The 57,671-nt window shown below is 36.2% G+C and carries 38 protein-coding genes, 1 tRNA gene and 2 pseudogenes (1 of these 41 running past the window's edge); 19 read left to right on the forward strand and 22 right to left on the reverse strand.

Translation table 11 applies throughout. The features are described 5' to 3' along the window. Window positions 1–103: 103 nt before the first annotated feature. The 8 genes from EKL99_RS10545 to EKL99_RS10580 are packed head-to-tail and all read right to left on the reverse strand — an operon-like array spanning window position 104 to window position 11,521. Window positions 104–1,900: a cbb3-type cytochrome c oxidase subunit I gene (locus EKL99_RS10545; protein WP_126458425.1), complete on the reverse strand. Its 1,797-nt coding sequence runs from the start codon at window positions 1,898–1,900 to the stop codon at window positions 104–106. 30 nt (window positions 1,901–1,930) lie between these two features. After that, window positions 1,931–3,067 (reverse strand): cytochrome c oxidase subunit II, encoded by a 1,137-nt coding sequence (locus EKL99_RS10550; RefSeq protein ID WP_126553157.1) that lies wholly within the window; start codon window positions 3,065–3,067, stop codon window positions 1,931–1,933. 19 nt (window positions 3,068–3,086) lie between these two features. Continuing rightward, entirely contained in the window at window positions 3,087–4,559 is a 1,473-nt protein-coding gene (locus tag EKL99_RS10555; RefSeq protein ID WP_126553155.1) for a quinol:cytochrome C oxidoreductase, read from the reverse strand. 27 nt (window positions 4,560–4,586) lie between these two features. Then, window positions 4,587–5,132: a cytochrome c gene (locus tag EKL99_RS10560; protein ID WP_126458417.1), complete on the reverse strand. Its 546-nt coding sequence runs from the start codon at window positions 5,130–5,132 to the stop codon at window positions 4,587–4,589. 8 nt (window positions 5,133–5,140) lie between these two features. Next, window positions 5,141–5,665 (reverse strand): DUF3341 domain-containing protein, encoded by a 525-nt coding sequence (locus EKL99_RS10565; protein ID WP_126458413.1) that lies wholly within the window; start codon window positions 5,663–5,665, stop codon window positions 5,141–5,143. Then, the gene (gene nrfD / locus EKL99_RS10570; protein WP_126458410.1) at window positions 5,658–7,061 is read right to left on the reverse strand and encodes an NrfD/PsrC family molybdoenzyme membrane anchor subunit; all 1,404 of its coding nucleotides are present in this window, start codon (window positions 7,059–7,061) and stop codon (window positions 5,658–5,660) included. The genes EKL99_RS10565 and nrfD overlap by 8 nt, the downstream gene beginning before the upstream one ends. A gap of 39 nt (window positions 7,062–7,100) precedes the next feature. Further along, window positions 7,101–10,157 carry a TAT-variant-translocated molybdopterin oxidoreductase gene (locus EKL99_RS10575; RefSeq protein WP_126553153.1) on the reverse strand — a complete coding sequence of 1,019 codons (3,057 nt, stop codon included), beginning with the start codon at window positions 10,155–10,157 and terminating at the stop codon, window positions 7,101–7,103. A gap of 29 nt (window positions 10,158–10,186) precedes the next feature. Beyond that, window positions 10,187–11,521, reverse strand: coding sequence for a c-type cytochrome (locus tag EKL99_RS10580; protein WP_126458406.1), 1,335 nt, complete (start codon window positions 11,519–11,521; stop codon window positions 10,187–10,189). Window positions 11,522–11,736: 215 nt separating this feature from the next. Between EKL99_RS10580 and EKL99_RS10585 the strand changes: the two genes are divergently transcribed. Beyond that, window positions 11,737–12,126: an SPOR domain-containing protein gene (locus EKL99_RS10585; RefSeq protein WP_126458404.1), complete on the forward strand. Its 390-nt coding sequence runs from the start codon at window positions 11,737–11,739 to the stop codon at window positions 12,124–12,126. Window positions 12,127–12,566: 440 nt separating this feature from the next. Here the strand turns inward: EKL99_RS10585 and infB are convergent, their stop codons facing one another. From infB to rimP, 3 genes are all read right to left on the reverse strand, one after another. Then, window positions 12,567–15,464: a translation initiation factor IF-2 gene (gene infB / locus EKL99_RS10590; protein ID WP_126458402.1), complete on the reverse strand. Its 2,898-nt coding sequence runs from the start codon at window positions 15,462–15,464 to the stop codon at window positions 12,567–12,569. Window positions 15,465–15,576: 112 nt separating this feature from the next. Beyond that, window positions 15,577–16,830 (reverse strand): transcription termination factor NusA, encoded by a 1,254-nt coding sequence (gene nusA / locus EKL99_RS10595; protein WP_126453830.1) that lies wholly within the window; start codon window positions 16,828–16,830, stop codon window positions 15,577–15,579. A 13-nt stretch (window positions 16,831–16,843) separates the two neighbouring features. Further along, window positions 16,844–17,308: a ribosome assembly cofactor RimP gene (rimP, locus tag EKL99_RS10600; protein WP_126577006.1), complete on the reverse strand. Its 465-nt coding sequence runs from the start codon at window positions 17,306–17,308 to the stop codon at window positions 16,844–16,846. Window positions 17,309–17,483: 175 nt separating this feature from the next. On the opposite strand from rimP, the gene EKL99_RS10605 reads away from it, so the two are divergent. Continuing rightward, window positions 17,484–18,308: a universal stress protein gene (locus EKL99_RS10605; RefSeq protein WP_126577007.1), complete on the forward strand. Its 825-nt coding sequence runs from the start codon at window positions 17,484–17,486 to the stop codon at window positions 18,306–18,308. Between the two features lie 120 nt (window positions 18,309–18,428). Here EKL99_RS10605 and EKL99_RS10610 read toward each other — a convergent pair. Then, window positions 18,429–18,499 (reverse strand) — tRNA-Gln (locus EKL99_RS10610). Between the two features lie 237 nt (window positions 18,500–18,736). Here EKL99_RS10610 and EKL99_RS10615 point away from each other — a divergent pair. Beyond that, window positions 18,737–22,018, forward strand: a complete 3,282-nt coding sequence (locus EKL99_RS10615; protein WP_126576922.1) for a DUF2723 domain-containing protein — start codon at window positions 18,737–18,739, stop codon at window positions 22,016–22,018. Window positions 22,019–22,090: 72 nt separating this feature from the next. After that, window positions 22,091–22,726 carry a polysaccharide deacetylase family protein gene (locus tag EKL99_RS10620; RefSeq protein ID WP_126577008.1) on the forward strand — a complete coding sequence of 212 codons (636 nt, stop codon included), beginning with the start codon at window positions 22,091–22,093 and terminating at the stop codon, window positions 22,724–22,726. A gap of 5 nt (window positions 22,727–22,731) precedes the next feature. On the opposite strand, the gene EKL99_RS10625 is transcribed toward EKL99_RS10620, so the two are convergent. Together EKL99_RS10625 and EKL99_RS10630 are read right to left on the reverse strand one after the other, a co-directional pair. After that, window positions 22,732–23,028 carry a co-chaperone YbbN gene (locus tag EKL99_RS10625; protein WP_126458398.1) on the reverse strand — a complete coding sequence of 99 codons (297 nt, stop codon included), beginning with the start codon at window positions 23,026–23,028 and terminating at the stop codon, window positions 22,732–22,734. Window positions 23,029–23,092: 64 nt separating this feature from the next. Next, window positions 23,093–24,337: a metallophosphoesterase gene (locus EKL99_RS10630; RefSeq protein ID WP_126576923.1), complete on the reverse strand. Its 1,245-nt coding sequence runs from the start codon at window positions 24,335–24,337 to the stop codon at window positions 23,093–23,095. 329 nt (window positions 24,338–24,666) lie between these two features. Between EKL99_RS10630 and polA the strand changes: the two genes are divergently transcribed. The 3 genes from polA to EKL99_RS10645 all read left to right on the forward strand — a co-directional run bounded on the left by polA (window position 24,667) and on the right by EKL99_RS10645 (window position 29,166). Beyond that, window positions 24,667–27,507 (forward strand): DNA polymerase I, encoded by a 2,841-nt coding sequence (polA, locus tag EKL99_RS10635; protein ID WP_126576924.1) that lies wholly within the window; start codon window positions 24,667–24,669, stop codon window positions 27,505–27,507. A 304-nt stretch (window positions 27,508–27,811) separates the two neighbouring features. Beyond that, window positions 27,812–28,720 carry a pseudouridine synthase gene (locus EKL99_RS10640; RefSeq protein WP_126458390.1) on the forward strand — a complete coding sequence of 303 codons (909 nt, stop codon included), beginning with the start codon at window positions 27,812–27,814 and terminating at the stop codon, window positions 28,718–28,720. 65 nt (window positions 28,721–28,785) lie between these two features. Beyond that, on the forward strand, window positions 28,786–29,166 hold the full coding sequence (locus tag EKL99_RS10645) for a nuclear transport factor 2 family protein (RefSeq protein ID WP_231507426.1): 381 nt from the start codon (window positions 28,786–28,788) through the stop codon (window positions 29,164–29,166). Between the two features lie 78 nt (window positions 29,167–29,244). Here EKL99_RS10645 and EKL99_RS10650 read toward each other — a convergent pair whose 3' ends face one another. Next, entirely contained in the window at window positions 29,245–31,392 is a 2,148-nt protein-coding gene (locus EKL99_RS10650) for a M3 family metallopeptidase (RefSeq protein WP_126576925.1), read from the reverse strand. Window positions 31,393–31,571: 179 nt separating this feature from the next. Between EKL99_RS10650 and EKL99_RS10655 the strand changes: the two genes are divergently transcribed. Continuing rightward, window positions 31,572–33,338 (forward strand): DUF885 family protein, encoded by a 1,767-nt coding sequence (locus EKL99_RS10655; RefSeq protein WP_126576926.1) that lies wholly within the window; start codon window positions 31,572–31,574, stop codon window positions 33,336–33,338. Between the two features lie 465 nt (window positions 33,339–33,803). Here EKL99_RS10655 and moaCB read toward each other — a convergent pair whose 3' ends face one another. The 3 genes from moaCB to EKL99_RS14795 all read right to left on the reverse strand — a co-directional run bounded on the left by moaCB (window position 33,804) and on the right by EKL99_RS14795 (window position 35,863). Further along, on the reverse strand, window positions 33,804–34,718 hold the full coding sequence (gene moaCB, locus EKL99_RS10665) for a bifunctional molybdenum cofactor biosynthesis protein MoaC/MoaB (protein ID WP_126576927.1): 915 nt from the start codon (window positions 34,716–34,718) through the stop codon (window positions 33,804–33,806). Window positions 34,719–34,907: 189 nt separating this feature from the next. Next, window positions 34,908–35,735 carry a uroporphyrinogen-III C-methyltransferase gene (gene cobA, locus EKL99_RS10670; RefSeq protein WP_126576928.1) on the reverse strand — a complete coding sequence of 276 codons (828 nt, stop codon included), beginning with the start codon at window positions 35,733–35,735 and terminating at the stop codon, window positions 34,908–34,910. Beyond that, entirely contained in the window at window positions 35,732–35,863 is a 132-nt protein-coding gene (locus EKL99_RS14795; RefSeq protein WP_255416412.1) for a hypothetical protein, read from the reverse strand. Before EKL99_RS14795 ends, cobA begins: the two co-directional genes overlap by 4 nt. 885 nt (window positions 35,864–36,748) lie before the next feature. Between EKL99_RS14795 and EKL99_RS10675 the strand changes: the two genes are divergently transcribed. From EKL99_RS10675 to acs, 11 genes and pseudogenes are all read left to right on the forward strand, one after another. Next, window positions 36,749–37,987, forward strand: a complete 1,239-nt coding sequence (locus EKL99_RS10675; protein WP_126576929.1) for a hypothetical protein — start codon at window positions 36,749–36,751, stop codon at window positions 37,985–37,987. Between the two features lie 23 nt (window positions 37,988–38,010). Then, window positions 38,011–38,187, forward strand: a pseudogene (locus tag EKL99_RS10680) (sodium/substrate symporter small subunit); the annotation flags it as partial. Window positions 38,188–38,356: 169 nt separating this feature from the next. Beyond that, window positions 38,357–38,560 (forward strand): annotated as a pseudogene (locus tag EKL99_RS14540) (hypothetical protein); the annotation flags it as partial. Window positions 38,561–38,815: 255 nt separating this feature from the next. Continuing rightward, complete coding sequence (locus tag EKL99_RS10690) at window positions 38,816–39,235, forward strand: helix-turn-helix domain-containing protein (RefSeq protein WP_126453860.1); 420 nt, start codon at window positions 38,816–38,818, stop codon at window positions 39,233–39,235. A 102-nt stretch (window positions 39,236–39,337) separates the two neighbouring features. Further along, window positions 39,338–40,717, forward strand: a complete 1,380-nt coding sequence (locus tag EKL99_RS10695; RefSeq protein WP_126458373.1) for a porin — start codon at window positions 39,338–39,340, stop codon at window positions 40,715–40,717. 22 nt (window positions 40,718–40,739) lie between these two features. Continuing rightward, complete coding sequence (locus EKL99_RS10700; protein WP_126458370.1) at window positions 40,740–42,275, forward strand: MFS transporter; 1,536 nt, start codon at window positions 40,740–40,742, stop codon at window positions 42,273–42,275. A gap of 11 nt (window positions 42,276–42,286) precedes the next feature. Beyond that, a complete protein-coding gene (locus EKL99_RS10705; protein ID WP_126453866.1) occupies window positions 42,287–42,514 on the forward strand; it encodes a DUF6814 family protein in 228 nt (75 codons plus the stop codon). Window positions 42,515–42,763: 249 nt separating this feature from the next. Beyond that, window positions 42,764–45,469: an ATP-binding protein gene (locus EKL99_RS10715; RefSeq protein ID WP_126576930.1), complete on the forward strand. Its 2,706-nt coding sequence runs from the start codon at window positions 42,764–42,766 to the stop codon at window positions 45,467–45,469. 2 nt (window positions 45,470–45,471) lie between these two features. Then, on the forward strand, window positions 45,472–45,834 hold the full coding sequence (locus EKL99_RS10720; RefSeq protein WP_126453872.1) for a response regulator transcription factor: 363 nt from the start codon (window positions 45,472–45,474) through the stop codon (window positions 45,832–45,834). A 17-nt stretch (window positions 45,835–45,851) separates the two neighbouring features. Then, window positions 45,852–47,750, forward strand: a complete 1,899-nt coding sequence (locus EKL99_RS10725) for an AMP-binding protein (protein ID WP_126458365.1) — start codon at window positions 45,852–45,854, stop codon at window positions 47,748–47,750. Between the two features lie 15 nt (window positions 47,751–47,765). After that, window positions 47,766–49,673 (forward strand): acetate--CoA ligase, encoded by a 1,908-nt coding sequence (gene acs, locus EKL99_RS10730; RefSeq protein WP_126458363.1) that lies wholly within the window; start codon window positions 47,766–47,768, stop codon window positions 49,671–49,673. 106 nt (window positions 49,674–49,779) lie between these two features. On the opposite strand, the gene EKL99_RS10735 is transcribed toward acs, so the two are convergent. The 4 genes from EKL99_RS10735 to EKL99_RS10750 form a co-directional block, all read right to left on the reverse strand. Next, window positions 49,780–52,641, reverse strand: a complete 2,862-nt coding sequence (locus EKL99_RS10735) for an alpha-amylase family glycosyl hydrolase (protein ID WP_126576931.1) — start codon at window positions 52,639–52,641, stop codon at window positions 49,780–49,782. A 75-nt stretch (window positions 52,642–52,716) separates the two neighbouring features. After that, complete coding sequence (locus EKL99_RS10740; RefSeq protein ID WP_126458358.1) at window positions 52,717–53,829, reverse strand: SusE domain-containing protein; 1,113 nt, start codon at window positions 53,827–53,829, stop codon at window positions 52,717–52,719. A gap of 24 nt (window positions 53,830–53,853) precedes the next feature. Beyond that, window positions 53,854–55,452 (reverse strand): RagB/SusD family nutrient uptake outer membrane protein, encoded by a 1,599-nt coding sequence (locus tag EKL99_RS10745; RefSeq protein WP_126458356.1) that lies wholly within the window; start codon window positions 55,450–55,452, stop codon window positions 53,854–53,856. Window positions 55,453–55,469: 17 nt separating this feature from the next. After that, window positions 55,470–57,671: the 3' portion of a TonB-dependent receptor gene (locus tag EKL99_RS10750; RefSeq protein ID WP_126576932.1), read on the reverse strand. The gene runs 738 nt beyond the window's last position; 2,202 of the gene's 2,940 nt are visible here — the last part of the coding sequence; its start codon lies beyond the right edge, outside the window — the gene reads right to left on this strand; the stop codon is at window positions 55,470–55,472.

Genomic DNA, 57,671 nt, shown 5'->3' on the forward strand with positions numbered 1-57,671 from the left:
AATGAGCCCGATAAAATATCGAGCTCATTATTATCAAAATTAATTATAAATTTGTCTAAACTTTTGGGTGCAGTCTAAACTTTCGCGAGGCTTTTTTTATATTTTAGTGATGTAAAACTTCTTCACCTTCTTTCATTGGAACATTTTGAGGTACAAAATCTACATCATGAGCTGGATTACTGTAGTCATAAGGCCAACGATGAACCTCAGGAATTTCTCCTGGCCAGTTCCCATGAATATGTTCCACAGGTGCAGTCCACTCTAATGTATTTGATTTCCAAGGATTCATTACTGATTTTTTACCGTAGAAGATACTACTGAAAAAATTGTACAAGAAAACCAATTGAAAGGCACCACCAATTAAAGCAAATATTGTGATCAAAACGTTAACATTTTGTAAATCATCAAATAACGGAAAGTTGGTGTTAGTATAGTAACGTCTTGGCAGACCCGCTAGTCCAATAAAGTGCATCGGAAAGAAAACTCCATAGGCACAAATTGCAGTTACCCAAAAGTGTACATATCCAAGATTCTTGTTTAACATTCTTCCAAATAATCTTGGAAACCAGTGATAAATACCTGCAAACATTCCATAAAGTGCAGAAATTCCCATTACCAAGTGAAAGTGAGCTACAACAAAATAAGTATCGTGTACATTAATATCAAGTGTACTATCCCCAAGAATAATCCCTGTTAAACCACCTGTAATAAATGTAGAAACCAATCCAATAGAAAACAGCATAGCCGGATTCAATTGTAAATTTCCTTTCCACAATGTTGTAATATAATTAAACGCTTTTACCGCTGAAGGTATCGCAATTAACAATGTTGTAAATGTAAATACAGATCCTAAAAACGGATTCATACCGGAGACAAACATATGATGCCCCCACACTATCGTCGATAAGAATGCAATTGCAATAATTGACATAATCATTGCTCTGTAACCAAAAATTGGTTTACGAGAATTTGTAGCAATCACTTCAGAAGTAATACCCAAAGCAGGTAATAAAACTATATAAACTTCAGGGTGACCTAAAAACCAGAATAAATGCTCAAACAATACTGGAGAACCTCCTTGATAATGCAACACTTCCCCTGCAATATAAATATCAGATAAGAAAAATGAAGTACCAAAGCTTCTATCAAAAATCAATAATAAAGCAGCTGATAAAAGAACAGGAAAAGATACTATACCAATAATAGCAGTCACAAAGAAAGCCCATATAGTAAGTGGTAATCGAGTCATAGACATTCCCTTAGTTCTTAAGTTAATTACCGTAACAACATAGTTCAAAGATCCCATTAAAGAAGATGCAATAAAAATAGCCATTGAAATTAACCATAATGTCATACCCATACCTGAACCAGGAATAGCTTGTGGTAAAGCACTTAAGGGAGGATATATCGTCCATCCTGAAGAAGCAGGACCAGCCTCAACAAAAAGGGAACCAATCATGATTACACTAGATAAGAAAAACAACCAATACGAAATCATATTCATAAAACCGGATGCCATATCTCGCGCTCCAATTTGAAGTGGAATCAATAAGTTACTAAAAGTACCACTCAGGGCAGCCGTTAAAACAAAGAAAACCATTATTGTTCCATGAATAGTAACCAATGCTAAGTAAATATCATTAGCCATGACTCCATTAGGAGCAAATTTATCCCCTAGTAAAATATTAAATATTCGGAAAGATTCTTCCGGCCATGCTAATTGCATTCTAAAAAGCATAGACATCCCAACACCAATAATCCCCATAATGATACCCGTAATTAGGTATTGTTTGGCAATCATCTTATGATCAATACTAAAAATATATTTAGTAATAAAAGTGTCTTTATGGTGATGTTCGTGTTCGTGATCTATTGCGTGATCGTGACCTTCTGCTGACATATATGTTTACTTTAAATTTTTTTTATAATATTATTTCATTGCCGTTACAGCAGCAGCAGTATCAGTACTTGCTCCAGTATCTACAGGAGCTGGCGTAGCTAAAGCTGCTTTAACTTCATTAACGATAGTAGCCTTCTCTTTCAACCAAGCTTTATAGTCTTCAGGAGTATCTACAATGATCTTCATTTGCATGTTGTAATGAGATGTACCACAAATTTTATTACAAAGTAACAGATAATCAAAAGTATAAGGATCTAAAGCTGCCTCTCCTTTTGCCACCAAACCAACACTTTTCTTAGCCCTTAAAGCATTAATATTTGCAACTTTTTCAACCATATAAGGCAATTCTCTGTATTCTACAGTGGTATAAACAGGCTCAAAAGCGAACTCAGTTACCATACCAGGAACACAATTCATTTGCGCTCTAAAGTGAGGCATGTAAGCAGAATGTAAAACGTCTTGAGAACGCATTTTGAAATGAATTTTCTTCCCTTTTGGAATATGCAATTCTGTTACCAATATATCATCTTGAGAATATGGATCCGATAAATCAACTCCTACAGCATTTGCACCTTCGATAAACCTTACATTTGCTTTTCCAAGTACGTTATCCTCTCCTGAATATCTGGCTTTCCAGTTAAACTGTTGCGCATATAATTCGATTACGATTGTATCTTCATCTTCATCAACAAACATAATATTATTCCAAGCATACAATCCATAAAGTATTAATCCTGCCAAAACTACTGCAGGAATAACGCTCCAAATAGCTTCTAATTTATTATTATCGGCAAAATAAAGTGCCTTTTGATCTTTTTTTCCTCTGTATTTGAAAGCAAAATAATGCAATAAAACCTGAGTAATAGCTTGCACAATAAAGATAAGAATCCAAGTTATGTTCATCAAATAATCCACTTGTTCACCATGAGCAGAAGCAGATGTATGAAGGACTAAAGGTCCCCAAGCAAACAAACCATATATTGAAAAAATATAAATAAAGGCCAAAAAACCAAACATTAAATAACCTTGAACGTTATTGTCATTATCTGTAGCTACTTCAGAGCTATCGGAATTGGATCCAACTTGCGTCAGATCGAATATTTTAGTCAATTGCCACAAAGCAACAGCTAATAAAGCTAAAACTATAATTACCAACAAACTTGTCATCTGTTTTTTTCTTTAAATATTAATAATGGAAATGTTTACTTTCTTCAATAAATGGATTTCTTTTTGGCAACAAAGGAACTTTTGTCAATGCTGTAAAAACAACATATATAAATAATCCAAGGAAGAAAAGAACAGAAGCTATCTCTGAAACCCCAATGAACCATCTGTCTCCAACAGTTCCTGGCATAATCATGTTGAAAAAGTCTATATAATGTCCAACCAAAATAACGGCACCTGCCATGACTAAAACCCATGTAATTCTTTTAAAATCAGTATTAACTAAGATCAACAAAGGAAATACAAAATTCATAACCACAGCACCAAAGAACGGAATATTATATAATTCGATTCTAGTTATATAATAAGTTACCTCTTCCGGAATATTAGCATACCAAATAAGCATATATTGTGAAAACCATAAATAAGTCCAAAATATACTAAAACCGAACATGAATTTTGCTAAATCATGAATATGACTCGTATTAACGTGCTCTAAAAAACCTCTAGATTTCAAATACAAAGTAACTAATGCTATCGTGGTGATTCCACTAACAAAGAAACTTGAAAAAACATACCACCCAAATAAAGTACTAAACCAATGTGGATCGATAGACATAATCCAGTCCCAGGACATTATCGATTCTGTAACAATAAAGAAAACTAAGAAGACAGCCGATAATTTAAAGTTTTTCTTGTAAAATAAATCATCACTAGCATCATCTTGCGCTAAACAATATTTTCTAGAAAAATAGTGATACAAATTCCAACCAGTCAAAAATATAGCTGCCCTAATAATCCAAAAAGGAAAATTTAAATACCCCGCTTTATTCGCAATTAATTTATCCGTAGCAACAACTTCAGGATCTAACCATATAAAAAGATGATTAAGATGAAGACCACATAACAATAATACTATAAAAAAGACAACAGACCCTACTGGTAAATAAGACGTTATACCCTGCATAACTCTAAACAAAACAGGCGACCAACCAGCCTGAGCTACTTGTTGAATAGCATAAAAAGCTAAAACACCCAAAGACACCAACATAAAGAATATACAGGCAACATAAAAAGCAGCCCATGGCTTATTTTGCAACTGATGCAAAACATGATTCAAATGTTCCGCATGTTCCGCATGTTTCACTTCTTCACTAATTTCATGTTCACCCTTTTTTACAGCTACTTCGGTGTGTAACGAATTCTCATGAACTTCATTAATAACTTCTGAAGTGCTGTCCGTAGGCGATACTATTGCATTGCCCTCTTTTGTACTTTGAGCTTCCTCGTGCCCGTTAGAAACAACATGCTCTTCAACAGGTTTTGAAGTTTCATGTTTAACTTCTCCATGACTACCATGGCTTTCAGCAGCAAGAAGAGTTTCAACTTCTTGAATATCCTTTGGTGCACTCCAAAAACCATATCCAATCCCTAATACGCCTATGGCCATTAAGAGGAAAGAAAAAGTTTTTAATTTACTTGAAAATGTATACATATCTATTACGATCAGTTTGTTCAACAATTATAATTCGCTTTTTAGTTTTAGAACATAGTCAGTAACCAACCAACGTTCATGGGCACTCAACTGGTTTGCATGCGAGCCCATAGAATTCAAACCATACGTTATTACATGATAAATACTTCCCTCAGTAATAACTCTATCTTTATAACTAGGAACACCCAGAAATTTTTCTCTTTCTACCAGTTTACCTTTACCGTTTCCAGAAGCACCGTGGCAACTGATACAATAAATTTCAAAAAGTTCTTTTGCCTTTTCAGGTTCTCTACTTAAGGAGTCTAAAGGAGATTTAAGATTCACTTTAGCTAACTCATATCCAGCCGTAGAGTTTTCGTATTCAAAAGGCTCAAACCCTCGGTTTATGGATCCTTGAGCAGGAAGTTGTCCTTCTTTACCATTTTTAAATGCATTTGATTCAGAATAAGTTTCATACCCTACTGACTCATACATATTTGGAAAATACTGATAGTTTGGTGCCGCATTATTATGGCAGGAGGAAACTAAAATAGTTATACCAAATAAAAGTGTTATTTTATATACGCTTTTCATATCTATAATTAATGCTTTTCTATTACTTTAACTTCTACAGCTCCCGTGCTTTGGAAAAAAGAAACTAATTCCTCTTCATTATTGTTTACAGCAACTTCCATTAAAAAATGGTCATCTGTGGTTCTTACATCAGGATTTTCCGCTTCTTTGAAAGGCCATAATTTACTTCTCATATAAAAAGTAATAACCATTAAGTGAGCAGAAAAGAACACTGTAAGCTCAAACATAATTGGAACAAAAGCTGGCATATTTTCAATATAACTGAAACTTGGCTTTCCACCAATATCCTGAGGCCAATCTTGAATCATTATATAATTCATCATGGCTGTTGCTACCGAAATACCTACGCAACCATACAGGAAAGCACAAATCGCTAATCTCGTTGGTGCAATTCCCATAGCTTTATCCAAACCGTGTACAGGGAATGGAGTAAAAACTTCTTCAATATGATGATGGGCTGCTCGGGTTTTTTTAACCGCATCCATCAAAATATCATCGTCATTATAAATGGCGTATATTACTTTATTACTCATGGTGTGAATCTTTATTTGCTTCTCTTTCTCTTTTGTAATTATCTCCGGTTCCTTTTAAAATTGTTTTCACCTCTGCCTGAGCTATCACAGGAAATGTTCTGGAATAGAGTAAAAACAGTACGAAGAAGAATCCTATAGTTCCAATAAAAATTCCAATATCAACAAATGTAGGAGAGAACATTGTCCATGAAGATGGCAAATAATCCCTGTGCAATGAAGTTACAATGATTACAAATCTTTCAAACCACATTCCAATATTCACTACAATTGAAATTATAAAGGAAAACATAATACTTGTTCTTAATTTTTTAAACCACATGAATTGTGGAGAAAAAACATTGCAAGTCATCATAGACCAATAAGCCCACCAGTACGGTCCAGTAGCTCTGTTTAAAAAGGCATATTGTTCATACTCTACACCGGAATACCATGCAACAAATAATTCCGTAATATAAGCAACACCTACAATTGAACCTGTAATCATGATTACGATATTCATCAATTCAATGTGTTGAACTGTGATATAAGCTTCTAAATTTGAAACTTTTCTCATAATAATCAGCAACGTATTTACCATTGCAAACCCTGAGAAAACTGCTCCAGCAACAAAGTAAGGCGGAAAAATTGTAGTATGCCAGCCAGGAATAACTGACGTGGCAAAATCCATTGATACAATTGTGTGCACCGAAAGCACAAGCGGAGTTGCTAAACCTGCAAGAACTAAAGAAACTTCTTCAAATCGTTGCCAGTCTTTTGCTCTACCGCTCCAACCAAAACTCAATATAGAATATACTCTTTTATTAAAAGGAGTTATTGCTCTGTCACGCAACATGGCAAAATCAGGTAATAAACCAGTCCACCAAAATACTAATGAAACAGAAAGATAGGTAGAAATTGCAAATACATCCCAAAGTAATGGTGAGTTAAAATTCACCCAAAGAGAACCAAATTGATTCGGAATTGGTAAAACCCAATAGGCTAACCATGGACGACCCATGTGAATAATTGGAAATAAACCTGCCTGGATAACAGAGAAAATTGTCATTGCTTCAGCAGAACGGTTAATAGCCATTCTCCAACGCTGACGGAAAAGCAATAATACTGCCGAAATTAAAGTTCCAGCATGACCAATACCAACCCACCAAACAAAGTTCGTGATATCCCAAGCCCATCCAACAGTTTTATTTAACCCCCATGTTCCAATACCTGTAGAAACAGTGTAAATTATACAGCCTAAACCCCAAAGGAAGGCTATTAATGCAATTGAAAATACAATCCACCAATGTTTATTTGCTTTACCTTCAACAGGTGCTGCTACATCTACAGTTACATCATGATAAGTTTTATCACCTATAACTAAGGGTTTTCTAATGGTTGCTTCGTAGTGAGACGACATAATCCTTTATATTGATTCTTAATTAATTCTTTTTTTGTACTAAGTATTTCTAACTTTAACGTGATAAATCACATTAGGTTTTGTTCCAACATGCTCCAACAAATGATACATCCTTTCGTCAGCAACTAAGGCAGCCACTTCCGCATCTTTATCATTTATATCTCCAAATTTCATTGCTCCATTAGAACAAGCATTTGAACATGCCGTTTGGAATTCACCATCAATGATTACTCTTCCTTCGTTTTTAGCTTTCAAAATAGTTGCTTGTGTCATTTGAATACACATTGAACATTTTTCCATAACTCCACGAGAGCGAACATTAACATCCGGATTCAATACCATACGTCCTAAATCATCATTCATATGATAATCAAATTCACTGTTTTTGTTGTATAAAAACCAATTAAAACGACGTACTTTATACGGACAGTTGTTAGCACAATAACGCGTACCAACGCATCTGTTATAAGCCATATGATTTTGACCTTGACGCGAGTGTGAAGTTGCCGCTACTGGACAAACTGTTTCACAGGGTGCATGGTTACAATGTTGACACATTACAGGCTGAAAAGAAACTTGAGGATTATCACCTGCCTTTTCCATTTCATTAAATGTAGATAATGAACTTGATAAACCTGCTATATTTTCTTTTCTTTCGTTATCACCTTCAAAAGTACTTTCAGAAGAATAATACCTGTCAATACGCAACCAGTGCATATCACGACTTCTTCTAATTTCAGCTTTCCCTACTACAGGAACGTTATTTTCAGCATGACATGCTATCACACAAGCACCACAACCGGTACATGAATTTAAATCTATAGAAAGATTAAAATGATGCCCGACAGAACGATCAAATGAAGACCACAAATCTACCTTAGTAGCCTCTACCTCCTTATGATCCAATGACACCATAGGTTGAGGATTCCAGATTTGAGCATCTTTTGTATTAAAAATTTCTAAAGATGTTTCTTTTATAATATCCCCTCTTCCCATCAATGTTTTCTGACCTTGAACACAAGCAAACTCATGTTCACCTTCAGCTTTTACCAAGGTTACTGATTGTACATTATTGAAACCTTTATATAAAGAATAGGCATTTAAACCCACCATCATTTCTTCCTTCAAAGCCGCTTTGCGACCGTACCCTAACGCCAAGCCAATAGTACCAACAGCCTGACCCGGTTGCACAATTACAGGAACATTTTCTAATTTAATTCCGTCTGCTGTGGTAATGCTAGCATAACTTCCGTTTAACCCCCCATTAGCAACAATTTCATTCGAAAGATCATATTTCTTAGCATCAGCATTCGAAACCGTAAGATAGTTATCCCAAGAAACTCTTGTAATTGGATCCGGAAATTCTTGTAACCAAGGGTTGTTTGCTTGTTGTCCATCCCCTAAACCAGTTTTGGTGTATAAAACAAGTTCTAGTCCTTCAGAAGCTTTTGATTGTGCCAAAGCAGTTGCAGCAGCACCATAATCAGCAGAACCTGCAGCTACAGTAGGTACAACACCCACATAAACACCATCATGCAACACTTTATTCCAAGAAGAACCTGCTATTATTGTCGAAGCATTCCCTTTAATATAATCGTAAAATGTACCAGTCATTCCATTTAAAGACAACAATACATCCTGAAATTGTTTGGTATTAAAAAGAGGACGGATCGTAGGCTGAGTAATCCCATAAGTTCCTTTGGTGAAACTTACATCATTCCATGATTCCAAATAATGAGGAACAGCTGCTGCAATTGTACTTACTAAAGCCGTTTCATCTTCTTTCAAAGAAAAAGATACTGATGTATTAACTTTCTTCAGTGCTTCAACAAAAGAAGTGCTGTCTGGTAAAGTATAGACTGGATTAACACCACTCATAATCAACGTATGAACACTTCCTGCTTTCATATCATTAATTAATTGATTCACTTTTTCATTTGAACCTTTTCTGATTTGTCTTACACCAGAGGTAGTAAAAGCCTCACTGGCCAATGCTTGATTCACAGCCAAAACTACTAACTGAGCATTTTTATCTTGAATACCAGAAACTAAAACTCCTTTTGCACCTGCAGCTTTTAACTGCTGAGCCGCTTTAGTAACTTCAGCTTTAAATTTATCTTCTAAAGTTACGCCAACAGAAGAACCTGTTACCACATTATAAATATGAACTAACGCTTGCTTTTGATTAGCCGTAGACATTGGCAAACGTTTATCAGCTGCAGCACCCGAGAGTGTCATATTAGCTTCTAACTGAAAATGACGAGACATTTTTCCTGCTTTTGGCACTCTTCCTTGCGTATAACCCGAATCATAACCCCCGCCTTGCCAGTCTCCAAGAAAATCAGCTCCAACAGAAACGATAAGAGATGCTTTTGAAAAATCATAATTAACTAAAGCTCTTTCTCCATAAACAGTTTCAAAAGCATCTAATGCTTCCGAAGAAGAAACAGCATCGTAAACAACATGTTTCGCATTTGGATTTTTGGCAATAAATTCAGCAATAAGCTTTTCTGATGATGGACTCGCCAGTGTATTAGTCAAAAGCACCACTTGACCGCCTTTTGCAGCAGCAGCAGCGATACTAGACTTTATTTTAGAATCAACAGCAGACCAAGCCGCATTTTTACCTTCTATCTTTGGTTCCTTCAAACGCATACTGTCGTATAACGAAAGAATAGAAGCATGAATTCTTGCATTAGCACTAAACGCAGCACCTTGAATAGTATTATTATCTATTTTAATAGGGCGCCCTTCGCGTGTTTTCACCAAAAGATTTGCAAAGTCAAAACCATCAAAAACTGACGTTGCATAATAATCGGCTACTCCGGGGATAATTTGTTCCGGCTGAAGCACGTAAGGAATAGACTTGTTAACCGGTCCTTCACAAGCCGCAAGCGTGGCTGCTGCTGTGCTAAAACCAACGTACTTTAAAAAATCACGACGTGATGTTGACGAAGATGACAAAGTACCATCATTTCCTAAAAATTCATCCGTAGGAATTTCTTCAACAAATTCGTTATTTCTAAGGGCCTCAACAACAGAACTATTTTGATCTAGCTCTTCAACACTTTTCCAGTATTTTTTGTTTGATGACATATATAAATATTAAAATCTTAATAATTTGATTAATAATGGCATTTACCACATTCTAAACCTCCCATTTGAGCCGCAGTCAACTTATCTACACCGTATTTCTTAGAAAGCTCCTCGTGAATCTTAGTATAATATTCATTGCCTTCCATTTTTACCTCAGTTTTCCTGTGACAATCAATACACCAACCCATTGTTAAAGGAGCGAATTGTTTTTGAATCTCATATTCTTGTACTGGACCGTGACAAGTTTGACATTCAATACCAGCCACCGTTACGTGTTGCGAGTGATTAAAATAAACAAAATCCGGCAAGTTATGAATACGAACCCATTTTACAGGCTGTGTTTTACCTGTGTACGTTTGAGTTGTTTGATCCCAACCAACTGCTGTATATAATTTCTGAATTTGCTCATCATAAAACGCCTTACTGTATTCAGGAGTAGCTGTTGTTTCAGCAACTTCAGCAATATTCTTATGACAATTCATACAAACATTCAATGAAGGAATTCCAGCATTCTTACTAACTCTTGCCGAGGAGTGACAATACTTACAGTTGATCTCATTATCTCCAGCATGTATTCTATGAGAATAATGAATCGGCTGAACTGGCGCATAATCCTGGTCAACACCAATTTGCATCAGATAACCATATACAAAATACGCACTCGCCAACAACAAAAATACAGAAGTAACCAATACTAAAAACTGATTTCTAACAAACGATTTCCAAATAGGTGTTGTTGGAGTTTTTGGAGCAACTTCAATACCATTTGCTTTTGCTACTTTAGTTAACACATTATTTACAAGAAACAACATTACCACAAGAACTAACATCACCAAGGACAAAGCCCCTAAAATAATATTATTCGAAACCCCACTGCCTGCATCAGCTGTTCCTGGAACCGCCTCAGTACCTGAAGCTACTGCAGGAGCCTCCGCTTTTGGCTCTGAAGTGTAAGCAATTATATCATCAATATCAGCATCCGATAATTGAGGAAAAGCAGACATTACGGCCTTGTTATTTTCCTCATAAACTTTTACAGCTTGAGCATCTCCTGATTTGATAAGATCTGAACTATTACGAACCCACTTATGAAGCCATGAAGCATCATATTTAGCACCCACGCCTCTAAGAGCCGGTCCTGTTGCTTTCGCATCAAGTTTGTGACATGCCGCACAGTTAGCATTAAAAAGCTCTTTACCCTTAACCGGATCAGCACTTTGTGAAGTAGCTGTAGCATCCGCAGTAACATCCGCTACTGCTGGAGTAGCTTCTTGAGCAAATGAAGTAAAGGAAACAGACAGCATTAAAGCTATGCTAAGAATTAATTTCCTTGAGATCGAATTATGGTTACCCACCTTTTTCATATAGTATAATGATTATCTACTAAAAATTGGCACAGTTTTTTCTAATTATTTTTATAAAAACTGATCCTTTATTTTAAACTTGCACAAAAATACGACTTAAGAACTACTCTCAAAACCTTAAAATAGTCTTAATTTCAATTTATATCTATTCTAAATAATATTCTGAGTTTAGTATGATTTATTAAATAGTACTTTTACACAAAAACAATCACATTATGAGAATTTTAGCCTCCAAAAAAGCTTTTTTTATCACTATTGCATTTTGTATATCTTATATACATGCAATTGCACAAGACAAAAACTTAACCGTTAATCAAGACCCTAAATTTGAACAATTACTAAATGAAAAGAGAAAAACAAATATTTCTAATGCTATAAATGACCAATATAAAATTCAAATATTTAGTGGCGAAAGTGAAAAAGCAAGAAACACTCTTAATCAATTTAGACAACAATTTCGAGATATTGACGGCACCATTATTTTTTTTACTCCAAACTACAAAGTTTGGGTTGGGAATTTCAAAACACGAATTGAAGCAGAACGAAATCTAATAGAGATCAAAAAAAGCTATTCCAATGTACATTTGATAAAGCCTAACAAATAAAACAGCATCAGTAATCATGCATCTCCTATTTTAAAAAAACCACTTCAAAAGTGGTTTTTTTGTTTTTATAATTGGATTAAAAAAAACCAAAGACAATTGAAAAATAGCAAAATTATCCTCTAATAAACTTAAAAAATATTCAAATTATATAAAATCAAGCTCTCTATTATTTGAAATAAGCAAAAAACTTTAAATCAGGATGACATAAACGAATAAGCTCAGTTCAACACAAACTCCTATCCCACTCTCGATTAAATAAAAAATCGCGTTTTACTAACTGAAATAAAAAAAAGTTGTCACTTTTCCTTAACAAATAAAAATCAGTGTTAAAACAAAAAACTTTTATTCAGCCATTAAAAAAGCTTTTCAAGACTAAACCTGTCTTTGTTTAAAACAAAAAAATCCCGACTAGTCGGGATTTTAATTAAAACAATATAATTCTATTTCAATTTCTTCTTAATTGCTACCTCATGGTAAGATTCAATAACATCTCTTTCTTCAATGTCATTATATCCCTTGATCTGAATTCCACAATCATAGCCTTTAGCAACCTCTTTAACATCATCTTTGAAACGTTTCAATGCTATCAGTTCACCTGTATGCACCACCACACCATCTCTAATGATTCTCATTTTAGCGCTTCTGGAAATTTTACCGTCCATTACCATACAACCCGCAATAGAACCTACTTTAGAGATTTTGAATATCTCTCTAATCTCCGCTGTACCCAAAATTTCTTCTTTCATTTCTGGAGCTAACATCCCTTCCATGGCATCTTTCAAGTCATCAATTGCAGCATAAATAATAGAATAGTAACGGATATCAATTTCTTCTTTATCTGCTAATTGTCTTGCGTTTCCAGCAGGACGAACATTAAATCCGATGATGATTGCATCCGATGCCGAAGCCAACATTACGTCAGTTTCTGTAATTGCACCAACCCCTTTATGAATAATATTAATTTGAATTTCTTCGGTAGATAATTTAGAGAACGAATCAGACAATGCTTCAACAGAACCATCCACATCTCCCTTAAGGATAATATTTAATTCTTTAAATTGACCCAATGCTATTCTACGTCCAATTTCATCCAATGTAATGTGTCGTTGTGTACGTACAGACTGCTCACGCATCAATTGAGAACGTTTTGAAGCAATTTGTTTGGCTTCTTTTTCATCTTCAAAAATATTGAACTTATCCCCTGCAGTGGCTGCTCCATCAAGACCCAGAACAGAAACCGGAGTTGAAGGTCCCGCAACTGTAACTATATTCCCTCTTTCATCATGCATGGCTTTTATCTTACCATGATGCTTCCCTGCTAACATATAATCACCAACTCGTAACGTTCCATGCTGTACTAATATGGTAGAAACATATCCTTTTCCTTTATCAAGAAATGCCTCAACCACTGTACCTTGAGCCGCTTTATTTGGATTTGATTTTAAATCTAAAAGTTCCGCTTCTAACAATACCTTCTCTAATAATTCTTTGACACCTGTACCAACTTTTGCAGAGATATCATGAGATTGAATTTTCCCACCCCAATCTTCTACTAGTAAATTCATACCCGCTAATCTTTCTTTTACTTTTTCAGGATTGGCATTAGGCTTGTCAATTTTATTAATGGCAAATATAATAGGAACGCCTGCTGCTTGAGCATGACTGATCGCTTCTTTCGTTTGTGGCATGATGTCATCATCCGCAGCAATCACAATAATTGCAATATCCGTAACTTGAGCACCACGCGCACGCATCGCTGTAAAAGCTTCGTGACCCGGTGTATCTAAGAATGCAATTTTTTGTCCGTTATCCAAAGTTACTCCGTAGGCACCAATATGTTGTGTAATTCCTCCAGACTCCCCTGCGATTACGTTTTCTTTACGAACGTAATCCAGTAACGATGTTTTACCGTGATCTACGTGACCCATTACCGTAACAATAGGCGCTCTGAACACTAAATCTTCTTCTCTATCTGCAACAACCTGAATTGCTTCTTCAATATCTACCGTGATAAATTCAACTTCATAACCAAACTCATCCGCAACGATTGTCAATGTTTCCGCATCAAGACGCTGATTCATGGTAACCATGATTCCAAGCGACATACAAGTTCCAATAACTTTTGTAATTGGCACATCCATCATGATGGCAATTTCACCAACGGTAACAAACTCAGTAACCTTAATCGTTTTGCTTCCTTCGTCTATGGCTCTTTGCTCGTCATCTGATTTTTGACGGTGCGTATCTCTTTTATCTCTTCTATATTTAGCTGCTTTAGATTTACCTCCTTTTCCTTGAAGTTTTTCTAAAGTCTCTCTAATTTGGTTTTTTACTTCTTCTTCCGTAGGCTCTACTTTAGCAACAATAGCAGGTCTGTTTCCTCTTACGAAACCAGGTCTTGCACTTCTGTTAGCATTAAATCCGCCACCACCAACATTTGGCGTAATCTTGTTAGGATTTGGCGCTCCCGGAACTCCTGGAACTGCAGGCGGCCTAGGAACTCCTGGTTTAGGAGCAATCCTTTTACGCTTGTTTTTATTTGCATTAGCCGCAGCCGATCCTGGAGCACCCGGTTTATTAGGAGTGATTTTAGGTTCTTCTTTTTTCTTTTTTGGTTTGTTGAATTGTGACAAATCAATGATCTGCCCTGTCAAAGTAGTTCCTGATAATTTTTGATATTGCGTTGTGATGGTTTCATCAACAGGCACGTCATCAGTTTTAGCAATTTCCGTTTTCACTACCTCTTTTGGTTCAGCAGGGACTGCTTTTACAGTCTCTTTTTTTACCTCTTTAATTCCAACAACCGGTTTTATCTCTTTTTTATCTGAAACAGGTTTTTCTTCTAAAGGTTTTTCTGGCGACAGTTTTTCTGTTGAAGCTTCTTTTTGAATTGCTTTCACCTCAGCTACTTTAGCAACTGGAGTCTCCACTTTTTCAACCGCTTTCACAGGAGTGACGATGGAAGGTTTTTTAGGATTAAGATCAATCTTACCTACCTGAACAGGACCCGCTATAACTGCTCTCGCTTTTATAACTTCTTGCTGTTTCAGACGCTCTTCCTCAATCTTACGTTTGTCTTCGATTTCTTTCTCTCGTTCTAAACGCAAAGCCTCTTTTTCTTTTCTTTTTTCTTCCCCAACTTCTTTCGAAGCTTCTTTATTCCCTTTGTCACCTGCAAACTGACCGCACAAGACATTGTATACATCATCAGAAATTTTTGTGTTTGGGTTTGCTTCAATAGCTATCCCTTTATCTTTTAGATAATCCACAGCTCTTTCCAAAGAAATATTCAATTCCCTTAAAACTTTGTTTATTCTAATAATTCTCTCTTCAGACATAAAACCTTTTTATTATTACCTTTTTTGTTATTCCTCACTTTACTCCCGACTCGATACCTACCGAGCAAGAATTAATTGTAAAATGGCATGTTTATCGTTGAAGACTCAATGACTAACTGTCAAATTCTTCTTTCAATATTCTCATTACATCCAGAATCGTTTCCTCTTCCAGGTCTGTTCTTCGTACTAAATCTTCTACATCTTGTTTTAAGATACTTTTTGCAGTATCCAATCCAATTTTTGCAAATTCTTCAATAACCCAGTCTTCAATTTCATCTGAAAACTCTGTTAATTCAACATCATCATCATCAGCGGTAGCACCAGCAACATCACCTTCACGAATAACGTCTAATTCATAGCCCGTTAATAAGCCCGCTAATTTGATATTGTGTCCCCCACGACCAATCGCTTTTGAAACTTCTTCAAGCTTCAAGAAAACCTCTGCTCTTTTAGTCTCTTCATTGATCTTGATCGAAGATACTTTTGCAGGGCTTAATGCTCTTGTGATAAACAATTGAATGTTGCTTGTATAATTGATAACATCTATATTCTCATTACCTAATTCACGCACGATTCCATGAATACGAGACCCTTTCATACCTACACAAGCCCCCACAGGATCTATTCTGTCGTCATAAGAATCAACAGCTACTTTTGCTTTTTCGCCGGGTATCCTAACCACTTTCTTTACCATGATTAAACCATCAAATACTTCCGGAATTTCTTGCTCAAACAATTTTTCCAAGAACTTCTCCGAAGTTCTAGACATAATAATTTGAGGTTTATTTCCCTTCAACTCAACGCTTTCAATTATCCCTCTTACATTATCTCCCTTGCGGAAAAAATCAGAAGGTATTTGTTTTTCTTTTGGCAAAATAATTTCATTGCCTTCATCATCAACTAAAATCACAACTCTTGGACGCACATGATGCACTTCAGCGGTGTAAATATCTCCTATTAAATCTTTAAACTGCTTGTAAAGATTGGTGTTATCGTGTTCATGAATTTTAGAAATCAAATTCTGACGCAAAGCTAAAATTGCTCTTCTTCCTAAATCAATTAATTTAACTTCTTCAGAAACCTCTTCTCCAATTTCAAAATCAGGCTCTATTTTTCTAGCTTCAGTCAATGTAATTTCAAGGTGATCAAAATCCAAGTCTTCATCCGCAACAATTACTCTTCTTTGCCAAATCTCCATATCTCCTTTATCAGGATTTATAATGATATCGAAATTATCATCTGAACCGTATTTTTTTTTCAATGCATTTCTAAATACATCTTCTAAAATTGCCATAAGCGTTACACGATCAATAAGTTTATCATCTTTAAACTCTGAGAATGAATCGATCAATGCTAAATTTTCCATGCGAATTCTTTAATTAAAATGTTACTGTAACAATTGCTTCTTTAATGTCTCCATAAGGTAGTTTAAGTTCTTTTTGAACGGTCTCCTTCCCTTTACCAATCTTTTTTGGCTCTCTTGCTTCCCATGACAAAATTACAAAATCATCATTAGCTTCCACTAATTCCGCTTCAATTATTTCTGCTCCAGTCTTCACAATCAATGTACGCCCTATATTTTTCTTGTATTGTCTGATCAATTTCAATGGAGATCCTACTCCTACCGAAGCCACTTCTAAAGAAAAATCCTGCTCCTCACGGTCCAGGTTATTGTCTAGTGAACGGCTCACATCAATACAATCCTGAAGCGCCACTCCATTTTCTCCATCCAAGGTCACAATAACCTTAAAAGCATCCGTGATAATCAGGTCTATCAAAAAAATTGACGGCTTCTCTAACAGGCCTTCTGCCAATAACGTGTTTACTTTCTCTTTAAATGTCATATGCTTATAAAAAGAGGGGACATTTAGTCCCCTCATTATCTAGATTTTAATAAATAACGGTGCAAATATAGTGTTTTTTTTTATAAATTAAAATAATCGATTGCTGTAAAATAATTTCTTACCTTTATTATAGCATTAAAATAACAGTTTTCATATAATTTAATACTTTCAAATGATGAAACGCATTTTAGTCCCCACCGATTTTTCCACACATGCTGAAAACGCACTTAAAGCAGCCGCCATAATTGCAAAAAAAAATAAAGGCGAAATATTTCTATTGCATTTATTAGAACTTCCAAACCAGATGAACGACGCAATAGTAAATGGTAGCAGCATTCCTGAAGTGATGTTATTTATCAAAAAAGCAAATGAAACACTTCAAAAAATCAAAGAGCAACCCTATTTAAATGGAATTTCAGTAATTGCATCTGTACAATTTGAAAAAGCCTTTAACGGCATCCTCTCGTTTAATAAAAAAAATAAAATTGACTTAATCGTTATGGGATCTCACGGAACTTCTGGAATTGAAGAAATACTCATTGGCTCCAATACCGAAAAAGTAGTACGACTCTCCGATGTCCCCGTTTTAGTAATAAAACACGATGTAAAAGAATTAAAATTTAAAAACTTTGTATTCGCCTCCGATTTTTCGAAAGAAATAGAAAAACCATTTAGAAAAATGATAGAGATTGTTAAAATTTTTGACGCCGATCTTTTTTTAGTAATGATTTGCACACCCAATAGTTTTAAGACCACTCTTGCTGCCGAAAAAGTGATGGGTGCTTTTATGGCTGATTTTGACCTTCCAAATTACTCCTCACACCTCTTCAATGATGCGAACATTGAAAGTGGAATAATCAATTTTTCAAAAACAATAGATGCTGATTTAATTGGACTTTGCACCCATGGCAGAACTGGGCTAGCACATTTCTTTAACGGAAGCATCAGTGAAGACTTAGTAAATCATACCACCAGACCTGTTATCACTTTTAGAATTTAACTCCTTTTGGCTTTGCAAATAACAACTGACCAACTTCATTCTCATATCCCGGAAACCCCAACAAACTCTACTCAGAATTTAGTATATAAAAAAACCTCTCAGAAATTGAGAGGTTTTTTGTTGGTCTACAAGGACTCGAACCTTGAACGACTGCACCAAAAACAGTTGTGTTACCATTACACCATAGACCAGCATTGCTGCTAAGCGAGTGCAAATTTAAAATAAAATTTAGTTTGCACAAATTTTTTTTGCCTTTTTATTAAAAAAAAATAACAAAAAATAAAATCAGCTGCAAAATATCTCAAAAGAGCTTTACAATCAATTGATTATTGAATTTCATTACTTTTCCAGAAAATAGTGTTAATGCTACTAGGGTTAAATAAAAAAACATTTTCTTTGTAACTTACATTTAAACTAAATTTTAGTACATGGACAAAGGAACATTCAACTTCAATAAATGGAACACAATTATTGGTTGGTTAACATTTGGAATCGCATTATTAACTTACACTTTAACTGTTGAGCCTACCATGAGTTTTTGGGATTGTGGCGAATACATTTCCACCGCAGCAAAACTTCAAGTTGGCCACCCTCCGGGAGCTCCTTTATACCAGATGATTGGCGCTTTTTTTGCCATGTTTGCATCAGATGATCAACACATTGCCTTAATGGTAAATATGATGTCCGTATTCTCGAGTGCCTTTACTATTTTATTCCTTTTTTGGTCTTCGTCCATTCTTCTAAAAAAATTGATTTCCCGATTTTCAGAGACTAACAGAAACAATGAAATCGTTATACTAGGAAGTTCATTTGTTGGTGCTTTAGCCTTCACTTTTTCAGATAGCTTTTGGTACAATGCTGTCGAGGCTGAGGTTTACGCCATGGCATCCTTGTTTATTGCCCTATTGTTTTGGCTGGGTTTACGCTGGGAGCAAGACATGAATACTCCAAGAGGAAATAAGTGGCTATTGATTATTTCTCTTGTTGTAGGACTTTCCTTTGGGGTTCACTTTATGGCATTACTAACAATTCCCGCAATAGGTTTTCTTTATTTTTTTAAAAACTATAAGGTAGTAACAGTTAAAAGTTTCCTTATTGCAAATGTTGTAGTAATTGCTATTTTGTTGTTTATTTTCAAATTGCTACTTCCTATGACCATGGGATTCTTTGGTAAAACAGAAGTTTTTATGGTCAATAGTTTAGGACTGCCGTTTGACTCGGGCACTGTGTTTGTTACAATAGCTTTGATTGCTTTCTTTTACTTTGGATTGAAATACACCAAACAAAAAGGCTTTGTGTTCTACAACACCATAATTCTTTGCATCCTTTTTATTTTAATTGGTTTCTCGACATGGATGATGCTACCCATTCGAGCAAATGCAAATACTGTAATCAATGAAAACAAACCGTCTGATGCCCGCGAAGTTTTAGCCTATTACAATAGAGAACAATATGGCGTAAATGCATTGTTCTATGGTCCACAATACACAGAGAATTTTGCCGGATTAGATGCCAATAATCCTTATTTAGACAAAGCACCCAATTATGAAAGAGATTATAAAACAGGGAAATATGTTATTGTCAATAATTATAAAAATGCTTCCCAAAATTCAGATGACAATCACAAAACCATTCTGCCAAGAATGTGGAGCGATGGACATATTGAAAATTACATGAATTTTACCAATCCGCCTCAATTCAAATTAAATCCTAATTATCCTTACGAGGATGATTTAACAAAATACGGTATTGATGCCAGTCAGCTTAGTGAAGAAGATTACAATAAAGCGATTGCACAACTCAAAAATGAAACTCAAAAAATAATTTCTGAATTCAGACAAGCCTACGCGCAAAAACAAATTGACAACGAAGGATATGTCACCTTCCTAAAAAGTTATGGCGACTATTTGATTGTTGAAAAACCAACAACTGCGGACAATCTAGGTTTTATGGTAGAGTATCAATTTGGATACATGTATTGGAGGTACTTGATGTGGAATTTTGTTGGCCGTCAAAATGATGTTCAGGGACGATACGATTATCTGGATGGCAACTGGCTCAGTGGTATAAAATTCATTGATGAATTGCATTTAGGAAGTCAGGACAACTTACCATCGGATGTATTGAACAATAAAGGTCGGAATGTATATTTCTTTTTGCCTTTTATTCTGGGCCTTATTGGACTTATGTATCATGCCAATAAGGATTTAAAAAGCTTTTATGTTTTGCTTGCCTTGTTCCTTTTTACGGGAATAGCCCTGAAAATTTATTTGAACGAAAGACCTTTTGAACCTCGAGAAAGGGATTATGCACTGGTAGGCTCCTTTTATGTATTTGCCATCTGGATAGGCTTTGGTGTTTACGCCTTGTATGAAAGTGTCAAAAAACATCTCGCTCCAAAAATAGCTGGCCCTCTCCTTATCGCATTAAGTTTAGTAGCGGCACCAGTGCTTATGGCGTCACAAAACTGGGATGACCACGACCGTTCCGGCAAATATACCGCCTTGTCTATGGCAAAAGCGTATCTTACCTCGTGTGACCCTAATGCCATCTTATTCACCATTGGAGACAATGACACTTTCCCGCTTTGGTACGCACAGGAAATTGAAAAAATAAGAACCGATGTCAAAATTGTAAACACCAGTTTATTCATGACGGACTGGTATATCGATCAAATGAAAACCAAAACATACGAATCAGATCCGGTACCGGTTTCATTTACACACGAGGAGTATGTGGGAGACAAATTAGACTATGTGGCTCATATTCCAAAAATTGAAAGTCGCTGGGATATAAAAGATTTTATCGATTTTATTAAAAATCCGAAATCAACGGTAGGAATGCAAAACGGACAAACCATCCATTTTTATCCAACCAATAAGATTCGGATTCCCGTTGACAAAAAAACGATCATACAAAACAAAGTAGTATCCCCTAAATACAATGACTCTATAGTGCCTTATATTGATATAGACATCAAAGGGAGTGCGTTGTACAAAAACAGATTGATGATGCTTGACATTGTTGCTAATAACAACTGGAAAAGACCAATTTATTTTAGCGGTGGTGCTTATGATAGCGAAGACTACATCTGGATGAAAGAATACCTTCAACTCGAAGGTATGGTATACAAACTAGTTCCAATAAAAACCCCAATGTCCAAAGATGGAAGTCTACTTGAAATGGGACAAATAGACACTGACAGAATGTATGCAAAGGTCATGAAATGGGATTGGGGAAATAGTGATAGTCCTTCTATTTATCATGATCCAGAAACCAGAAAAAATAGCATTACCTACCGAAACAATCTGTCAAGATTGATGAATCAGTTAATCCTGGAAGGACAGAAAGAAAAAGCCAAAAAAATCATTGATTTAGCTATGGCAAAAATGCCTTTGGACAGCTTTGGCTATTATTCATTAGTAGAACCTTTTGCGGGAGGCTATTATAAAACTGGCGAAAAAATAAAAGCCGAACAATTATTGGACCGATTAGTCTTTAAGTACCAAGAAAACCTCAACTATTATGGCAATCTTAAATCTTCTGAACAAAGCAGTATTGCAATTCCAATCATAACTGATATTGAGCGCTACAGAAGCCTCTTGCAAGTCATGAAAGAAAATGGCGATCTGGCATTTTACAATAAGAACAAAATTGTCTTCAATACGTACATCAAAATGTTTGAACGTTTTGGACGCGACAAAGAGTAATATTAGAGAGCCATTAAAAAAATAGCGACATTTTTCAATGTCGCTATTTTTTTTAATTTTAAAATGAAAAAAATGAAATTGTATTGGACAAAGACCCATTCGATTATAAAAAAAATATTCTCTAATTATAGTTGGGATGTCTCCAATACAGGAAATACTGTATACCTTACCTTTGATGACGGCCCCATTCCAGAAGTTACAGAATGGGTTTTGGTGGAATTAAAAAAATACGGAATCAAAGCCACTTTTTTCTGTATTGGAAATAATATCGAAAAAAATTCTGAAATATTCAAAAAGGTGATTCGGGAAGGCCACACCATAGGAAACCACACTTTCAACCACTTAAATGGCTGGCAAACAACTACTGATACGTACATCAAAAACACGAAACAAGCTCAAGAAGCGATTGAAAACCACACCCATCCAGACGCTAAACTTTTTCGCCCTCCGTATGGAAAAATAAAAAAATCGCAATCAAAAAAACTACAAAAACTAGGGTACAAAATAATTATGTGGGATGTCCTGAGTGCTGATTTTAATGCCACAATATCTAAAGAAAAATGCCTGAATAATGTGTTGTCAAATGTAAGACCGGGGAGTATTATTGTTTTTCACGACAGTATAAAAGCGTTCAAGAACCTACAATACGTGTTGCCAAAAACACTAGCTTATTTAAAAGAAAATAATTTTAAGTGCAACCCTTTATAAAAATATTACAATTGTTCCTGAACGAGACTAATTATCGTATTGGCGTCAAGTTCTCCGGACTGTCTCCAGATCATCTGACCTTGTTTATAGATCATCAACGTAGGCAACCCTTTGATCCGCAAAGCATCCGCTAATTCTTGATTTTTATCCACGTCAATCTTAATGACTTTCGCTTTATCGCCAAGAGCCGCCGCTACATCTCTGATCACAGGATGCATTAAAACGGAGGATTCATTCCACTCCGTATAAAAGTCAATTAATACCGGAATTTTAGTATTTATAAGTTCTCCAAATTTTGACATAAAACCAAAAATTTAATTTTTAAAATTCACTAAACAGAGATATTATTTTTACAAATGTAGCATTTTAAACGAATTCTGCTACATTAGTGCCTTTTTTTAGTTCGATGACCGTTATTTCCGGCATGATTCCTACTCTTCCGGGAAAGGCATGAAAACCAAATCCCCTATTGACATAAACGTATCTTCCCATGTTTTCATATAAGCCGGCCCATTGTTTGTATACGTATTGCGCCAAACTCCATTTGAAATAACCGGGAATTTCGATTCCAAATTGCATTCCGTGTGTGTGCCCGGAAAGCGTAAGGTGGTAGTGTTTATCATCGTGCTGCACCACGTGCTCCCAATGGGAAGGGTCATGGCTCATCAAAATCTTGAAATCTTCTTTCTTTAACTGCCCCGAAGCCTTATTCAAATCTCCGGCCTGCTTGAAATTATGTCCCCAGTTTTCGACACCTACTAATGCTATTTTGGCATCTCCTTTCTCGATAAACGTATGCTCATTCAGCAATAAATCAAACCCAATTTCTCCGTATAAATTTTTTATTGCCTTAAAATTAGCTGCTTTTGCGGCTTCACTTGGCCAGGTTACATATTCTCCGTAATCATGATTCCCCAAAACGGAATATTTGCCATATTCATGTTTCTTAATTCGGTTGAATGTTTCTATCCAAGGATGCATCTCTTTGGCGTGCGTATTGACAATATCTCCAGTAAACAGAATCATATCTGAATTTTGCTCATTTACCAAGTCAATCGCATAATTAATTTTTTCCGGATCATCAAAGCTTCCACTATGAACATCGGATATTTGAGTAATTTTAAAACCATCAAAAGCATCCGGTAAATCCGGAAAAAAAATACGCTGCCTGATCACTTTGTAATTGTATTTCCCAATCGTGACTCCATATATCAAGGATAAAAACGGAACCGCCGCTAACCCTAATCCTATTTGACTGATAAACTTTCTTCTGGAATTAAGGAAATCAGTACTCTTGTCATAATCCACGAAAAAATTTAAGGCTCCAGCACCTATTCTAAAAATGTCTTCCCCTATTAAAATTAAGGCTAAAATTAATTTTGGAACATAAACAATAAGCAACAATCCCATGCTAAACATGAATTGCTGGGTTTGTCCTACGCTACGGTCAAATTGCATTAAAGAATACACGATATATATTAAAACTAATAGGCTTATACCCTGAATTGAAAACAATATTAGTTTTGATTTTATCAAAGTTTTTAAGATCTGAAAAGTATACAGCTCAATAATAAGTAGAATTGAACACAAGAATACGACACGGAAAATCATTTTTAATCAAATTTTACACAAAATAACAAATTAAGAAAATAGTATGCGTTTTTATTAATCTAAATTTAACTAAAATTACATTAAATCAACTTGAAACAGCTTAGCTGAAATAGAAAAACTTAATTTTAAATAAAAAGCAAAACCGTTATCGTACAAATTATTCGTACTTTATTTAATAAACAAGTTTAACAAATATAAAATCGCTGCACCTAAGCCCCTGTTTCTCCTATTTTATTTTAAAAAACATAGTGAAATTGATTTGAAGAAATATTTCATGCCTTTATCTGACAAGTTTTGTACTTTTGAAAACTTTACAAAAATCACAATTCATGTCACAACAAAAACGCCTGTTTCTTCTTGATGCCTATGCCTTAATCTTCAGAGGCTATTATGCTTTTATAAAAAATCCACGGATCAATTCTAAAGGAATGGATACATCCGCCATTATGGGTTTTATGAATTCATTGATGGATGTTATAAAAAGAGAAAAACCAGATCATTTAGCCGTTGCTTTTGACAATGGTGGCAGCCAGTTGAGAAATGACATCTTCCCGGAATACAAAGCCCATCGTGATGCTACTCCGGAAGCCATAAAAATTGCTATTCCTTATATCCAAGATTTACTGAAAGCCATGCATATTCCTATAATAGAAGTCAAAGGCTATGAGGCTGATGACCTAATTGGGACCATTGCCAAACAAGCCGAAAAACAAAATTATAAAGTTTTTATGGTCACCCCGGATAAGGATTTTGCACAACTTGTTTCTGAAAACATATTTATGTACAAACCTGCCCGAATGGGGAATGGAATAGAGATCTGGGGAATTCCTGAGGTTTTGGCAAAATTTGAAATTGAACGTCCGGATCAGGTAATCGATTTCCTTGGAATGATGGGTGATGCAGCGGATAATATTCCAGGACTTCCCGGAGTAGGCGAAGTCACTGCAAAGAAGTTTCTAAAAGAATTTGGAACCATGGAAAATCTTTTAGCTAATACGGATAAGCTGAAAGGAAAAATGAAAGAGAACATTGAGGCGAACAAGGAAAAAGGATTATTATCTAAAACCTTAGCCACAATTTTACTGGATTGTCCCGTTATTTTTGATGAAACGGACTATGAATTATCCACTCCTGATGTCGAAAAAACAGACGCACTGTTCAACGAGTTAGAATTCCGCCGAATGGCAGAGCAGTTTGACGCTATATTCAAAAAAGGAGCGACTGCGACAGCCAATAACCCGGTTGATGAAACTAAATTATATAAAAAAACACAACCTAAAACTGAAGAACAGTTTGATCTTTTTGGAAGTGCCATTCAGGAAGATTCATCAGAAGAAACACGCCATCAATATTATAGTTCATTAGCAAATACAGAACATTCGTATCAGATAATCCAAGGGGATTTAGGGCTGAAGTTGCTGTTGCAAAATTTACAAAAACAAGCTTCAGTATGTTTTGACACCGAAACAACTGGTCTAGATGCTTTGCATGCCGAATTAGTGGGGATTTCGTTTTCTTTCGAAAAAGGAAAAGGATTCTATGTTCCTTTTCCGGAAAATCAAGAGGAAGCACAAGTTTTAATCGAGAAATTCATTCCTTTTTTCGAAAATGAAAACATCGAGAAAATTGGTCAGAATTTAAAATACGATTTAAAGATACTCTCTAATTACAAGGTTACCGTAAAAGGAAAACTATTCGATACCATGATTGCACATTATCTAATCAATCCGGATATGCGTCATAATATGGATATTTTGGCAGAAACATATTTAAAATATTCCCCGCAATCTATTGAAACTTTAATTGGAAAAAAAGGGAAAAACCAGAAATCAATGCGCGACGTTGAACTGGAAGAAATCAAAGAATATGCGGTTGAAGACGCTGATGTAACTTTGCAACTCAAGGAAATATTCACTTTAGAATTAGACAAAACCGGCACCAAAAAACTTTTTGAGGAAATCGAAATTCCATTGGTACCTGTTTTGGCCGCTATGGAAAAAGAAGGAATCCGCGTAGATGTCGATTTCTTGAAATCCCTGTCGAAAACCTTGGATGATGATATAAAGATACTGGAAGCAAATATTTATGAAACTGCCGGTGAAAAATTCAATCTCGCTTCCCCAAAACAACTGGGCGATGTATTATTTGACAAATTGAAAATTGGAGGAGCCAAACAAAAGAAAACCAAAACCGGTCAATACGCAACCGGAGAGGAAATCTTAAGCTATTTAGCCGCTGAAAACCCAATTGTAAAAGACATTCTGGATTGGCGACAATTGATAAAGCTGCAAAACACGTATGTTGATGCTTTACCCAACCAAGTTGACAAAATCACGAACCGCATACACACCGATTATATGCAAACCGTTGCGGCAACAGGACGATTGAGTTCGAATAATCCCAACTTACAAAACATCCCGATTCGAACCGAACGTGGCCGACAAATCCGGAAAGCATTTGTGGCACGAGATGAAAATTACACATTGGTTTCTGCAGATTATTCCCAAATAGAATTGCGGGTAATTGCTGCATTAAGCGGTGAAGAAAACATGATCAAAGCCTTTCAGAATCACGAAGACATTCACAAATCTACTGCTTCAAAAGTCTTTAATGTTCCGCTGGAAGAAGTGACTCGCGAGCAACGAAGTCATGCCAAAACGGTCAATTTCGGAATTATATATGGTGTTTCGGCTTTTGGATTGAGCAATCAAACTAACTTATCTCGTAAAGAGAGTGCTGATTTGATTGAAGCGTATTACCAAACCTATCCAAGATTAAAGTCTTATATTCAGGAACAAATAGATTTTGCAAGAGAGAACGGCTATGTGCAAACCATCCTGGGCCGTCGTCGTTATTTGAAAGATATTAATTCTCAAAACGCCATTGTTCGAGGTGGCGCAGAACGAAATGCGGTAAACGCACCAATTCAAGGCAGTGCTGCTGATATCATCAAAATTGCAATGATTAATATTCACGGAAAACTAACCTCTGAAAATTGGAAAAGTAAAATGTTGCTACAGGTTCATGATGAGCTTGTGTTTGATGTGCATAATGATGAACTCGAAAAAATCAAACCGATGATAAAATATGAAATGGAACATGCTTTCAAGTTAAATGTTCCACTAGAAGTAGATCTTGGTACTGGCAAAGACTGGCTGGAAGCGCATTAATAACTGCTTGAAATATCCCAGAAAGATTGCATCTAATAGTACAATTAGCGCTTTATTGCGGCAGTATTTCACTATTTCATTCCTGATAAAACGAACAAAAACAACTTATGAAAATAGCAAGATGACTAGATTTTTTTTGTTTTAAAAAGAAAAGGGGGAACAGTAGAAATCGAGAGCCAGCTCTAAAAAGCGAATTTAATTTTTTTTTAATTCGCTTATTAACAAGCCAGTTACCTTTTTTATAATTGCCATCTATTGATTCTCAATTATATAAATACTATCTTTGCGCAAATTAAGGAATATTATGAATAATAAGCAAGGCAACAATAAAGGAAGTGGTGCTAGAACAAATAGTTCAAGACCAAGTTCTAACAAGCCAAAACCTGCGATGCAAAAACGGGCACAAGGGCCAAAAAAAGTTAAAATAAATACTAAAGTTGTAGCTGTCGATACGGATAAAGTAGAAAAAAAACCAAATCAAGCTCCTAAAAGACCAAAGGTAAAAGACGAAATCCGTTTGAATAAATACATCGCCAATTCTGGGGCATGCTCGCGTCGTGATGCGGATATTTACATTCAATCCGGAACTGTAAAAGTAAATGGAATTCCCGTTATCGAAATGGGATATATGGTAAAACCGGGAGACGTAGTAAATTTTGACGGAGCCACTTTGACACCGGAGAAAAAAGTATACATCTTATTGAACAAACCAAAAAACTTTACTACTGCGATGGACGAAGGTCAGGAATATCGTAATGTACTGGAACTAGTAAAAGGCTCTACAACAGCAAAAATTGGCGCTATTGGGAGAATGGACAAGAATACAACTGGTTTACTATTGTTTACGAATGATACGGATATGATTCGTAAATTTACGTTACCAAGTCAAAAATCATCTAAAATCTACCAAGTTTCATTAGATAAAAACTTGAAATTTGAGGATTTAGAAAAAATAAACAAAGGACTGACTCTTGACGGACACCGTGTTTTTGTGGAAGATGTAAGCTACATTGACGGAGAAGCGAAAAGTGAAATTGGATTACAGTTGAGATCCGCTAACGTGAAAGTGGTTCGTAATATTTTTGAACATTTCAGTTATGATGTGTTGCGTATTGACAGAGTTGCTTTTGCTGGTTTGACTAAAAAGAATTTACCAAGAGGAAACTGGAGATTGCTTACTGAACAAGAAATTATCAATTTGAAGAACGTTTAATATTTCTTTGAAATTATAAAATTAAATCCCTTTTGCGTAGCAAAACGGGATTTTTTTAATTAAAAATGCAAATTAAAATTAGTATGATGCCAGAAAAATTACAATCTATAGCTTTTAAATGGTTTGAAACTTTCAACAATAAAGAATTAGAAAAACTATTGTCTTTGTATGATGACGATGCTGTGCATTTTAGTCCAAAACTAAAAATATTCAAACCCGAAAGCAACGGTTTTGTCACCGGCAAAGAAGCCTTGCGAGAATGGTGGAAAGATACTTTTGAACGTTTGCCGAGTTTGAATTACAATGTAAAATCGCTTACCGCAAATGGTGACCGCGTTTTTATGGAATACATACGAACGGTAGCCGGTGAAGAAGATTTACTGGTAGCAGAAGTATTAGATATCAGAGAAGGTAAAATAATTGCTTCCAGAGTGTATCACGGATAAGCCTTTTTTGAAGGACAATAAAAAACCCTACAACACATTATTTGTATTGTAGGGTTTTTGCTTTAGAACAAAATTATTTTATCCTTTTATCTTTTTAAATACTTCTTCTTTTTTGTCCAAACCACGTTTTCTCAACAGCGGTTCAATACTTGGCTCCGCACCGCGGAAACGTTTGTACAAAACCATCGGATCTTCTGTCCCTCCTTTTTCCAAAACATTCTCACGGAATAATTTGGCTTTTTCAGGATTGAACAAAGTAGTTGTTTTGAACGCTTCAAAAGCATCCGTATCTAAAACTCCTGACCATATATAACTGTAATATCCGGAAGAATATCCTCCAGAAAATATATGACTGAAATACGTACTTCGGTATCTTGGAATAATAGATGGAATCAAACCAATTTTTGTCATTGCTGCTTTTTCGAAAGCGTTTGCATCAACGGTAATGTCTTTGGTTTGAGAATGGTATTCTAAATCCAATAAAGAAGCTGCTAGATATTCTGTTGTAGTAAAACCTTGGTCAAAAGTCCCTGCTTTTTTTAATTTATTCACCAATGTTTCTGGAATCACTTCCCCAGTTTTATAATGCTTTGCATACATTTTTAAGACCTCTGGTTCAGCTGCCCAATTCTCCATAATTTGAGAAGGAAGTTCTACAAAATCTCTTGGAACACTTGTTCCTGCTAAACTTTTATAGGTAACATTAGACAGCATTCCGTGTAAAGAATGTCCAAACTCGTGAAAGAAAGTCGTAACCTCATCAAATGTCAAAAGTGCTGGGGCATTCGCTGATGGTTTAGTAAAATTACAAACAATAGAAACTACTGGAGCCACGCGTTTTCCGTCAACCGTTTTTTGAGTTCTGTACGAGGTCATCCATGCACCGCCTCGTTTGGATTCACGCGGATGAAAGTCCATGTATAAAACACCCAAATGGGTTCCGTCTTTCTCAGTCACTTCCCAAACGGTAACATCTTCATGGTATTTTGGAACATCCGTCAATACTTTAAACTGAAGCCCGTAAAGCTTTTCGGTTACTTGAAAAACGCCTTTTCTAACATTTTCTAAACTGAAATACGGCTTTAATTCTTCTTCGTCTAAATCAAAACGTTCTTTTCTAATTTTCTCCGTGTAATACCTCCAGTCATACGGCTGTACGGCACCTTTAATTCCTTCTTTAGCCATCATTTTCTGAATATCGGCAGCTTCCGTTTTAGCAATTTCCAAAGCTGGTTTCCACAAATCATTCAATAGCTTATTCACATTTTCGGGAGTTTTAGCCATTGATTCTTCCAAGACATAATTAGAATGTGATTTATACCCTAATAATCGTGCTTTTTGCCCACGAAGATTTGCTAATGCTATTGCATTCTTTTTATTGTCAAATTCATTATCTTGATTACCTCTAGTCTGGTAGGCATTCCAAATTTGCTTGCGCAATTCTCGATTAGAACTGTATTGCAGAAATGGCATCACACTGGAATTAGAAAGGGTAAAAACCCATTTTCCTTCTTTGCCTTTTGCTTTGGCATCAACAGCAGCAGCATCAATTAATCCTTGTGGCAATCCGGACAAATCTTTTTTGGTATCAACAACCAACTCGTATGAATTAGTCTCCGCCAAAATATTCTGTCCATACTTTAAACTGGTCAGCGAAAGATCTCCGTTTATTTTACGCAATATTTCCTTGTCAGCATTTGATAAATTGGCTCCACTACGAACGAAATCTTTGTACGCATTATCCAAAATTTTAGCCTGTTCTAAATTCAGTCCCAAAGTTTCTTTTTTGTCCCAAAGCGTTTTTACTTTTGCGAATAATTTCTCGTTCAGGTAAATATTATCTCTGTGCGCGGAAAGATTTGGTGCCATTTCTTTGGCAATATTCTGAATCTCTTTATTGGTATTCGCCGAATTCAGATTAGAAAAAACCGTATTCACATTCGATAATAATTCCCCTGCATTTTCCATGGCAAGAATCGTATTCTCAAAAGTAGCGGGTTGCGTATTATTTGCAACAGCATTAACCTCCGCTTGATGGGCACTAATTCCCTCTAAAATCGCGGGCTTAAAATGTTCGTTTTTAATTTTATCGAAAGGCGGCACATTAAACGGCGTGTCGTAAGCCTGAAAAAATGGATTCATACTAGTGTTTTCTTGTTTTTCTTGTGCTTCAATTGTTAGCATATTTCCGATAACTAACAAAATAAAAAAGGATTTTTTTCTCATTTAGGTGTGATTAATTAAAAAAGTAAATTTAGCAGAAATCTACTAAAAACAAACTGTACGATGGCGCGTTAACTAAATTTTATGACAAATAAAGATATTTTTACAAACGAAAAACTATCCTTACATTTGAATTTGAAAAAAAAACAATAAATTAGCTCAATCTATTACCAAATATAATTATGAAAAAAATAACCACTCTTTTACTTTCCGTAACCACTTCATTATTGCTACTTAATTGTAAATCGGAAGAAAAAAAACAAGACTTTAGCAGTCTGACAGAAAATTATTTTGACGACAAAAATGCTATGAATCCTCTGGATGCGACCCAAAGTGGTCAAAACCAATACAACGACCAACTGCAGTTTGAAATGACGGACAGTTTTAGAAAATCACAAGAAGCTTTCTTTGACAAATACCAAACTGCCTTAAAAGGATTTGCTATTGAAGACTTATCCGAAGAGGAAAAAAACAGTTACGAAATCATCAAATGGGAAGTTGAAATCGGGAAAGATTTATTAAAACAACCGACAAATTTGCTGCCGGTACATCAATTTTGGGGAACACATCTAACCATGGGACAATTTGCGGGAGGAACCGGTGCACAACCATTTAAGACAGAACAAGATTACACCAATTTCCTAAAAAGAATGGACAAATATGCTGTCTGGATCGATTCAGCAATGGTGTATATGAAAAAAGGAATGGCAAAAGGGGTTGTTTTACCAAAATCATTAACGGTAAAACTGATTCCACAATTTGCAGAAATGGCTACACCTAAAATCGAAGACAATTTGTTTTATTCTTCTATAATACTCCTGCCTACTACTTTTCCTGACAGAATCAAAAACGAGTTAACCGCAAAATATACCGCAACCATCAACAACAAATTGATTCCGCAATACAAGAAAATGGCCGATTTCCTGAATAAAGAATATCTTCCTGCTTCCAGAGCTACCAGCGGAATAGGAAGTTTGCCTTTTGGAAAAGAGTTATATGCCACGTATGTAAAACAATGGACCACTACTGATATGACTCCCGAACAAATTCACGAACTGGGATTAAAAGAAGTCGCACGATTGAACGCCGAAATGGAAAAGGTAAAAACGCAAGTAGGTTTCAAAGGCACTTTATTAGAATTCTTTGAAGTGGTTAGAAACAAAAAAGAATTAAAACCATTTACAAAACCAGAAGAGGTTATAGCCAATTTTCAAAGCATTTATACCCGAATCAAACCGAATGTAGATAAATTATTCGCACTCCAACCCAAGACGAAGTTTGAAATCAGAAGAACAGAAGCCTTTAGAGAAAAAACGGCTAGCGCCGAGTACAATCAAGGAACTGCTGATGGTTCGAGCCCAGGCATTTTCTATGTTCCGATACCTGATGTAGCGAATTATAATATGTACGGCGATGAAGATTTGTTTTTGCATGAAGCCGTTCCTGGGCACCATTTCCAAATATCCTTGCAGCAGGAAAACGAAAATCTTCCTGACTTCAGAAAATTCAATTGGTTTGGCGCTTATGGTGAGGGTTGGGCTTTGTACACGGAAAGCTTAGGAAAAGAACTGGGATTGTATCAAGATCCGTATCAATACTTTGGAATGCTGGGCAATGAAATGCACCGCGCAGTGCGACTAGTAGTTGACACTGGACTGCACTCCAAAGGCTGGACTAGAGCGCAAGCCATCCAATATTCATTAGCAAATGAGGCCGAAAGTGAAGCTAGTATTATTCCAGAAATAGAGCGGTATATGGCCATCCCTGGACAGGCTTTATCCTATAAAATTGGTCAGTTGAAGATTCTAGAATTACGTAAAAAAGCCGAAACAAAAATGGGTGCTAAATTTGATATTAAAAAATTCCATGAAAAAGTATTGGAATCCGGTGTAATGCCTTTAGCGATATTAGAAAATAAAATTAATGCTTGGATACCTAAATCTAACTAAAATGAAAAAAATAACCGTTAACGTCTTATTCCTGTTCTGCATTGTTTTAAATAGCTATTCTCAAGCATACTTCAATTAACAACCAAAACTAACCTGACAAAACTGCTTCTCAATCAATCTTTAGGCACAAAAAAAGTTATTCTGTTTTATGGATGTAGCTTTTTTTGGCTTTTTTGCCTGCCGTCGTTTGTGGGCACAGAATACAATTCTGCGCTAACGATTGTGGGTATCTGAGCGAACGGGGAACGGGGTTCAACTAATTGAAGTATTTGATTATGGGCACGAGCGGGATGCTCGCGCTAGCTGGCGATTGCTTGAATTTCGTCAGTCGTCATCAGGCTCGCTTTTGGAGGTACTACAATTCCATCATCTGGCATGCACTAGGCACAACGCAAATTGCATTTCTCAATTAGAGAAATACGCAAATAGTTGTGTTTACGTCCAAAATCATCTGTTAAAACAGCCTTATTTGATATCATGATTATTGCCTTTCAAAATATGAAAAACATGCAGCACATGAGGAAATATCGCATCCATAGATTCCTTTGCGCCATTGGTTGAACCTGGCAAAGCCAATACCAACGAATTCCCTAAAGTTCCCGCGACTGTTCTGGAAAGCATGGAATACGGCATGCGTTGTTGCCCATAACTGCGTATGGCTTCCTCAATTCCCAGAATTCGGGTTTCTAATAAAGGCTCCAGTGCTTGCGGGGTGACATCTCTTGGCGAAAGCCCGGTTCCTCCTGTAAAAATGATTAATTGATTTTCTTTGGCAAAAGCTTTAGTCCGCTCCTGAATCACATCAATTTCATCCGGTATGATTTCGTAATGCGTCGTTTCTACACCGCTAATTTCCAATTTTTCAACGATTATTTTTCCGGAACGATCTTGTTTATCTCCCGCAAAAATAGAATCGGAACAAACGAAAACCGCCGCTTTAATTGCGGATGGAAATCTATTTTTGAAAGACGATTTTCCGCCTTCCTTACTGATTAATTTAATGGTTGAAATCTCGATATTTTTGTCAATTGGTTTCAGCATGTCATACATCGTAAGCGCCACAATCGAAGCACCGTGCATCGCCTCTACCTCAACTCCGGTTTTGTAAACCGTTTTCACGTTGAAAATAATATCAATGCGTAATTCGTTAATTTCATATTCCACCGATGTAAATTCAATTGGAATAGGATGACAATCCGGAATGGATAAATGCGTGTTTTTCACGGCAAATAAACCAGCCGTTTTAGCCATTTCCAGTACGTTTCCTTTGGGAACCAGATTATTTATAACGGCGTCAATTGTGGCTTGAAGACTCACAATTACTGTGGCCTTTGCGGTTGCTGTACGAAGCGTACTTATTTTATGTGTGATATCAACCATTTTTTTTTAAATGTTTAAAGTTTCAGGTTAAATCTGATAACGACTAATTATAGAAACTACGAACTACTTTTTAATTATTTTTGTACTTTAAAATGTTTAAGACAATCATTAAAGACAATCGCTATCGACAACGGACTTTATGACTTTCGCCTTTAAGACCTTCGACTCGGTTACTTTATGATATTTATACTACAACCTATTTTTATTCCCCGTAAAAGTACTGTTTTCAACTATTTCTTTATCAGAAACAGGTATATCTTCTACTTTCTTCTCTTGAAAATAAGCCGTTAGTTTTGAAGCATTTCGCACTACTTCTCCAATGACAATAATTGCAGGTGACGAAAGTTGGTGTTCTTGAACCAATTTCACAATAGAATTGATGGTTCCCACCACTTTTTTCTCCGTGTCTTTTGTTCCGTTCTGAATGATGGCAACCGGTAAATCATCGGTTCTGTTGTTTTGATAAATCGAAATAATTTCGTCTAATTTATTCATTCCCATCAAAATAACCACCGTTGCCGCGGATTGCGATGCCAAAGCCACATCTTTAGATAATTTATGATTCGAAGTAGTTCCGGTGATTACCCAAAAACTTTCGGCAATTTTTCGCTGTGTCAAACTGATTCCGTTAGACGCCGGGACACCTAAAGCCGATGAAATTCCGGGAACAATTGCGGTTTCCAAATCAAATTTTTCAGCATATTCAATCTCTTCGCTTCCTCTTCCAAAAACAAATGGATCGCCACCTTTCAACCGGACGACATGACCAAAACGTTTTGCCATCGATACAATCAACTCATTAATTTGATCTTGACTGTAGGCGTGACAACCAACACGTTTCCCCACAAAAATAATTTCGGCATTCGACGCATATTGCAACAATTCCTCATTTACAAGGGAGTCATACAAAACAACAGCGGCACTTTCTAATGCTTTGATCGCTTTCAAAGTAATTAACTCTACATCTCCGGGACCTGCCCCTACGATTGTCAATTTTGGTGTATTGGAATTTTTCATTTTAACTGGGATAAATTGGTATTCAATTCGTTCAACTCGGCAACAGCATTTATATTTTTAAACATCTGTCTTTTTTCATTCGGAATCGGAATCAATTGGCGTTGTACAGTTGCAATAAAGCGCATCATTTTTAACTCCTTTTCATCAATCGCCTTTTATAAAACTGGCACTATTCGTTTCGGATAGATTCCTATCAAAGGATGCATCCGATTTGCCTCTTCAAAAGCAGTTTTTTATTTATGATAAATAAATTAGATTTATACAAAAAGACAAAAATTATATTAAAATCCTAGTCGTTTTATCGTTTTAGTTAAAAAATAAAAATAATTCAAGATACAGTCAATATGTGATTATTAAGCAAAAAATCTATTATATCGTCGTTCATTAAGATAATTAACTGAATATAAAACAGAATAATATAAAAATATATGTTATTTTTTACATAATTCGTTTTTTGGATAATTGCAAATTTACTATAGTTATGCAAAATTTATATACACACGAACCTTTTCTTCTTTAAAAAAAATAGTTACACATAGCTTAAGCTCTGTAAGCAATACAAAAAACAGAAAGATACTAATAAATTTTATTTGAGAAATATTTATAAAACAACCACTGCATTTCCCTTATTACTCTTTTTTAATACAACAAAAGCATTCCTAATTTAAGAAATCGTATTGATTTTAAAACAAGGCAAGAATCGTGTTGTTCCCGCTGAACCAATAGCGGTTAAATTCCTGAAAAAAATATAATTACAAATAAAAATAATTTAAAACATTGATTTTTAGAATTTTGATTGAATACGCTTCGTCAAAAACCAATCCATTTTTGTTCTTGTCAGGCATGTATCAACCACAAACATACTTATCTATTCCGGTGCATTCAGGCTTTAATTTAAATAAAAACTATAGTATTTAACTTATATATATACCATATATTTTTATACTAAATATAAAATTGGACTTTAGCATTGTTGCAAGAATATTTTTTAACGCCTTAAATTCTAATTTATTATGAAAAAAACGTATTTGATAGCTTTCGTATTGCTCTTCTCTTTAAAAGGTTTTTCACAAGGTTCTCCAGATTATGGGGCTGGGATGAAATTCGATTTAAATGACGAAGGAACAAAATATCTAAGGGTGATTTCCTGGGCTCAAATTTGGTCCCAATACAATTCGGATCGCCCTTTAGATGCCAATGGAAACCAACAAGGCGATCTCGATTTTAGCGTTAGGAGATCCAGAGTATTATTGTTAGCACAAATTAATAAAGACTTTCTGATAGTCACTCATGTTGGATTGAATAGTTTAAATGCTAATTCAATGACGCCAACCGGACTTGGTGATGGCCCACAATTTTTTCTTCATGATGCATGGGCACAGTACAGTGTGGGCGCAAATAATGCCGTGGGAGCAGGGCTGCATTATTGGAACGGAATCTCCAGAATGAACAACCAAGGAACTTTGAACTTAATGACCTTAGACAATACGCGTCAAGGCTGGGCTACGCTGGGTTTATCGGATCAATTTGCCAGACATATTGGGGTTTATGCAAAAGGAACCGTTGGAAAGTTACAGTATCGCGTTTCTGTGAATGAAGCCTCAAATAATAATTTAGAACAATTAGTTGTGCCTACTAATGATGGAGCCGCCACCTATACCGGCAGAAGGTTATTGGGTTCAAAAGCTGCCGGAAAAACCTTTGCTGGTTATTTTGAATACAGCCTTTTTGATACCGAAAGTAATGTTTTGCCCTATAAAGTAGGATCCTATTTAGGAACACAAAAAATATTTAATATTGGAGCCGGTTTTTTTTCCCATCCTAATGGTGCAGTCGTAGCGGATGCTTCGGGAAATATAAGTGGTGAAAATGTAAACATTTTTGCTCTGGATGCTTTTTACGATGTCCCAGTTGGCACTAAAGGAGGTGCCATAACCGCTTATGGTATGTTTCAAAAAACAGATTATGGCGAAAATTTTAGATTAGGAACTACATACGAAACCGGCTCTCTAGTTCACGGTCATGTAGGGTATGTTATTCCGGGAGAATCTAAAACCCGTATCCAGCCGTATGTATCTTATGACAATCGTCAAATTGATGTTTTAGATGATTCTGCAAATCAATTTGGAATTGGCGCCAATGCTTATTTCAGCGGCCATAATTCAAAATTAACGTTAGAATTTCAATCTCTGAAATATGCTACGTTCAACACCATCAATACCATTACATTGCAAGCCATGATCTATTTATAAATTAATCTATTAAAAAAAACAGTATGACAACACCAGAAAACGCAAGCGCCTATTGTAAGGAAAATATACGATACCTCTTTATTTTACTAGCGATCTAGCTTATCGCTTCTTTTGGAGCAGGAATACTATTTGCAGAATAATTAAACACCATAAAACTGGGCGGATTTCCACTGGGATTTTGGTTTGCACAGCAAGGATCCGGCTTTTATAGCCACTGCTGAAGCAAAAGGATTCGGCTTTTATAGCCACTGCTGAAGCAAAAGGATTAAAGGGAAGTGAACTAAAAAATGACAATGACATTATGGTATTGGCAAATCCGGAAATTGCCAATTTACCGGATTGGGTTATTGCTTTGGTAGCTGCGGGCGCTTTGGCATTTCTCCAGAAGGTTTTGGTACAATCGCTATGCTAGCCAATTTCATTGTTGCTTTTATTATCAATAGTTTTACACCGGAACCACCGCAGGAAGTTCAGGAAATTGTAGAAAACATCCGAATTCCTTCTGGTGTTGGTGAAGACTCCTCCTTTAGAACCAATTTCAATACCAATAAAAAGCGCTATTCTTCAGATTGAATAGCGCTTTTTATTTACTACCGAAGATATTTTTGTCTAAAAAAAGTCACTACAAAGAGGCAAACCCTATTTAATTTTCAACACCTATTTAATTTCTATTTTCTAAAAACCATTTTATATAAAACTGCATTTATCTACTTATAATTAAAGCATTCCCCAATAAAAACAGATAGTGTGCAAAATAAATCCATTTTTTTTACACAATTCATTTTTAAATTGTTGCTAAATTACTATATTTATGCAAAATTTATATATATGGAGATTTTAAGCTGTCCTAAATGCCAAAACAATCAGATTATAAAAAGCGGCATAATTAACAGTAAACAAAGGTATTTATGCAAAAAATGCAAGTATTTTTTCACGGTTAACAAAATAGGAAAAAAGATTGATGATTACTATGTTACCAAGGCTTTACAGCTGTATCTGGAAGGACTCAGTTTTCGAGAAATAGAGCGTATTCTTGGCGTTTCACATGTTACGATCAGCAATTGGGTAAAGTCCTTTAACATCAAAAAACCTTCGCACGCAAACTACCACCCTACTTATAAGATTTTTAGTCACTTAGAACTGGTAGAATACCTCAAAAACAAACAATTGTTATCCGGGGCAGGCATGATCATTACAGAACTAGGAGACAAATTTATGCTCATAAAATGGGAACGATTCAAGGACTAACTATATATCTTTACATAAAAATATATCAAAATTTTTTTCTAGAATTAAATAACTCAATTTGGCACTTTATTAACCAACCATTTAATAACCAAAATTTTATTTATGAAAAAAATATTTTTTATAGCGGTACTATTATTATTGTCGCTAAAAAGTTTTTCACAAGGCTCTACTGACTATGGCGCTGGATTGAAATTTAACCTGAACGAAGACGGTTCCAAATTCATGCGTGTAATTGCATGGAACCAGATCTGGATGCGTTCCTCTCAGATGAATCCAGGAACAATGATTGGTGGCGAAGCAACTTCAACTGCAACCGACATTGGTAATCGACGTTTGCGTTTTCTAGCTTATGCACAAGTATCCAAAAGATACATGATCTTAACCCATTTTGGAATCAACAACCAAACTTTTATTAACGGTGGTGCAGCAGGATCCTCAGGTACTGGTGGCTACGGTGCTGGAAAAAAACCGGGTTTATTCTTTCATGACGCATGGAATGAATATGCAGTTGTATTGCCAGAAAAAGATAAGAAATTTAGTTTCACCCTCGGTGCTGGATTGCACTACTACATGGGATTGTCTAGACTTACGATGGCTTCAACGCTAAACTTCTTAACCATAGATGCCCCTGTTTTTAACTGGCCTTTAATAGAGAACTCCGATCAGTTTGCCAGACAAGTAGGTTTATTCGCTAAAGGAAAATACGGTAAGTTAGAATATAGAATGAGTTATAATAAACCGTATGCTACAAATTTAACACCTACAAACACCTCGAATGCATCGAATGCCGTAGCTGTAGATAACAGTGGAAATACAAAATGGTCTAAAGCGGGTTATTTTGAGTATCAATTTTTAGATCAAGAAGCTAATGTATTGCCTTTTAAAGTAGGTAGCTATTTAGGAACTAAAAAAGTATTCAACATTGGCGCTGGTTTTTACACTGCGCCTGATGCCACAAAAACTTCTGTAAACAGCACTATCAACAAACATGACATCAAACTTTTCTCTGCCGATGTTTTTCTTGATATGCCTATTGGAAAAAAAGAAAACAAAATGGCCGTTACAGCTTACAGTGTACTATATGATTATGATTTTGGTCCTAATTATTTGCGTAATGTTGGGATTATGAATATTGGCTCAGTAGATCCAAATTTCACAGGGAGTAGAGCTATAGCAGGAGCTGGAAATGCACAGCCAACGATGGGATCTGGAAATATTTGGTACACACAAGCTGGTGTTTTATTGCCATGTAAAGAAGCGAAACCTAAAATTCGTATCCAGCCTTTTGGTGCTGTTACCTATAAAAACTTTGATGCTTTGGAACAATCAAGCACACAGTTTGATGTAGGATCTAACTTTTTCCTAGATGGACACCATGCCAAAATAACGGCACAATATTCAACTAGACCCGTATACACCTCTCTTACAAACCGCTCAGGATCATTAGGAGACTTCATAGTACAACTTCAAATTTATCTATAATCAATTTTAAAAATAACAATACATGAAAGAAAAATCAACAAAAGGAATTTGGAAAGTTATTTCCGCATCCTCAATGGGTACCATGATCGAATGGTATGACTTTTACATCTTTGGAAGTTTAGCAGTTGTAATTTCAACTAAATTTTTCCCTTCGGATAATCCAACAGCTGCTTTCTTATCTACTTTGGCAACATTTGCAGCAGGGTTTGTAGTTAGACCATTTGGAGCCCTTTTCTTTGGAAGATTAGGCGATTTAATTGGCCGAAAATACACCTTCATGGTCACCTTACTTTTGATGGGTGGAGCCACGTTCCTGATTGGTTGTATTCCGAGTTATGAAACCATTGGTTTTATGGCTCCTTTATTAGTATTAATTCTACGTTTGCTTCAAGGTCTTGCTTTGGGTGGTGAATATGGCGGAGCCGCAACATACGTAGCAGAGCATGCCCCTGTAGGACAAAGAGGCTACTGGACTTCGTGGATTCAAACTACTGCAACGGTGGGTTTATTCATCTCTTTGATGGTGATTTTAGCCACTAGAAATATCCTTACGCCAGAGCAATTTGACGAATGGGGATGGAGAGTTCCGTTCTGGGTATCTATCATCATGGTTGGCGTTTCCTATTTAATTAGAAAAAATATGGATGAATCTCCTGTTTTTGCTAAAGCAAAAGCGGAAGGAAAAACCAGTACCAATCCATTGAAAGAGAGTTTTGGAAATCGTTACAATTTGAAATTTGTCTTATTAGCTTTATTTGGAGCTACTATGGGTCAAGGGGTCGTTTGGTACACCGGTCAATTCTATGCCATGAATTTCATGAAAACAGTAATGGCTATTGATTCGTCACAAGTTGACACTTTACTGGGAATTGCATTAATGCTTGGTACTCCGTTTTTCATCCTTTTTGGTTGGTTAAGTGATAAAGTAGGCCGAAAATACATCATGATGGGCGGGATGTTGCTAGCCATCATATTATACCGACCTATTTATAAAAGTATGTACGAAACTACCTCGATAGCCAATAAAACGGAAATGGTAGAAAAAACAACGCTAATCGCGGAGCTGAAAGAGAACAAGAAGCAAACCATGGACTCTATTTACACCACCAATAAAGAGTATGCGGATGGAACTACTTTTCAAGAAATAAAAACCGTACATTTAGAAAACGGAACGGCAGTAATTGTAGATGGCAAAGCAAAAGTAGACACCAAAACAACTATTAAGATCTCCACTGCTGACGAATGGTCGTTAATATTTCTAGTCTTCGTTCAGGTCATATTTGTTACAATGGTATATGGTCCAATTGCGGCTTTCCTTGTAGAGATGTTCCCTGTAAAAATTAGATATACGTCTATGTCGTTACCATACCACGTAGGAAATGGAATTTTTGGAGGACTGCTTCCTGCCATTTCAACCTATTTTGTTATAAATGCAAAAGAAGGCGGGAATCCGGAATTTTACCTCGAAGGACTTTGGTATCCAATTGTTATTGCTGCTATCAGCTTTGTAATTGGAATGGTTTACATTAAAAATAAAGACAAAAACGCTCACATTTAAAAAACACAGCTATGAATCAAATAAAAAGAATTTTAGGATTAGTTTGGATTGCATTAGCAGCTGCTGCAGCCTATTTTTGCATCTTCACTTTCGGATTGCCCAAATTTATGTCCGGTAAACAAGAGGATTTAGTATTCGGGATTATCATCCTATTCATACTCACCCCACTAATTGTTTTAGGATTGGGAGCCTTTGGGTACTTCTCCTTAATGGGAGATTACGATGAAAAAAACGATTAATTAAATGCATTCCTTAAAAACAATCTCTGCATTTTTTTGCAGAGATTGTTTATTTTTTTACAATGAAAAAAAGACATGAACAAAAGCTGGTTATACTCTCAGTGTTAATCTTATTAGCATTGAATATTCCGCTTTTGCTATTATTTGACAGTTCTAAACCTATTTTTGGTTTACCCCTAATTTACCTCTACATTTTTTCGGCATGGCTATTTTCAATCGCTATAACCTACTTAATCATAAAAAGATATTATGAATAGCGTAGGGGTTTTACTGATTTTAGCGCTTTATGTCTCCATTTTATTTTACATAGCGCATTGGTCTGAAAAAAGAAGACATTCTAAATGGACTAACAATCCGTATGTCTATTCTTTTTCATTGGCAGTATATTGTACTGCTTGGACCTATTATGGCAGTATAGGAGTCGCAGCAGAAACAGGACTAGCCTATTTACCTATTTATTTAGGCCCTATTATTATTATACCAACGTGGATGATCATCCTAAAGAGAATTATCCGAATTTCGAGAGTAAATAAAATCTCCAGTATAGCAGATTTTATTTCTTTACGATACGGAAACAGTAGATTTCTTGGAGCATTAGTCACCATGGTTTGTGTTATTGGGATACTTCCTTATATTTCACTACAACTAAAATCAATTTCAGATACCTTTCATATTGTCAGCAAAACACAATCAAGCGACAACATCTTTACGGATACAACTACATATGTGTGTCTTGCTTTGGCATTATTTGCCTCTTATTATGGAACACGCTACGTGGATGCTTCCGAAAAAAGACGTGGTATTGTAACTGCCGTAGCCATGGAATCAATCCTAAAATTAGTTTTCTTTTTAATGATTGGCATTTACGTAACCTTCTTTGTTTTTGATGGGTTTGATGATATTTATCAAAAAGCGAGTGTCCTTGAAAATTTTGACAAAAAAAACACCATTGGCGGGATTACAAACGGAATCAACTGGTTTTTCCTTTGTGTGTTGTCTATGTTTGCCATTTTTCTATTGCCAAGACAGTTTCATACTGCCATCGTAGAAAACAATAAAGAAAGCCACATTCGAACAGCCATTTGGCTTTTCCCACTGTATTTGTTACTTTTTAATCTTTTTGTATTCCCAATTGCTTGGGGAGGAAACATCTTATTTGAGGGGCAAGGACTCAATTCCGATACCTATTCATTGTTAATCCCACAATATTTCAACAACAACACCGTAATGGTTTTAGTCTTTCTGGGCGGATTTTCGGCAGCGATCTCAATGATAATCGTTTCCTCAATTGCGCTCGCCACTATGCTTAGTAACAACCTATTAATCCCTTATGGCTTTATAGGTTCACTCGAGAATGATTCCCAGAAAAAAAACAACAAACGCATCTTGATCAGTCGGAAAATAGGCATTTTTTCCCTCATTATCCTGGCGTATGCTATCTATCGAATTTTTATTCTGGACTACTCTTTGGTTTCCATAGGACTTGTTGCCTTTGTAGTAATCGCGCAATTGGCTCCTTCTTTTTTTGGTGCCATATTCTGGAAAAGAGGATCAAAAAATGGTGCTATAACAGGGATTTTACTTGGATTTATAACCTGTTTTTATACCCTTCTAGTTCCTTACGCCATTGGGATAACCGAATCAACAAGCTTATTCATTCAAGAAGGCCCTTGGGGAATTGAACTTCTAAAACCATTTCAGCTTTTCGGATTGGATTATTTAGAACCTATACCACATGCCGTTTTTTGGAGTTTATTAATCAATTTGATGAGTTATCTGGCCATTTCCGTTAGTTTTAAAGGGAATTACAGGGAACGCAATTATGCCGAAATGTTTGTAGACATCGACAAATACATTACCAATCATGAAAATGCTTTTATTTGGAAAGGAACGGCCTATATCTCCGACATTCAAAAAGTATTGCAGCGATTTCTAGGGGAAGAAAGAACAAAACGTGCACTGACCATTTTCAATTTGAAATACAACATAGACAAAGACATCACCACCGCCGATGCCCGATTTATAAAATTTGCTGAGAATTTATTGACGGGACACATTGGTACGGCTTCCGCCAAAATATTAATATCAAGCGTGGTCAAAGAAGATAAAATCAGTCTGCCAGAAGTGTTGCGAATTTTAGAAGAATCCAAAGAAAACATCATCATCAACAAAAAGCTGACAGACACCTCAAATGAATTAAAAAAAATATCCGAACAACTCAAAAATGCCAATTTGGAATTAATAAACAAAGACATTCAAAAAGATGAATTTCTTGACACTGTTACCCACGAATTGAGAACGCCAATAACCGCAATTCGTGCGGCAAGCGAAATCCTTCATGATGATGACGACATTCCGGAGGAGTTGAGAAAACAGTTTTTGCAAAATATCATTTCTGAGTCCGATCGTTTGAATCGTTTAATTGATAAAATTCTGGATTTAGAAAAATTTGAAACCGGAAAACAAAAAATTTACCTCTCTAAAAACAACATTTCAAAAACAATCAAAAAAACATTGAATTCCCTCCAGCAACTCCTAAAAAACAAAAACATAAATGTTGAATTTCAGGAGGAATCAAGAGAGATCAAAGCCTTTTATGACGAGGAACGAATCATTCAGGTGATTCACAATTTAGTATCCAATGCGATAAAATTCTGCGCTGAGACAAACGGGAAAATAGTGATTTCCATTCATGAAAACAAAGACAATATTGAAGTCAAAATACACAACAACGGCAAGGCAATTAAGAAAGAAGATTTTCAAGCTATTTTTGATAAATTTTACCAATCTCGAAACCAAAACGTAAAAAAACCAATAGGAAGCGGCTTGGGTTTAGCCATTTGCAAACAAATAATAGAACATCACAAAGGTAGAATTTGGGCCGAAGACGATACCGCTGAAGGCGCCACATTCGTATTTACATTACCCAATTATAATACAACAGAAAATAATTAAAAATGAAAAAAATTTTAATTGTAGATGACGAACCAAATATTGTAATGTCATTAGAGTACACTTTCAAAAAGAACAATTTTGAAGTTTTCATTGCGCGCGACGGTCAGGAAGCATTGGATATTTTAAAAAATAAACTTCCGGATGTCATTATTCTTGATGTCATGATGCCTATGGTGGACGGGTATGCCACATTAGAGCAAATAAAAAAAGACGAACGGTTGCAGCATTGCAAAGTCATTTTCCTTTCGGCAAAAAACAAGGAAAAGGACATTGAAAAAGGCCTTTCATTAGGCGCTAATTTATATGTAGTCAAGCCTTTTTCAATCAAAAAGTTAGTCGACCAAGTTCATGAATTAATTCAATAAGAAACAAATTCAACACAATGACATACAAGGAAATTTATGAGGAAAGCATTGAGCAGCCAGAAAAATTCTGGGCTGAACAAGCTGATGCAATTGAGTGGTACAACAAACCGGAGACAATTTTGTCAAAAGACGAAAATGGCTATCCGCTTTGGTACAAAGATGGCGAATTGAACATTTGTTACCTGGCGTTAGACAAACACATTCAGGATGGCTGTGGGGACCAGGTCGCTTTTATTTATGACTCTCCGGTAACACAAACCGTAAAAAAATACACTTTTTCGGAAGTAAAAACCGAAGTTGCAAAACTCGCAGGAGGCATGCAATCACTGGGATTAAAAAAAGGCGACACCGCAATAATTTACATGCCCATGATTCCACAAACAGCTTTTGCCATGTTGGCTTGCGCAAGAATTGGCGTAATCCATTCCGTTGTTTTTGGAGGTTTTGCACCACATGAATTGGCCATCAGAATCGATGATTGCAAACCCCGGGCCATTATTACCGCTTCTTCGGGAATTGAAGTGGATCGTTTGATTGCGTACAAACCTTTGGTCGATCAAGCTATTGAACTCGCTTCACACCGACCAAAAAAAGTAATCGTTTTCAACAGAAAATTAGGCGCCCGAATTCCGTTTAAGAAATATGACGTAGATTATGATGCCTTGGTTTATGGTTCAGAAGAAACTCCTTGTGTTCCTGTAAATTCAAATCATCCGCTTTATATTTTGTATACTTCGGGAACGACGGGAAAGCCAAAAGGAATTGTAAGAGATACTGGTGGATATGCTGTGGCATTGAAATTTTCTATGAAATACATCTATAATGTCAAAGAAGGCGAGACTTTTTGGGCCGCATCAGATATGGGTTGGGCAGTAGGTCATAGCTACATCCTTTACGCTCCGTTATTAAATCGAAATACTACCATAATTTTTGAAGGCAAACCGATTAAAACTCCCGATGCGAGTACGTTTTGGAGAATAATTTCAGAGCATAAAGTGGGCACTATGTTTACGGCTCCTACCGCCATTAGAGCTATCAAAAAAGAAGATCCTGATGGAACATTCATCAAACAATATGATTTAAGTTGTCTCAAAAATCAATTTTTGGCGGGCGAACGTTGTGATAATGCCACTTTAGAATGGTATCAACAACACATTCCTATTCCTGTAATTGACCATTGGTGGCAAACAGAATCAGGCTGGCCAATGATTGCCAATTCTCTCGGCATTGAAAAAATGCCAGTGAAATTCGGTTCTGCCACAAAAGCAGTTTGCGGATATGATATTCGGATTTTCAATGAAAACGGTGACGAATTAAGCGCCAATGAAGAAGGCTTGGTTGTCATAAAATTACCTTTGCCTCCGGGAAATATGTTGGGTATCTGGGAAAACGAAGCCCGTTTTAAAGCCAGTTATTTCAGCAAATTTGATGGCTATTATCTATCTGGTGATGGTGGTTATAAAGATGAGGACGGTTATATTTTCATCACCGGAAGAACGGATGATGTTATCAATGTAGCAGGACACCGCTTATCTACAGCTGAAATGGAAGAAGTTGTTGCTTCCCACCGATTCGTTGCAGAGTGTGCGGTCATTGGAATTCAAGATGATTTGAAAGGACAAATTCCGTTGGCATTGGTCGTAACGAAATTAGATATTGCAATAGAGCATTATCAATTGGAGCAAGAAATTATTAAATTGATTCGCCAGCAAATTGGAGCGGTCACTTCTTTACGAAATGTAGTTATTGTAACGCGCTTACCAAAAACGCGCTCGGGAAAAACCCTTCGAAAACTACTGCGCAGCATTGCAGATGGTGCCGAATTCCAAATTCCGTCGACCATTGATGACGAATCGATTGTGGAAGAAATTATCACCGCATTAAAAAAGTATAAAATAGGAATTAACAACATATAAAATTTATCAATAATCATGAGTTACTATAAAATTAATAATCTAGAAGAGTACTTTAAACATTACAAAAAATCAATTCGTGAACCGGGAAAATTCTGGGACAAAGTGGCCTCAGAGAATTTTACTTGGTACCAGCAATGGGATAAAGTAGTTGATTTCAATATGGCTGACGCCGAAATAAAATGGTTTACCAATGCCAAAGTAAACATTGTAAAAAACTGTATCGACAGGCATCTTGCTAAAAAAGGAGATAAAACAGCTATCATTTTTGAACCGAATGACCCAAATGAAGAGGCATTGCATATTTCATATAATGAGTTATACGAGCGTGTTTGCAAAATGGCGAATGTCTTAAAGGAGCAAGGCATACAAAAAGGAGATCGGGTTTGTATTTATTTACCAATGATTCCTGAATTAGCGATTACCACTCTGGCCTGCGCCAGAATTGGAGCAATCCATTCGGTTGTTTTTGCAGGATTTTCCGCCTCGGCAGTTGCCGCAAGAATCAATGACAGCGAATGTAAAATGGTCATCACTTCAGATGGTGGGTATCGCGGGAATAAAACCATCGATTTAAAAAGTATCGTTGACGAAGCCTTATTGAATTGCCCTTGTGTAGAGAACGTTTTAGTAGCTAAAAGAATCAACTCCACTATCCACATGAAAGAAGGTCGTGACCAATGGCTGCAACCACTTTTAGACCAAGCTTCGAATAACAATGTGGCTGAAATCATGGATGCCGAAGATCCTTTGTTCATCCTTTATACTTCCGGTTCAACAGGTAAACCAAAAGGAATGGTTCACACTACAGCCGGTTATATGGTGTATTCCGCATATACGTTCAAGAACGTTTTTAATTATGAAGACAATGATATTTTCTGGTGTACCGCTGATATTGGTTGGATTACCGGACATTCCTATATTCTTTACGGCCCGTTATTGAACGGAGCTACGACCGTAATTTTCGAAGGCGTTCCGTCTTATCCTGATTTCAGTCGCTTTTGGCAAACCATCGAAAAACACAAAGTTACCCAGTTTTACACGGCGCCAACAGCGATTAGAGCTTTGGCAAAAGAAAGCATCGAATACGTGCAACGCTACCAGTTGACCTCTTTGAAAGTAATTGGATCTGTAGGAGAACCCATCAATGAGGAAGCATGGCACTGGTACAACAACCACGTAGGCGATAAAAAATGTCCTGTGGTAGATACGTGGTGGCAAACGGAAACCGGAGGAATTATGATCTCACCAATTGCCTTTGTAACCCCGACAAAACCTACTTATGCTTCATTACCTTTACCGGGAATCCAACCCGTTTTGATGGATGAAAAACGAAATGAAATAGAAGGGAATCAGGTTACCGGAAGTTTGTGTATTAAATTTCCTTGGCCAGGAATTGCAAGAACAATTTGGGGCGATCATCAACGGTATAAAGAAACCTATTTTTCTACCTTTCCAGGTAAATATTTCACTGGCGACGGCGCTTTGCGTGACGAGGTTGGGTATTACAGAATCACTGGACGTGTAGATGATGTAGTAATTGTTTCCGGACACAATCTGGGGACTGCCCCTATTGAAGATGCCATCAATGAACATCCTGCTGTTGCGGAATCAGCCATTGTAGGTTTCCCGCATGATATCAAAGGAAATGCGTTGTATGGTTTTGTAATTCTAAAAGAAACCGGAGAATATCGCGACAGAGAAAACCTGAGTAAAGAAATCAACCAACACATATCCGATCACATAGGACCCATTGCCAAATTAGACAAAATCCAGTTTGTTTCCGGTTTGCCAAAAACCCGTTCCGGAAAAATCATGCGCAGAATTTTGCGTAAGATTGCCGAAGGGGATTATTCTAATTTTGGCGATACCTCAACCTTGTTAAATCCTGAAATTGTGGAGGAAATCAAAGACGGTAAAATTTAATATTTAGTTGTAATTGTAGTTAAAAACTGCTTCATTTATGGAGCAGTTTTTTTATACAAAAAAGGCTGCCTTTTTATGGACAGCCTTTTCAATCTTCAAGGTATTCTTAATTTTTCAACAGTTTCAATACTTTCATTTCATTATTTTCATCAAATGTTTTTACGATGTAAAGTCCTTGATTCAAATCACTAACCGAAAATTGAGATCCTGCCGTTTTATTGGTATCAAAACTTTTTAGCAATTGTCCCGTGATAGAAAACACCTGCACCTTAGCCGTTGTTTCATTCAATGTAAAATAATCAGATGCCGGATTTGGATACAACACAATCGTTGGTGATTTTTCGTAATCCGCTATTGCTAATGATGCTGTTTTATTCCCATAGATTTTAAATTCTCCCGGTTTCAAAGTAATTGCAACTGAGGTACTGATTACATTAATAGATGTATTGTCCATCAAATTGTACCATGTTCCGGTGTATGGAAACCCGGAAGGAGCATTTTTTGGCGTCACATCAAAATTAGCTACAATCAATACATCTTTCAGTTGTGTTGATGCTAGTGCACTGTTGGTAATTTTGATATTCGGTAATAACGAACTGCTATTATTGATTGTTACAGTTCCTAAAAACACAGGTTCTTCGGTCTTCATCGTAATCATTTTTGCCCAGTCGTCGTAAATTATGCTTCTGTTGGTATCTCCAAGCCAACTACCCGTCCATTGTGGCTGTGGCTTAGTGTCTAATTTACAATCCCCGGATGTACCATCAGAAGGAGAGTTCACAGTTCCATTATTGCAGGTAAAAATAGAAGAATTCCATCCTAATTCTCCAAATTGCCAAATCATTTTTGGCCCTGGAACCAATAAAGAAACAGCTCCTAATGCAGACATTCTGGATAAAGCTACAGTAAGGGTTCGTACATTATGGTCCGCAGTAGTATTGTTTCCTGCTTGCACATTATTGTACATTAAGCGCTCCTCATCATGACTCTCTGCATAGCCCATCAATCGGTGTGCAGTAAATCCTCGGCTTGATGAACTCATTCTTGAAATATTACCTGCATACCCTTTTGTAAGATTGTTATAGTCAAAAGTCATGATTCCCCACATCATCACGCCTTTACTTAGCGTTTCATTCAACCTATAATTGGCCCATTGTTGCTCTTCCTCATTACCACCCAAATGTTCAAAAATAACGTAGTGATTTGGATCTAAATTCCAAGAATAATCAGCATATTTTTTCAATACATCTATTCTATCTTGTTGTAAACTGCCGGTACAATTTTCTTGCCCGCCAGCTACGTTCGCTGGACAATTTTGTGTAAAACCTTTGGTTAAATCCCAACGGAAACCGTCAATTTTATATTCTTCAACCCATTGTTTAATGACCCGTTGTACATAATTTTGTGTTCTGGGCAGTTGATGATTAAAATCTTCCCCCACACTATAACTGTGCATCGCTGTTGTATTAAAATAAGGATTTTCAGTGGAAGGCGAGCCCCAACCATTGCCGTCAGGATCATTCATCCACATGCGAAGCATTGGGTTTCTACCAAAAGCGTGATTTAGCGCCACATCAAGAATAACAGCAATCCCGTTTTGATGGCATAAATCAATAAACTCTTTCAATTTATCCGAAGTGCCATAGAATTTATCCAAAGCCATGTGAAAAGAGGTATTGTAACCCCAACTTTCATTGCCTTCAAATTCCATCACTGGCATTAATTCAATCGCATTTATCTTCAAATTTTTGAAATAATCGATTTTATTAATCAAGTCCTGATAGCTTTTATTGGCATCAAAATCACGCACTAACAATTCATAAACTACTAATTTTTCTTTAGCTGGTTTAACAAAGTTTGTAGTGGCGCTACTCCAAGCGTAAGCAGCTTTCCCGGTTTGCAAAACGGTTACTTCACGTTCCTGACCAACGGGATATACCGGAAGATTTGGATAATTTACAGATGAAATCCCTGGATCATCAAAAGGAGATAAAACCAAAGTGGAATAAGGATCCGCAGTTTTTACTAAACCAGGCGAACCGGCCAAGGGAGTTGCGTCCCCCACCCAATATTGATACATGTAATTTGTCCCCGAGACCAATCCGGTTAATTCTAACCAAAATTTACCGCTGGTTGGGTCTTTTTTCATAGAGTGCGCTGATGTTGGCTGCCAGTTATTAAAACTCCCTGCCACATAAACAAAATCTTTTAAAGGTGCATCCAACACTAAAGTTGCTTTTGTCGCATCACCAGTATTGTAATTAATTCCGTCTAACAAACCATTAGCCATCGCGGCACTTATCGTTCCCGTATTTACAATCACACTGAATTTTTTAGTAATAACAGTAGTTCCTTGAGTAACTTCCAACTCATAGATTTGATTTCCGGTGATATTTGTGTGATTAAAAGTATAACTGGAAGCCGCTGTATTTATATTTAAATTTGTTCCGTTTGCCTTCAAAACATAACTGGCATTTCCTCCTGTATTAGAAGCTGAAATATTCAAACTGCCACCAGATGCAATAATTGTCGAACTGTTTTCTGCTGGAGAAGTTAAAGTTGCCTGAAAAGCTCCAACATTAAAAAAAGTATCAGCAGTCTGCATATTTCCGGCATCATTTCTTAAGACTACACAAATTTCTGTAATAGAGCTCGTATTTGGAATCCCAAAATAAGCATACAAATCCGGAGTAAGATCCAATTTATAAGTAGTTCCTGAAACCAATGTTAATGCGGGTTGTGTGGAATTATTACCCCAACTCCCTTTCACGTTTTGCCATCTTGTGCCATTAACAGTTAAACCAATATGCGCATATATTGTACCTGTATAACTGGCGAGTGGCGTTCCTGTTTTGTTAAAATTAAGAGTAACTGCACTACTTGCAATTGCAGGTGATGGCGTAGTTGTAAATTGGGAATAACTTATAGAGGTTATAAGTAAAATTAATAAAAGTAGATTTTTTTTCATGGCTAAGTATTAATTAAATTAAAAACTAAAAAAAAGGGCTACCCATAGATAGCCCTTAAAAAATTTTGAAATAAATTATCCTTGATTAGGAATCATTAAATAACTACCATCTAAATCATTAAAATAGATTTTGTATTTAGATTTTGCAACCGGTAGGTCACCTCCACTTGTTCCGTTATTTGGGAATCCTGAAAAAGCAGTGTTTCCACCCCAACTTACGTCCCATGCATTATTTGCTCTAAATTTAGCTTTACCATCATTTAATGGCAACAAATTTAATGACCAAACATGAGAATTGAACGTAGATTGGGTTAATGCTGTTGAAGCATCCCATTTTAATGGTGTGCTATCTCCAATGATACCTACGGTAGTGAAAGTTTTAGCAGCAGCTGCATTATACGTCACTAAAGTGTATTTTAATGTTTCAGTATTCATTGTAAAAGTATAATAGCCTTCCGTTGCAATAGTAAAAGATGCTGGATCTGGATCAGCTTCTGTAGGTCTAGCCACAATAGCACCATTATCTCCTTTACCATACATTGGAGCCCATTGTCCAAGTGTAGAAATTAATTTGAATGCACCCGCTTTGAAAAATCCAGTAAATTGATACAAACTTGGGTTTGTTCCGCTTCTGAATAAAGGTTGGTTTTTATTATTATTGTTCCATCCTGAAGCAGTTGCGTCGCCTACAAAATACCAGTCTTTAAATGCGTAAGGAATTAATCCAGTGTACGCATTAACTAAAATAGTCAGTGGAGTTTTAGACATCATTTTTTCAATTCCTGCTAAACTAGAAACTACTTTGACATCATAAGAACCCAGTTGATCAGGTGTTCCACCCAATTGAATTACTGCTTGATTCAATGTTTTTACAGTTACTTCAATTTGAGTTGCTCCAGAAGTTCCTCCTAATTCAATTGCTTTTGTAAAATTTCCTCCTTTAACATCCATCAAAAGTTTGTACCCAATCTCTACATTACCAGCATAAGTTGCTTTGGTCCACACAAAACGTTCTATAACATCTTCCGCATTTTCTTCTAGTAAAACGTATGATTTATCATTTTCAGGCGCCACTAATTCAGGAGTATCCACTCCTTGAATTACTGGTCTGTCTTCTACATCCTCTACGCTACAAGACAAGGTAAGAACTGCGAATAAGGCAATTACTGATTTAGTTATATTTTTCATTTTTTATTTATTATTTAAATTTTATTAATACCCAGGGTTTTGTTTCAATTTATTGTTTGATGCTAATGCTGTAGCAGGAATAGGAAATAAATTTTTAAATGCTTGCGTTGGCGCACCACCCGCTACATTTCCTTTCCAAGGCCACACATAACTACCGCCTGTAAATTTACCAAAACGAATTAAATCCGTTCTTCGGTGTCCTTCCCAGTGCAGTTCTTTTGCTCGCTCGTCTAGAATCAGGTTAGCACCTGCAGCATCCGCAGTAAGAGCGCTTATCGTTGAAGCATTCGCTCTGGTTCTTAAAGCATTTACATATCCTCTGGCAGTTCCTAGATCTCCTACTTTACCAACTACCGCACATTCAGCATACATTAAATACGCATCGGCTAAACGGAACATTGGAAAATCAGAGTCAGAAAAGTCTCCTGATTTATCTGAGCCCTGAACTCCGTTTACGGTCACATTTCTAAATTTCTGAATTGCGTATCCATCAGTAAATGTACCAATATCAGCAATTTCTTTAGTTTGTCCATCGGTATAAAATTGACCTCTTGCGTCTGTAGTATTTTCACTAAACTTATTTACAAATGCTGATGTTGTTCTGATACCAGCCCAACCACCATTGATTCCAAATTCAGAAGCCTTCATAGTACCACCAACTGGTGCATGCGTCAAGAAAGTAGTCCCACCATACGTTTGCGTTCTTAGTCCATCAAAAGCAATTGCAAAAATGAATTCGTTTTGAGCTCCGTTTCTATCATTATCCGCAAAAAACAATTGGTTATAATTGTTGTGTAAAGTATACCCTGATCCTATTACTTTAGTAATCAAAGGCAATGCTCCTGCATAATTATCAGTACCAATATATACTTTAGCATTCATGTATAACTTAGCTTGTAACATCCAGGCAGCAGCTTGATCCACACGATACGCCTCATTTGATTTTGGCGCTTTCAATTCTGGAATAATTGCTGTTAATTCGGCATCCACAAATTTGTATAATTCTGCTCTTGACGCATATTCCGGGTAGTAAAAACTCGTTGGGGAATCTTCAGTAACCAAAGAACCTCCGCCAAACATATCAATCAAGTGCCAATAGGTGAATGCTCTAATAAAACGCGCTTCTGCTCTGTAGGTTTTAATCTTTGCTATCAAAGCGGCATCAAGACCTCTGGAGGCTAATTTAGCATCCGTAGTTTGTCTTAAAAACTCATTACAGTTTACAATTTGAAAAGAAAATCGAGCAAATGTAGCCGTGATAAAACGGTCTAAAGAAGTCCATGTTTGTGAATGAAGGTCTTTTATTGTTCCGTCATTCCAGGCAATAACAGCTTCATCTGTTGTTAATTCCTGCATCAACCAGATCCCTCTGATGTATTGACTTTCCCCTTCATCAATTCCGGAGATATCTGGAGAACCAGCTGCAGTTTGCCCTGAAGTAGCAAATCCTGCGTATAACTTGGCCAGATTTTGTTTGTACGATTCCGGGGTGCTAAAAAACTGTTCTCCCGGAACTGCAACACTACTTGCCGGGGCTTGGCTCAAATCATCTGTACACGATGAGAATACCATCACGCACAGTAACAAAGAAATACCCAATAATTTTATTTGTATCTTTTTCATTTTTCTTACTATTTGTATTAAAAATTAACGTTTAAACCTAACGTGAAAGTAATTGGTCGTGGGTATAAATTTCCATCTATACCTCCAGAAATTTCTGGATCTAATCCTTCATAATTAGTAATGATCAAAACATTTTGTGCTGATAATGTCAATTTAACTAATGAAGACGTATTCTCTTTTTGATTGAAAGTATAGCCAACACTTACGTTGTCTAATCTTACAAAAGAGGCATCTTGAATGTAATAATCGGATTCGAAACGTTTGGTGTCATTAGATCTGAAACCTGTTTCCAAAACATTTTCAACTCCGTTTGACAAATCTGTGTTTCTGATCAAAATATTATTGAAAGATCCTTTACTGGAATCCACATTGTTGTAATTGTAATTACCCCATGATCCTCTCCAGTTCATTCCCATGTCAAAATTTTTGTAGGTCACACTAGTGTTAAACCCGTAAAAAACATCTGCTGCCGGTTTATGAAAACGGTATTTATCCAACTCTGATATTATTCCATCTTGATTTCTGTCAACATACACCCCATCTAAAGGTTTTCCGTTTACACCATACGCTTGCTCATACACGTAAAAAGAACTTGGTGCATAACCCACTTGGTGATTTTGAATAAAATTTCCGGTAGCACCTTCATAGCCTCCAACATTAATTCCTGGCGTATTAGGAAGTGTAGTAGTCAGCTTAGTGATTTTAGACTCTTGAAAGGTTACGTTTCCGCCAATTCTCCATTCAAAATCATCAGAACGAAATGGGATTACTTCTGCAGCAATCTCAATCCCCCTATTTTCAATTGTTCCTACGTTATAATTGTCAAAATTTGAAAACCCGAAGAAAGATGGATTTTGTGTGTACAATAATAAATCTTCTGTTGTTCTTTTGTACAAATCAACACTACCATTGATTCTATTGTTCAAAAATCCAAAATCCAACCCTGCATTCACAGTGGTGGTTTGTTCCCATTTCAAATTACTGTTGTACGGCTGTGGTCTGTAAGTGGTGTAAAACTGACTTCCAAACGGGTATTGAGCAGCAGTATTAGAGGCTAAATACAACGGAATAGAAGGATAACTTATTCCAATATCCTGTTGTCCGGTAATACCCCAACCCCCACGGATTTTTAAGGTAGAAATACTACTTACGTCTTTCAAAAAGTTTTCTTCGTTCAGTTTCCAAGCCAAAGCAACGGCAGGGAAATTAGCCCAACGATTTGATTCTGTAAATCTTGAAGTACCATCACGTCTATAGGACAAAGTCACTAAATACTTATCGGCGATATTAATATTTGTTCTTGCAAAGAAAGACTGCAAGTTGATACGGGACGGGAAATTAGGATCTACCGTAGTGTTATTACTCTGAAAATTAAAATTGGAAGAGTAAAAAGTCTCTCTGAAATCTTGGTAGGAATACCCTCCAGTAACATCAAAAACGGTATTGATCGATTCTACTTTTTTGTTGTAATTCAAGTACAAATCCATCAATTTATTGAAACGTGATTGGGTTTTTTCATACGTATTCTTGAAACCGGAACCGGAAAGTCCATTCAAAAAATTAGCTTCTGTATTACCAAATGAACGTCCTGTTAATTGATCGTATCCAAAATTAGCTACTGCTTTTAATTCTGGTAAAAAATGCATTTTATATTCGGTTTGAATATTTCCAATGCTTCTGTACGCTGTTCCAAAACTGTTTTGTTGTTCGATTTGAGACAATGGGTTTCTGCCTGCCAATTGGTTGATTTCAGTTGGAGACGTATACCATTGAAAAAAGGTTCCGTCAGGATTTCTTACCGCTTGTGTTGGATCAAAACGAATGGCTGAACCAATAGCACCACGATTACTATAATTACTATTAATCAGAGACGTATTATTATTCAATTCTATCTTTAAATGATCGTCAAAGAAGTTTCCGGTTATACCAGCAGACATTGTAGTACGCTCCATGTTATCTCTTTTTAAGATACCATTCAAATTAGCATATCCCACAGAGGCTCTGTACACTATATTATCAGAACCACCGCTTAGGGCAATATTATGATCTGTACCAATAGCTGTTCTGAATATTTCATCCTGCCAATCTGTATCAGCAGCACCCATCAACGCGATTTGAGCAGCATTTCCGTTAGCCGTTACAAAATCTCTGAATTGTGTACTTGATAAAGCATCTACTTTATTCGTGATTTCAGAAACCTGGAAGTTTGCATTATAATT

The organism is Flavobacterium sp. ZB4P23, assembly GCF_003970375.1.
GTDB lineage: Bacteria > Bacteroidota > Bacteroidia > Flavobacteriales > Flavobacteriaceae > Flavobacterium.

What these genes read in the sequence shown, in the direction of transcription:
- EKL99_RS10545 (WP_126458425.1), bottom strand. Translation starts at nt 1,900, where the DNA reads ATGTCAGCAGAAGGTCACGATCACGCAATAGATCACGAACACGAACAT.
- EKL99_RS10550 (WP_126553157.1), bottom strand. Translation starts at nt 3,067, where the DNA reads ATGACAAGTTTGTTGGTAATTATAGTTTTAGCTTTATTAGCTGTTGCT.
- EKL99_RS10555 (WP_126553155.1), bottom strand. Translation starts at nt 4,559, where the DNA reads ATGTATACATTTTCAAGTAAATTAAAAACTTTTTCTTTCCTCTTAATG.
- EKL99_RS10560 (WP_126458417.1), bottom strand. Translation starts at nt 5,132, where the DNA reads ATGAAAAGCGTATATAAAATAACACTTTTATTTGGTATAACTATTTTA.
- EKL99_RS10565 (WP_126458413.1), bottom strand. Translation starts at nt 5,665, where the DNA reads ATGAGTAATAAAGTAATATACGCCATTTATAATGACGATGATATTTTG.
- nrfD (WP_126458410.1), bottom strand. Translation starts at nt 7,061, where the DNA reads ATGTCGTCTCACTACGAAGCAACCATTAGAAAACCCTTAGTTATAGGT.
- EKL99_RS10575 (WP_126553153.1), bottom strand. Translation starts at nt 10,157, where the DNA reads ATGTCATCAAACAAAAAATACTGGAAAAGTGTTGAAGAGCTAGATCAA.
- EKL99_RS10580 (WP_126458406.1), bottom strand. Translation starts at nt 11,521, where the DNA reads ATGAAAAAGGTGGGTAACCATAATTCGATCTCAAGGAAATTAATTCTT.
- EKL99_RS10585 (WP_126458404.1), top strand. Translation starts at nt 11,737, where the DNA reads ATGAGAATTTTAGCCTCCAAAAAAGCTTTTTTTATCACTATTGCATTT.
- infB (WP_126458402.1), bottom strand. Translation starts at nt 15,464, where the DNA reads ATGTCTGAAGAGAGAATTATTAGAATAAACAAAGTTTTAAGGGAATTG.
- nusA (WP_126453830.1), bottom strand. Translation starts at nt 16,830, where the DNA reads ATGGAAAATTTAGCATTGATCGATTCATTCTCAGAGTTTAAAGATGAT.
- rimP (WP_126577006.1), bottom strand. Translation starts at nt 17,308, where the DNA reads ATGACATTTAAAGAGAAAGTAAACACGTTATTGGCAGAAGGCCTGTTA.
- EKL99_RS10605 (WP_126577007.1), top strand. Translation starts at nt 17,484, where the DNA reads ATGAAACGCATTTTAGTCCCCACCGATTTTTCCACACATGCTGAAAAC.
- EKL99_RS10615 (WP_126576922.1), top strand. Translation starts at nt 18,737, where the DNA reads ATGGACAAAGGAACATTCAACTTCAATAAATGGAACACAATTATTGGT.
- EKL99_RS10620 (WP_126577008.1), top strand. Translation starts at nt 22,091, where the DNA reads ATGAAATTGTATTGGACAAAGACCCATTCGATTATAAAAAAAATATTC.
- EKL99_RS10625 (WP_126458398.1), bottom strand. Translation starts at nt 23,028, where the DNA reads ATGTCAAAATTTGGAGAACTTATAAATACTAAAATTCCGGTATTAATT.
- EKL99_RS10630 (WP_126576923.1), bottom strand. Translation starts at nt 24,337, where the DNA reads ATGATTTTCCGTGTCGTATTCTTGTGTTCAATTCTACTTATTATTGAG.
- polA (WP_126576924.1), top strand. Translation starts at nt 24,667, where the DNA reads ATGTCACAACAAAAACGCCTGTTTCTTCTTGATGCCTATGCCTTAATC.
- EKL99_RS10640 (WP_126458390.1), top strand. Translation starts at nt 27,812, where the DNA reads ATGAATAATAAGCAAGGCAACAATAAAGGAAGTGGTGCTAGAACAAAT.
- EKL99_RS10645 (WP_231507426.1), top strand. Translation starts at nt 28,786, where the DNA reads ATGCAAATTAAAATTAGTATGATGCCAGAAAAATTACAATCTATAGCT.
- EKL99_RS10650 (WP_126576925.1), bottom strand. Translation starts at nt 31,392, where the DNA reads ATGAGAAAAAAATCCTTTTTTATTTTGTTAGTTATCGGAAATATGCTA.
- EKL99_RS10655 (WP_126576926.1), top strand. Translation starts at nt 31,572, where the DNA reads ATGAAAAAAATAACCACTCTTTTACTTTCCGTAACCACTTCATTATTG.
- moaCB (WP_126576927.1), bottom strand. Translation starts at nt 34,718, where the DNA reads ATGGTTGATATCACACATAAAATAAGTACGCTTCGTACAGCAACCGCA.
- cobA (WP_126576928.1), bottom strand. Translation starts at nt 35,735, where the DNA reads ATGAAAAATTCCAATACACCAAAATTGACAATCGTAGGGGCAGGTCCC.
- EKL99_RS14795 (WP_255416412.1), bottom strand. Translation starts at nt 35,863, where the DNA reads ATGATGCGCTTTATTGCAACTGTACAACGCCAATTGATTCCGATTCCG.
- EKL99_RS10675 (WP_126576929.1), top strand. Translation starts at nt 36,749, where the DNA reads ATGAAAAAAACGTATTTGATAGCTTTCGTATTGCTCTTCTCTTTAAAA.
- EKL99_RS10690 (WP_126453860.1), top strand. Translation starts at nt 38,816, where the DNA reads ATGGAGATTTTAAGCTGTCCTAAATGCCAAAACAATCAGATTATAAAA.
- EKL99_RS10695 (WP_126458373.1), top strand. Translation starts at nt 39,338, where the DNA reads ATGAAAAAAATATTTTTTATAGCGGTACTATTATTATTGTCGCTAAAA.
- EKL99_RS10700 (WP_126458370.1), top strand. Translation starts at nt 40,740, where the DNA reads ATGAAAGAAAAATCAACAAAAGGAATTTGGAAAGTTATTTCCGCATCC.
- EKL99_RS10705 (WP_126453866.1), top strand. Translation starts at nt 42,287, where the DNA reads ATGAATCAAATAAAAAGAATTTTAGGATTAGTTTGGATTGCATTAGCA.
- EKL99_RS10715 (WP_126576930.1), top strand. Translation starts at nt 42,764, where the DNA reads ATGAATAGCGTAGGGGTTTTACTGATTTTAGCGCTTTATGTCTCCATT.
- EKL99_RS10720 (WP_126453872.1), top strand. Translation starts at nt 45,472, where the DNA reads ATGAAAAAAATTTTAATTGTAGATGACGAACCAAATATTGTAATGTCA.
- EKL99_RS10725 (WP_126458365.1), top strand. Translation starts at nt 45,852, where the DNA reads ATGACATACAAGGAAATTTATGAGGAAAGCATTGAGCAGCCAGAAAAA.
- acs (WP_126458363.1), top strand. Translation starts at nt 47,766, where the DNA reads ATGAGTTACTATAAAATTAATAATCTAGAAGAGTACTTTAAACATTAC.
- EKL99_RS10735 (WP_126576931.1), bottom strand. Translation starts at nt 52,641, where the DNA reads ATGAAAAAAAATCTACTTTTATTAATTTTACTTATAACCTCTATAAGT.
- EKL99_RS10740 (WP_126458358.1), bottom strand. Translation starts at nt 53,829, where the DNA reads ATGAAAAATATAACTAAATCAGTAATTGCCTTATTCGCAGTTCTTACC.
- EKL99_RS10745 (WP_126458356.1), bottom strand. Translation starts at nt 55,452, where the DNA reads ATGAAAAAGATACAAATAAAATTATTGGGTATTTCTTTGTTACTGTGC.